The following is a 57,671-nucleotide window of genomic DNA, read 5'->3' as shown; positions in this document are numbered from 1 at the left end:
CCGACTAATAGTTCAGTCTTAGAGTCTAAGTACTCATTGTCATGAGTTGAACGATAAAATGCGCCATAGGCTTCTTGGTGCTTTCCTAGCATAAAAACCACTCCTTTGTTGTGGCTATATTCGATAAGTTAAACTAATGGTGAATCTATGGCAAGGTTAAAGGAAATGATCTTGAGCTAACTTGGTTTGGGGCAAATACGTGTTACACGTCCAGTCAGCACGGCTCTGGACAATTCCGAGTTAAGATCCATAAGCCACCTCAACTTCTTGCATTACTTCTAGTATCTCAACCATGCTGCCAACCTACATATGGTTGGCCAAAATCGCTTATCCACTACATAGCGAAATCCGCGGTTCTTATTAGAGGCTCTTCTACTTCCTCGAATCCCTTCACGAACATCACTACAGTGAGCATGATTGAGTCATATCGCTCTAGTAGCTTATGCAATGAGACTAAAAAAAACTCAATATGCACTTGACTAGTACATATTCATGATCGATTATATATGTACTAGTCAAGTACATATCAATCACAAGGCACTATGAATATGAACAATCCATTTGCAATAACATTGAGAAGTAAGACTGACCTTTCGCCAGTCACACTCGAGCAGTTACGGATCTCAACTTACTTTGTGAATGCAAACCTGAAAGAGCTGCATGAATCTAACTTAATATCGGGTAATGGCTTACCATTTATCGAAAGCATCGAGTCAAGGAATCTAACTCCGAAGCTGATCCAAGAGATTGAGAGTTCACATACTTGGGTATATGTGCAAGCCCTGTGGACTTATGCAGAAACGGGAGTAATTAGCGAGAACCTAACGAGCTTCCATATGGAAGATGTAATTTCGGCATTAACACAATGGATATGCGCAATTTTGCCAATGTGTGAGTACCAAGGTGAGTACGCTTTAGATCCGGTGCTGAAAGTAGTTATTAAAGCTTTGGCACGAATGAAACTTGAGTTTGGTGTCGATTTTGAGAGTGGTGGTGACGTTGAAGCAATCCCATCAATTCAAGGTGAACTCATAACCCTTTCTTCTGGTTGGTGGAGCCAAGTTGCTTTAAAGCACCTAACTGTGCTTGAACTCGCTCTATTAGCTGGCATCAAGAACATCAATACTGTGCGTAATGCGCAATATGTCAAAGAGAAGCCATTAGAAGTCATCAAAGAAGATGGTGGTGTTTTTATTAGTGTCGAAGTTGCCCGTGAGTGGCTCGCTGGTCGTCGAGGCTTTGTCGCTTTGAAGTCGTAACCTCAAATTTAATTTATCTACTCTATTGCTACTGTAAGGAGATAGGCATGGTGGAACATACGAAACATTCATTAGAGCGCTGTCATCAACGTGGTTTTGACCCACTGTTGGCTCACATTATTAACGCGATGGGAATCGTCACACGCTCAGATTCCGGAGGCGATACGATCGAATTGTCTAAACGGGAAAAGAAAGATTTAGTGAAGCGCTTAAAACGATTAGTTAGAGCTTGTGAGGGAAACCCTTACATCGTTTGTTCCAATGACGGCCATGTAATCACCGTGGCACACCATTACTAAAATAGGCTAGATATGAAAAAGACAACTTTACATAACCTAAGCAGTGAAGTAAGACACTGCAACCCAGAGTCACCATTCGAATCAGCACTTGAACTGTACCGAGATAGTAAGGTAAATGTGCACTATGCTCCATTCGAGCATATTAACCGTAAAGCCAAGATTGTACTTTGTGGTATTACCCCAGGTAAAACACAAGCTATCGAGGCTCTGAGCATCGCCAAAACGCACTTGATCAGTGGCAGCTCAATCGAGCTAGCACAGGAAAAAGCGAAAGCTGCAGCAAGCTTTAAAGGCTTAAGAGATCGGCTGGTAGAAATGCTTGATCTTGTTGGTCTAAATATGCGATTAGGTATTGATAGTAGCGCAGATTTGTTTGGTGCGAAATCTGACATCGTGCACTATACCAGTGCTCTGCGCTACCCAGTAACCCGAGATAATGGTGATAACTATAACGGGGCTCCTAAACTGGAGAGCATAGATTATCTAGTATCGATGTTAGACACTTACTTAGCCGAAGAAATCAGAGCTGTTGGTCCGGACTGTCTTTGGTTACCGCTTGGAAAGCAAGCTGATGAAGCACTGCGCTATATGGTCAAGACTGGGCATTTAAAGGACGCTCAACTTCTGTCAGGGTTGCCACACCCAAGCGGGAGTAATCAAGAACGAATTAAATACTTTCTTGGTAAAAAAGCGAAAGCAGAGCTAAGTAGAAAGGTAAACCCAGACAAAATGGATGCTAACAAGGCGGCATTAATTGCAAAAGTCCGGGCCGCATAGTCATCATTTGTGTGATTCATAGACATCCTTTCAACTATACTGGGTGTCTATGGACAGAGAAATCCAACAAAGACTACAGTGGGTAAAAATGTATGAGGAATGTGGTGACGCAGGTCTCGTATGTCGACGCTGTGGTATTTCCAGACCAACATTACGCAAGTGGGCTAAGCGATATAAGAAGTGTGGAATAGCTGGCCTGGAAAGTCAGAGCAGACGACCTCATTCATCTCCAGTTACTAAAGTCACTGATGAGCTAAGAGCATTGATCCTTACGATGCGTGAGAAACGCAATTTAGGGGCGCGGCGTTTACAAACGGAATTAATCCGACTTCACCAAATACACTTAAGCACCGCGACACTCCATAAAGTTTTATCTGAAGCGTCAGTCAAACCCATTGTAACTTACCGACGCAAAAAAGATTTCCAAAGATATGAGCGCCCAATTCCTGGTGATAGAGTCCAGATGGACACCTGTAAAATAGCACCTGGAATTTATCAGTACACAGCTATTGATGACTGCTCTCGCTATCGGGTTCTGAGGTGCTACTCACGGCGCACAGCAGCAAATACAGTCGATTTTATTGATTGTGTCGTGGAAGAGATGCCATTTCCTATCCAGCGTATTCAGACGGACAGAGGGCGTGAATTCTTTGCTGAGAAAGTCCAGAAAAAACTCATGATTTATGGAATCAAGTTTCGCCCAAATAAACCTGGCTCACCTCACTTGAATGGCAAAGTTGAACGCTCTCAGAAAACAGATAAAAGTGAGTTCTATCCGACCATAGATGTCTCCGTGGGGCTGGAAGAGCTGGATCTGTTACTAGCTGAATGGCAACACTACTACAACTGGGAACGCCCCCACAGCTCGTTAAATGGGCTAACCCCGATAGACAGGATTACTGAGATATCTGATCAAACTCCTTTGTCTGAAGAGGTATCTCAGCACTACCAGATCGAGAAAGAGCGGTTTCAAGAGCAGAATTACAAGCTTGATCTTCAGCTAAGAAAATTGAAACCATCTCTATGAATCACACACATCATTACTTCCCCCTTGACTTAAAAGGCCTCGCCATCTTTCGGACCAATGAACCGTATGAGTTTATTCCGGAAAGTAAATGATTTGATGTGCGGGGCTTAAGGCATATAGCATCACATAGGGGTTAGGTTTTGCTTTTGACAAGCATTACGTTTGGTAAGGTAAACGCTTGTTAATAGAGTGTGAGTGATTATTTAGTCTATATGATTTTGGGGCAAAAGTTGCTTAGACTTTTTACTTTAATCAGGAAAGCGTGGATAACTTTAGGAATGGGTAAGTCGCTTCGCGAAGTGTCCAGCTGTGGGCACAGGTCATCGTTTTTTATATCAACACAGCGGTCTTACTAAAACCAGGAGACGCGATAACCGTCGAGTTACCCGTATCTTTAACGGTTTGGTTTTGTTCTTGTGTGAGCTTAGTCATGATCGCCTCCAAGATATTTTTCGTTATCTTCGAGTAAGTTTTGCAACTCTAGAAAAGTATAGTAGTGACGCATAATTGTGTGGTTAATTTCATTAACCTGCTTAATGATCAAAGCTAGAAACTGAGATTGTTGCTCATTGAGGTGCATGCGACCTTTTTGAAATTCATTATCAAAATAGCTTCGACTTGTCTTATCCCAAATCACATCTTGGCGAATTGGAAATTTTTTTCCCGACACCTGTAGTACTGTTCGCGCTCTGACCAGCTTAATCGAAACGGGATCGTCCATCTTACGAACAGTTGCAGGGTTATGCAGATTACGATGCCCCAAAGTTAGCGGTGTAAAAGAATTCGAATATTCATTTCTAAAAGCTCGCGTCACACGAGGATGCTTCAAAAAATAATCGTATAACGCTTTCCTCTTAGTCTCGATAAACGCTAAACACATTGCGTTATTCATCTCTATGGAAGTGAAGGAATGAAACGAGAAAGTTCCTTTCACGATTTCTAAACTCGCAACCATTAGTAAGAAGTATCTTGATTTGAGGAACGCCATTTTCTGCTCAGTCATTGCCCTGACTAACAATGGGGCATTTGTGACTTAGAATAAAACACCAAAAAGTCCAGTTTCAGATTGCTTTCTATAAACCAAAGTGTCAAAGAACCACTTTTCGACTGACATAATTGGATTACTGTTCATGTGATTCGTTTGATGTTTGTGACCAAATAATCTATCAAAAGACGTACTCGATTCGGCAAGTATTTTTGGGATGAATAGTAGACCCAAATGGTGATCGGTTCCCCCCAATACCGCTCAAGAATAGGTTGAATCGTGCCATCTTGGCGTTCTTTTTTAAACATCCAACTGCCCAGCATGGCAATACCTGCACCGGCAACTGTGGCTTTTTGTGCCGCGGCGAAGTTATTCATAATCAGTCTACCTTGCGGTTCATACAGTTTGGCAACGTTACCTTCTTTGAGCCGCCAATGGTGCAAGCGCCCTGTTGTTAACGAACGAACAGGTAAACATCGGTGCTGAGCTAACGCCTCAATATTATTGGGAATGCCATAGGTGCCTAAATAAGATGACGCCGCATAAATACCAATATTCTGTGTAATAAGCGGGCGAGCAATCAAACGCGAATCTTGGTTAATCGCAGTGCCAATACCGAGATCAAACCCATGCTCAACTAAGTCGACATTGCGATCATCAAAATGGAGATCGCAAGTGATCTCTGGATATCGCTGCATAAACTCCAACACCAACGGCAAAATATGTTCTTGACCGATAGAACTGGCAGGTAGGTTGATTTTGATGGCTCCATTGGGATTTTTTGCTTTATCGGAAAGCTGTTCAATTGTGCTTTGGATCGAAGCCATTGAGGGCGTGAGTTCATCGGCGAGTTGCTGACCAATTTGGGTTAGGCTCAATGAGTGGGAAGAGCGGAAAAATAGTTTTACTTGCCATTCTTCTTCGAGCTTGGTGATCGCTTTGCTTACTGCGGGGGCGGAGACACCAATCGCTCTTGCTGCCTTGGCGAAACTGCCGTGCTTCGCGACTTGGATAAAGACCGGCAACTGAGATGGAAGTGATTTCATTAACTTTTACTCATCTTTAAAGTAACCTAAAGCAATCTACAGGTTTGTGAAAATTTGTTCAATACTGTGGTTATTACACAGTGATAGGACAGCAAGAGCGAGTTGCAAGGTTTCGATGGCAAAACGCCACGAGCACTTGCGCAAGAATATCACTATCCTGAGATCATCAAAGTATTGGAGAAAAATAATGAATGTCCTTGTTGTTTACTGGCATCCAGAGCCAAAAAGTTTTAACGGCGCAATGTTTCGCACTGCGGTAGAAACGCTAAAAGCAGCAGGACATAGCGTTAAAACCTCAGACCTACATACGATGAATTTTGACCCTGTATCTGGCCGCCATAACTTTACCACTACAAATGATTCTGAGTTTTTCAAACAGCAACTGGAGGAAATGTACGCCACTGATCATGATGGCTTTGCCCCCGAAATTGAAGCGGAAATCCAGAAATTGGAATGGTGTGATCTCCTCATCATCCAGTTCCCTCTTTGGTGGTTTGGCATGCCAGCTATGCTCAAAGGCTGGGTAGACCGTGTGCTAGCAATGGGGCGAACTTATGGAGGTGGTCGTTTCTATGAAAATGGTGTCTATAAAGGCAAAAAAGCCATGGTCAGTATCACCATGGGTGGACCGGAAGAAATGTACCTGAAAGGTGGATGGAATGGCGATTTGGATGCCATTTTACGTCCTATTCATCGCGGTATTTTCGAGTTCAACGGTTTTTCAGTATTAGCACCACAAAAAGTGTTTGGTCCGGCGAGAAAATCCGAAGAAGAGCGTGTGTCTGAACTAGAAAGTTACGCCCAACGTTTACAACATATTTTTGAAGAGTCTGCCATTGAGATTGGGCAGTATTGAGATAGTGATGAAGAAAGGTAAAGCGTGGCACCTCCTCGCAGCGTGGGGAGTAATGCCACATAACATTGATGCAATTTTGCCTGAGAATAATGAGGCGGAGTTGCAACAACGTAAACAGTATATTCTCGCGATTAATGAGTGCTTAAAGCTACTTTATCGTAATGGCAAAGAACAAAAAGCCTTTATGCATCACCCAAGCAAGGTCGTTCTTCTTGATGGCAGAAAACCGATTGAGACTATCACCTCGGGCAAAATTGATGATTTAGCGTTAGTACATCGAAGTATCCGGAGTATGGTGTGTATTTAACACAGAAATTTGGATTGTCGCTTAAACATCGACATCATGCCTGAGTTTTTACATTCATTCACAGCGGGATGAACGGAGGTGATAGCAGAGTTTTATCGCGGGGCGACTAGTTAGACGTCGTTAAGCCACGTATCGTTGACCCCATCTTTGTCATGCCCAAAAAACCAACTATTCGCATCGAGGAGCCGATGAGCTCAAATCAGCTTATCGATTTCTCAAACAGCATTGGCTGAAGTTATCTTGGAACAGCCACACGTCAACATCGAGATTGTTGCTCATTATGGCCTGATCCCAAAAGATCTGATTCGATTTGGTTTTAAACAACCTTTCGATGACCCAGCTCAAGCAGTTATCGCTAAGTTTGCCGCAGTGTTTGAGGCGTATTTCGCTAAAAGAAAGATGTCAAAAAGTAATCCGCTATTTAAAGTTATTTTAGGCACTGGATCTGACCAGCAAAAAGCCAAGGCTATAGTATGTGACAATAAAATCTAACCATTTGCCATTCTTAGCTTCACTTTGCTCGACTTTCACTTCACTATTCCGTTAACAGTTAAGAAACAATCATTAAATTGATAAACTCAGCCAAGCAAATAATGCCAATGATAAAGGATTCTAAGCATGTCATTATCTGACCAACAGAAACAAGATAAACACAAACAACGCCAACAGAAAGTGAAAGATAATGTTGACCAAAAGATCGCTCAAGCACAGATAGAAAAAGGCTTGCTGCTGGTTATCACTGGCAACGGAAAAGGCAAATCGACCTCTGGCTTTGGCACGGTCGCACGAGCGGTGGGGCATGGGAAAAAATGCGCGGTGGCTCAATTTATCAAAGGCACTTGGGACAATGGAGAACGCAACCTGCTAGAAAAGTTAGGCGTTGAATTTCATGTTATGGCGACGGGCTTTACTTGGGAAACTCAAGACAAATCAGCAGATACAGCGGCAGCACAACAAGTGTGGCAACAATGCCTAAAGCTGTTGCAAGACGAAACCTTGGACGTGATTCTCTTCGACGAGTTAACCTACATGGTCAGCTACGGCTATATTGAGTTAGAGGAAGTGATAGCGGCTTTAGAAGCAAGACCCGCTATGCAATCGGTGATAATCACAGGGCGCGGCGCACACCGTCGCCTAATCGAACTCGCAGATACGGTGTCAGAAGTCAAAAACATCAAACATGCTTTTGAATCCGGCGTTAAAGCACTTAAAGGCGTCGACTGGTAGAGACTCCTTCCTTATCATCCTAAAAAAGTCGGCCTAAAAAGGGTTGAGCCTATGGACTCAACCCTTTTGGTTTAATGACTAGTCATCGTTATTAGTAGCCTTAGTTATTAGTAGCCTTAGCTATTAATAACCATAATTATCATGCGTATTGGTTAACTCATAGAACGTTGCCTTGGCATAGTCGTCGTCATCACAAGTCGTGACGTTTCTAATCCGCTGCACTGACTCATTTGCATCTGCTGCACTAAGCACCTGTCTTCTCATTGTTCTCTGTACGATGACTTAGATAGGCTTGCCAACTCGATGCACCCATAAGCCCTGCAATAGCCACAAAAACAGGGAAAAAGCCGACTAATACTGTTAGGGCACCACAAGTTGTCGTCCCTAACATTCCGGAGAAATTTCCCGACATAAGGCGCAGCCCTGATGCCTCTCCGGCTCTCTCTGCTCCCACTTTTGTAAGGATAAGATTTTGAATATTGGGATGCCACAAACCAGCTAAAAGACCAAACGCAAGACTCAATGCACATAACATTATTATGTTTCCAGCAATGGGTAGTAGAAAAAACACTGCCGCGGCCAAACCATAAGAGATACTGAGTGTTTTTAATTCATTACATTTACGTGATAACCAAGGCATAAGCAATCGCACTACTAGTGTACCAGCGGAAAAAAAAGACAGCATCAACCCTATATTTGTCGCTGAATAACCTTGGTTAACACCTAACACTGGTATCATGAATGAAAAACAGTCCCACGCAAAATACGTTGCCATCGACAAGAAATATATCTTCATCAGCGATCTGTTTTTGACAACCTCTTGAATAATTCCCGTGCGCTTTACTTTGTCACTTGGTTGTTTTTTTTCGGGAATGTTCGCATAAAACGACCCCACAAGACCAAGGAAAACGATTCCAGCTAAACAGATATACACGGTTGTAAAGTTATTATTATCAATAATTAAACCGACTAATATTGGTCCTGTTACTGCTGAAACGGATGTCCCCATTTGCAACCACGCAAACATTCCTGTTCTATCAGATTCTTTTTCCACTTTCATCAATGAAACACTGGTTTGAGCAGATAAGATATAGCCTCCAAACCCTAGTCCGCTAAATGCTGCGCAGACCAAAACTGAACTAACAGACAAATAGAATGCAGGTATAAGCAACCCCATCACGATGACAAGTAGACTTATACGCATAACTAACTTAGGACCAACATGATCAACCCATCTGCCTATATGCAAAGACAAAAGCGCTGGCATAAGACCATATAGTCCATAAGTTAAACCTGCTATTACTTCTGAATTTCCTCCCTGAAGAACGAATAGAGAAGAAACGACGCGCCCACCAGACAAAGTCGCATGCGCAAGCAAAGATAGAATAACAATAGGGACAATTTGTGGATTTATTTGTGCTATAAAGCGTCTAAAACTAATCATATATTTACCAAGATAACATTACCAAATTAGAACAAGATAATAGATTATTCCATGGTCAACCAAAATCTGGCAATTTTTCTTGAACCTGTAAATCCTTCCCTTCCATGAACTAAGTGTCGATTATCAATAATAACTAAGTCACCAGATTTTAGCTTTATAGATTCTTTTATTTTACATAGCTCTAAGTTTAATTTATCTAAAGCACTCTCAAAAACTTTATCATTATCTAACCTCTTAACATAAGCATAACTGTAGCGCAATACATCATCTTTCATTATACTACTTTTAACTCCAAACCCTGGTGCATTATAGAATATCGCAGGATCAGTCTTAAAATATAAATCTTTATTAATAAGAGTTTCAATTTGACTCTCATCCAATATTGACAGTGCATCTACAAAGTTAGAATAAAACGTCTCACCGTCTTTATAGTTATCTTCTATACAATAGAGCGCAATATGTGTTGGTACTATATTATAGTCATAACCATCATTATGAAACCCTACTTTATTCGTAGTCTGAGAAGCAAAGTTTGCTTCGGTTTTCTCCCTTGACTCAATATAATGTACATCTTCACCTGTATACTGAGGAACGAAAGTAAAGCGTTCTTTTAAATATTGTATGCATTCATCTTCGGTAGTAAAATTACTTCTCATTATAAACATAAATTATTAACACCCATAGATATGATAATCATTACATTACTTTATAAATATAAAATTAACGCTTCACACATTAATATAAAGAATGTACAAGATATAATTCGACTCTCACTATAATGAAAATAACAATTGAGTGGAAATGATATTAACGTATAATAATTATACAAAACACTTATAACCAACTTTAAAAATAATCATTACACAACTAAAGCGACTTTCGTCCCATTATTGATGAATATTCTGTTGACTGGCAACATTTAGATCAATGAAAAAGTTATATTCAACATCAAGAGATTACACATTGCATGTAATAAACAATAAAATTTAACCTGATATAACCTCTTGCGTAAAATGTATATTATTCTCTAAGTTGCGTTACCATATTTAGAAGAATCAACTCTCATAATGCAGTGGAATGTCGGATACAGTAAGATATTGGATAACGTAGAGAAAATGGACAATAAAACGCTTAAAACCTTTGTTTCTGTCGCTAGGCATAAGAATTTTTCTGCGGCTGCTAATGAACTGCATTCCGTTCAACCGACTGTCTCACGGCATATTTCTGATTTAGAGCAGCAATTGGGAGTAAAGCTGTTTGTTAGAACGACCCATGTGGTCGAATTAACAAAGGCTGGAGAGTGGTTGCTACCAGAAGCAGTAAACATTCTAGCAAATGAAAAAAGAGTAAAAAAACAGATTACTCAGTTAGATAAAAACATTGAGCAGAAGATTAACATTGGTTATCTTGCGACAGCCTGTTCATTTTTTTTACCCTGTTTGCTTGACCAATACTCTGAACAGCACTCCAATGTTGTCGCTAATTTACATGAAATGGCAGGACAGCAACAAGAAGATGCACTCATTGAAGGAGAGATTGATGTTGCATTCTCTCGTCGACAACCTACCTTAGACGGAAATTTGTTTCATGTAGACAAGATTTATTCCGATCACCTCGTAGCAGTTTTACCATTCAGTCATCCCTTGTCTTGTAGGAGTAGTATTGATTTGATTGAATTGGCGAATGATAAATTTATTTTGTTTCAGCGTTCTCTATGGATTGAAATTTTCGATCATATTTTATCTCAATGTCAGGAGGTGGGCTTTGCTCCGAATATTATCCGTTATCCTGAAAACATGCATAATCTAGTGATGTCTGTTTCATCAGGTCAGGGTATTTCTATTGCACCAAGTTGCATCCGCTTTGTCGCCGAGAGTACTTGTGCGTGTATTCCAATACCTAAACTAGAACACGCTCTTCCTTTGTATCTATATTATCGCCGCGCTGAAGATAAAGAACATCTAAAAGAGTTTGCTAGTTTATGTATAAAACTGGCATCACATATACAAGAAAGGTTGAGCATTGAATAGACACTGACCTCAAAAATCAACTTTTCCCCCTTTTATCCGTTACCTTGCTTTATTCCAGACAAGAGTACCGTATTTAGCTTTATACCCAAGTTACCTCAAGATGCAGAGTTCAGAAGACCTAGATGACTTTATATCAAGGAAAGATGTGAAGGAATCGTGAATCCTTCATGAATTACCCACAGAAACCTAATCGAGACAGTTCTAAAAAGGGTTGAGCCTATGGACTCAACCCTTTTGGTTTAATGACTAGTCATCGTTATCAGTAACCTTAGCTATTAATGAACAGAGTTATGAGTAAACACCGCTATTAATAAACATAAGCTATTAGTAACCATAATTATCATGCGTATTGGTTAACTCATAGAACGTTACCTTGGCATAATCGTCGTCATCACCGGTCTTATCTTGCAAATATAGACCCGCTTTAAAGTACATATAGTTGTCGGCGTCATCATAACCACTGCCTGACATGTCGACGGTTTTCTTCGCCAACTGAGAACCATTTTGGCTGATGATAACCGTAAGGTCATCGCCCTCAACGGTGATCTGATAAGAGAAGTGCTCATCCAGCGCCATACCCGCAGATGGGTTAGAAGTGCTGCTGATCTCTCCGCTCGAATCTACCATTGAACCCAGTAGGTTGTACCAGGTTTCATTGCCACCGTCACTGCTTGAGGTTTCATGGGCGAAGTAAACTGCGCCATTGCTGTTACCCGGAAGCTTATGATAGTACAAGCGAATCGGCTCGTTATTCTCAGCGTGGATTTGACCGATCACGATACGACCATTTTGTTCGGTTGATGACGCTGTTGTGGTGACTTTATTCACGGCCAGTGTCGCTTTCATCTCACCATCAATGCCGCCAAAATCACTCTGGCTTGAGCTTGGAATACTTGAGAATGCCCAGTTGTTCTCTGCGGAACTGGTTCCGACACTGGTATCGCCACGTCGTAACATCTCGCGCAACTCTGTACGTGTATAGCTTGTATTAGATGAGGTCTTGTAACCGCCTACCGTACATTCGAACACCATGCCACCATCATCGGCAGTATAGAAGTACTGACTCTCATAACCATTATTTAGTGCATCTTCTTTAATCGAATCAGCCGTACCCGAACCATCGGTGTCGGTTGGTACACTGAGATACCAATCCCAAAGGTCAAAGTTGTATGACGGTGGTTGTGATGCATCTAGACCATAGTCATTGTCACCGTTACCTGGGTCCGTCGACTCACCGCCATAAATACGGACTTCTTTAATGTTGGTGTATTCATCACCATCACTGTTTTCAAATATTTTTATTCGCACCCAGCGAGCATCGATATCGGTCACATCGTAGTTTTCATAAGTTTCTGATAAGCCCGAACTGGTACCAGAATAAACCTTAGTCCAAGAGTTCGAACTTTCATCTGCAAGCGTACGGATCTCAAACCTATGGGTGCGATCATCACCCTTACCCCAAGCAACCGCTACATCAGTGATACTTTGTACTGACCCTAAATCTAACTCTAAATTTTCTGAGTCACCGTTAGATGCTTTCCAACGGCTTGCCCAAGCGGTGCTACCATCAATGGCATTTGACGCCGGATAGCCATCCACTGTTCCGCCCCAATCCGTGGCACTTTCTATGTTTAACTGAGCAGCATTCGCGACAGCACTCAAGCACATGATACTTGCAATACTCGCTGTGGTTTTTAACATCATGATCTTCCTCATCATAAAATATCCATTTGCCCTGCTTGTTAATGCTCCTATCCACCATGAAAGGGATGTCTTTTCCTAAGACAAATATGACGGAATAAATTGAGCGCATTGAGCAAAACCAGTTACAAAACCGTAACTAGTAGCAAGACTCTAGGATGAGTAGAGAAAAATAATAAAGTTTAATCTCACAGTTTTGTCGTATTGTTATACAAATGTATGTGGACTGTGACGCAACCACGCATTAATTTGAAACATTAAGCAACACTTTGTTTATTTTTTGGCTCAATATCTATAGCACCGAATGCGCTATATTTGTTTAATTTTCGCTCAAAACGGTCAATTTGATAATATAATCAATTACATTTACTGCTACTATTGACATATTACTCTTCCATTTTACATAGCCGAAAAAAAGCCAAGCTAACATTCAGCTTGGCTTACTCTATTTCTAAGATTTGGATTTCTAACGCATTTGGTTTCTAACGCATTTGGTTTCTAATAATTGGATTGCTAAAAATTGGTTTTCTGACGACCTAATTAATTAAACAAACCTTTTAATAGACCATCAACCGCTTCCTTGGTTTTTTCATCTTTAATGCCGAGGCGGTCGGTCACTCGCTCCACCTCTTTTTGTGCTTTCTGTTTAAGGACATCGTCAAACACCAACGCAAATTTAGGATCCGACCAAGTATGAGTGATCTTAATTGGGATAGTGACATCTTTAAGGTCATCAATCGTCTTGCCGCCCTGTCCCTCTAGACTTCCGACTACCGATGTGCGTACCAGAAAATCAACCGTCTCGTTAACATAGTCTGCCGAGCCTTCACCGTGGATACGTAACAATGGCGACTCTGCCGTCAGGTTAGTGGTCGAGACAACACCGTTCGCTAAGTTTAGCGTTGCCGTCATCGCACTAAAGTCGGTCTTCTGTGGTCCTGAAGTGCCTTCTAACGATTCGCCTTTAAACTTAGCGTAATTTTCACGGATGATCTGCGCAACATTGATACCGTTCACCGCACCATCGGCAAAATTAATCTTAACCGTACCGGTTAGATTTTTCTTCATGGTCGTGGGTGCTAGACCTTTACCTTTGACATTAACGTCAATATTACCGGTGCCTTCCAGCATGTCATTATCCGCCACATCTTTAAGCATCGGCTGTACTTTTACGCCTTTAATGGTTTTGACGGCTGAATACGTTGCAGGAGAGGTATTGGCATTAAGCTGCCCTTTCGCGGTGATCGTTCCATCATACAGTTGAGAACTGAACGCATTGAGAGACGCGACGCCTCTATTGATATGAAAATTGGTTTTCACATTCTGCATATGAGCGTTGCTCGCTTTGAATTTATCAATCACGATATCGCCCTGAACGTCGAGTTGCTTTAATGCGCTTAGGTCAGGTTCAACCTCTTGAGCGCTCGCGGTTGAAGCTGGCTTATTCGTTTCTGAATTGTCCGCAGATTGTTGTTGATCGAGTCCCAAAAATTCATCAAGGTCAATATTGGCACTGTGGAGAGAGAATCTGACTTTCGGAATGTCATCAAGCTGTACGGTTGCTTTACCATCTAACGTAATGTTATTGACCGATAAAGACTCAAGAACAAAATCTAGAAACCCTTTACTGATATCAAAGCTCAGATCCGAAGCCATGTTGATATCCATCGCAGACTTAGGTAACGCCTCACCCTCTAGTTTCGCATCCAGCGTCAACTGCTTGACATCAAGCTTGCTAATCGCCGAATCTAGCGTGAAATCGGTTCCCCCTTTGGCATCAAACTTCATATCTGCTGCCATACCCAGCGCACTGAAATCGAGACGGTTTGCTTGGTCAAAATTAAACGTGGCTAAAGTCAGTTGTGCACTTTCTACTTGGTTGACACCATCGTTGTAGGTTGCTGCAAAATCGATATTCTTAACTTGATACTGCTTAAAGTCTTGGCTCAATTTAAGTTCTAAACTGCCTTTCGCGGTGAATTTTTGCTGATTGTTTTCACCATCAAGGGAGAAGTCTGCTTTAGTCCACTGATCCGCCACAAACTCTGAGATATTCAAACCCACATTCGACAATTTAGTGAAGCTATCGGTCTGAAAGTTATTCACTTCCAGTTGTGCATTGGACACCGTCACACCATTGAGGGTGATTTGCCAATTGCTGGCTGAGGACTTGCTGTCTGATGACTGGTCGGTTGGCGCTGTTTCTTGTTCCGCAGCTGCGTTTTGATCTTGAGTTGTCTGTGCTGATTGATTAATTGAGTCGAGGTTTGAACGACCGTCCTTCAGCGTTTCCAGATACACTTGAGCTCCATCCAATGTCACTGAGCCAATGTCTAACTGCTGGCTGAGCAATGGAACAACGGACACGCTGACGCTGACTTGATCGACAGCAAACAAATTCGGCTTAGAAAAACCTTGTGGGTTTTTCAACTCCGTTCGCCCGAGTTCTAAACCAACCGATGGAAAGAACTGCCAACCAATATCCCCTTTCACTTCCAAATCAAGCCCAGTTTGATTCTTCACCTGTTCAATAATCATTGGTTTGAATTGATTTGGGTTAACCAAGGTCACCAAACCGACAATGCCCAATACAATCACAAGCACCGGGATGGCCACAATGAGCAGTAGTTTTTTCATGAATAACTTTCCTTGAATGCTATAAACAAAAAAAGTGGCTCATAAGAGCCACTAATTCATTAAATTTAAACGCTATTTAAAGCAGCTTATCTATCTAGACAGTATAGATCATCTAAGCGACAAATAGGCAGTTAATCATGATTATTCCTAGGTCGATTTTGCAACTAAATAACTCAAAATAGACAGAAAATCACCTTCTGATTACGCCTTGAGCAGTTTCGCAATATGCGCTTTAAGGACATCGATAGCGATACGGTTTTTACCGCCTCTCGGAACGATAATGTCGGCATACTGTTTCGACGGCTCAATAAACTGCATAAACATTGGACGAACGGTGTTTTGGTACTGAGTCAGAACAGACTCCATAGTACGACCACGCTCTTCAACGTCACGTTTAACACGACGCAGTAAACAGATGTCTAATGGCGTATCCATAAAGACCGTCGCGTGCATTAGGTCGCGCAGACGGGGATCGGTCAGTAGCAGAATCCCTTCCAGAATGATCACTTTTTTAGGTGTCATGGTTGCCGTATTTTCGGTACGCGTATGCTCTGAATAGCTGTACTCCGGCACTTCGACTGACTTTCCATCAATCAACGCTTGTAGATGCTCACGAAGAAGATCATGGTCCAAGGCATTGGGATGGTCATAGTTGGTCTTGACACGCTCTTCCATGCTCAAATCACTTTGGTCATTGTAATAACAGTCCTCTGTAATCACACCTATTTGATGGTCACCAACCTTTTCTCGCAATTCGTTATAGATGGTGCTCGCGATCAAGCTTTTACCTGACGCAGAAGCACCTGCGATACCGACAATGACACATTGATTATTTTCAGACATTCTTTATACCTAGTCTTAATTTGGAGCTGGAACAAAAACCGCGTAATTATAGGCAGTTCACCTGTTAGTTACTAGATGAAGTTACAATTAATTCCGTGCTTTCTTAGCCTCGATTCAATTCACCATCGTAAATTGAATCGATTCTGGTTTTGCCTTGCCAGTCCAATACATATCAGCGCATACTTTTTGTGCAAGATTGAGATAGATTTGACTATGTTCGCCAGCGGGATCGGCGACGACGGTAGGCACTCCGTTGTCGATAGACTCGCGAATATCAATATGCAGTGGAATTTGTGCCAGCAAATTTAAACCAAATTTCTCTGACATCCACTGCGCTCCGCCACTGCCGAATATCGCTTCTTTTGAGCCGCATTGACTGCAAATGTGGTAACTCATGTTCTCGACAATCCCGACAACCGGCACCGATACCTTTTCAAACATCGCCGCCCCTTTTACCGCGTCAGCTAACGCGAGGTCTTGAGGCGTGGTAACAATCAAAGCGCCCGTCACAGGAATTTGCTGCGACAGAGTTAATTGGATATCACCTGTACCCGGAGGCATGTCGATGATCAAATAATCCAGTTCGTGCCACTCGGTTTCATTGAGCAATTGCGCCAATGCTTTTGATGCCATGGGACCGCGCCAAATTGCTGCATCATCAGCGCTGATCAAGTATCCGATAGATTGAGTCGCAATATTATGGCTGACAATAGGCTGCATCCATTTCGCATCTCGAACCTCAGGTTGGGCATCCATCTTTCCCATCATCATGGGAATAGACGGACCATAAATATCCGCATCTAAAATCCCCACCTTTGCCCCAAGCTTGTCAATCGCCAATGCAAGATTGATCGCCGTGGTTGATTTACCTACGCCACCTTTCGCTGAAGTCACGGCAATAATATTTTTTACCCCAGCCACCGCTGAGGCAACAGTGGTTTCCAGTGAGGCTACTTGAGTTTCTATACGATAATCAAAGGCAGCAACCTGCTGTGTTTGTTGCTGTTGTTTAATCCATTGATTGAGCTCTGCCACGCTCGTCTGATTCGCAAAAGGGATGCGAATTAAAAACTCACCTGACGGCTGCACGATTACGACACCCGGAACCTCACTCCACCCCACAATAAAATAGTCACTCACAAACTGCCCTAACCACTGACAAAATGCTTGTTTGGATTCAAAAGAGTGCATTACTACTTCCTTATTATTATCTGTTTTTATTAACCATAGCAGCTTCCTTACTAACAAATAGCCGTTTCCTTGCTAATAATGAGCAAACATCCCGCCACCAAAGCGTCATTGCAAAAGACGATAAGCCTAAAAACAAAAGTCAGTAAGCCTAAAAATCTAACGGGATTATGGTCCCAAATCTTGGAGTCCTGCCGTCCATCATGTAGTATTAGCCAATATTTTATTCATAACAAACAAAGCGAAACTATAGTATGGCAACCGATCCAAGAAAACTATTGGTAACCTGCGCACTTCCGTACGCTAACGGGTCAATTCACCTCGGTCACATGCTTGAGCACATTCAAGCAGACATCTGGGTACGTTATCAACGTCTGCGCGGCAATGTCGTCAACTTCATTTGTGCTGATGATGCGCACGGCACACCAATCATGCTGAAAGCTCAGCAGATGGGGATCACGCCTGAAGAGATGATCGCAGCCGTTAGTGAAGAGCACCAGTCTGATTTCGCTGGCTTCAATATTAGTTTTGACAACTACCACAGCACGCACTCTGAAGAGAACCGCGAGCTAGCGTCTCACATCTATCTGCAGCTTAAGAAAAATGGTTTCATTTCGAGCCGCACCATCTCTCAGTTGTTTGACCCTGAAAAAGAGATGTTCTTGCCAGACCGCTTTGTAAAAGGTACTTGCCCTAAGTGTAAGTCGGAAGACCAATACGGTGACAACTGCGACAACTGTGGTGCGACATACAGTCCAACGGAATTGATCAACCCTAAATCGGCAGTCTCTGGTGCAACCCCAGAAATGAAAGATTCTGAGCATTTCTTCTTTGACCTACCTCAGTTTGAAAGCATGCTGCAAGCGTGGACACGTTCAGGTTCACTGCAAACTGAAACCGCCAACAAGATGCAAGAGTGGTTTGAATCAGGTCTTCAACAGTGGGATATTTCTCGTGACGCGCCTTATTTTGGTTTTGAAATCCCAGGCGAGAAGAACAAATTCTTCTACGTATGGCTAGACGCGCCTATCGGTTACATGGGTTCATTCAAAAACCTGTGTGACAAACGCGATGATCTCGACTTCGACGAGTACTGGAACAAAGACAGCAAAACTGAGCTGTATCACTTTATCGGTAAAGACATCGTTTACTTCCACAGCCTATTCTGGCCAGCCATGCTGGACGGTGCGGGCTACCGTATGCCAAATAACGTTTTCGTTCACGGCTATGTCACGGTAAACGGTGCCAAAATGTCTAAGTCAAAAGGGACGTTCGTTAAGGCGAGCACCTACCTTAAACATCTAGATCCTGAGTGCTTACGTTACTACTATGCGGCTAAGCTAAACAGCCGTATTGATGATTTGGACCTCAACTTAGAAGACTTCTCACAGCGTGTTAACGCCGATGTCGTGAATAAAATTGTTAACCTTGCTTCTCGTAATGCAGGCTTTATTAGCAAACGTTTTGAAGGCAAGTTGTCTGACACTATGGTTGAAGCGGAGCTATATCAAGAGTTTGTTGACGCAGCAGACCGCATTGCGGAGCTTTATGAAACTCGAGAGTTCAGTCGTGCTATTCGCGAAATTACCGCATTGGCTGACAAAGCGAACCAATACGTTGATGAAAAAGCACCGTGGGTTATTGCTAAGCAAGAAGGTAAAGACCAAGAGCTTCAAGACATCTGCTCTGTGGGTATCAACCTGTTCCGCGTGCTGATGACTTACCTAAAACCGGTGATGCCTGTGTTAGCACAACGCACCGAAGCTTTCTTAAATGATGAGCTGACTTGGGAAGGCATCGCGGCACCATTAACGGGTCACGAGCTCACTAAGTTTAAAGCGCTATTCAACCGAATCGATCCTAAGCACATCGAAGCGATGATCGAAACATCTAAAGAAGATGCTGCAGTTGAAGCAGCCGCTAAAGAAAAAGCGGAAGCGGCGCAACAAAGCGAACTGAGTAAAGATCCTATCGCTGACGAGATCGAATTTGACGATTTCGCCAAAGTCGATATGCGTATCGCTCGCATCATCTCTTGTGAGGAAGTGCCGAAAGCTAACAAGCTGCTTAAGTTCCAATTAGACATCGGTGGTGAAACTCGTCAGGTTTTCTCTGGTATTAAGTCAGCGTACAAACCGGAAGAACTTGAGGGTAAACTGACCGTTATGGTCGCGAACCTTAAGCCTCGTAAGATGAAGTTCGGTATGTCTGAAGGTATGATTCTCGCTGCCGGTCCTGGTGGTAGCGATCTATGGATCCTTGAACCCCATGAAGGCGCACAGCCGGGCATGCGTGTAATGTAACCATTTGGATACTTACGCAACGGATTGATCGAGCCGACCTTTTATAGGTCGGCTTTTTTTGTGATTTAACTCACAATAGCGGTGCACCTGCACCAACTTGTCTCACTTTTGCGACAGAATTTTTATTCAAACCATTGTATATCAAGGCTTTTTACGATTGGCACCGTCCTTGCAATTCCTCTTCTTGACATAGCTAATTAGTCAAACGTCAAGGAGCTAGATATGTTTGTATTTCTGTCGCTTGTATTATCCATCGCCATTTTGGCGGCTATTTACCGCTATTCCCAATACACCGATCTAAAAACAGAACGTAAATTCCAACTCATCTGTAAACTGAAGGCGTTAGTACCGCTTCTACGTCAGCACAGAGCCATCACTCATTACTCTCTTAGCTTTGGTCAAAACAAAAATGAACAGCTCAGTATGATCCATAGCAAAGTAGACCAACTGCTTAACGAGATCATCGCCACGGCTCACGTCGATAACAAACCTATGTACCGCGTATTACAAAATCAACTTAAACAGTTGAGCAAGACTTGGAAACGCAGCACAGTGAGCCGGAACCAACTCGTACACGGCAAACTAATGCGCCAAGTATTGATGTCGATTGACGATTTATTTAGGCTTTGGTTGATGGATAGAGATCAAGAGGCGGCGATTGAAGAGTATCGAGATTTTTGGCTCGGTATGATCGATGCTTTAGATTGCCTCACTCAGTTTAGAGTCAGTGTCAGCACCCTAGATTCGAACCTTGGGCAGCAGAGAAGTATTCATTACAGCGACATGATGTATCGAAAACTCAATAAACTCAGCTTGGTATGTCCTCAGGCCGTCGCTTCTCCGATGTACAGCACCGCAGTCCATAGACTTGAAGCGCTGATTGCCAATCCGGAACCGGATATGGATAGAGAATCTTTATATCAACTGACTTCAGAGATCTCTGAGGTTATCTTTAGTTGTTATGACAGCGTGCTACGAGAAATGTCGGTCGACAGCTATCTTCCCATTAATAATGCAGCAATGATTTAGTTGCTAATCACGGTTTAGAGACCAATCAGGTTTAGCCGCACATATTTATAGTTAACTTATTGATAGTTAAATTATTGATGGCTAATTCGTCTTGAGATACATAAAGGGATACGAATTCACTCCGTATCCCTTTCTATTTTAATCACTTAGCTAGCGAGACAACAAGATTAGCTGTCGTCTTCAGTGAAGTTCGTTGGCAGTGTCGTTTTCATCTCGTTCCAGAGATGACTACTCGCCAAACCATATTGACGAATTGCATTTGGCAACTGCTCTCTCTCACCAGTTTGGCAAATGTGTAGCAACTCTTTATAAAAGTTAAGCGCTAACGATCTTGCTTCTGGGTTAGAGAAATAATAACTCCCTACACGATCATACAACTTACGCAAACCGTTAAAGATCAGACCATAAATCTGGTTGCCAGAATGAAATGCTAGACGTTGAAACAACATGTAGTCGTAAAAGTTAAAGGTACGAGCGACTAAGATCGACTGTCTCAGTTCCTCGTTCTTTTCGCCGTCATCTTTGACATTTTGGCGAATTTTCTCAGCATAAGGTGAGGATTCGACAAAAACATCCCAAGAACTGGCTCGCAATAAGCTTTCGCAAGAATCGATGACATTCTCGATCGTGCGCTCCGAGTTCTCTTTATTTACTTTAAATGCATAACGCATAAAGATAGGGCTGATGTTGGTCCGTGCTGCAAGTAAGTCTTCAACAATAGACGTTGCATTGTCTGCATCGAGGGTCATCAAGGTATCAAGGATATGCAGACCGGAAGTCTCCATAAACTGATTCACTTTCGTTGGTTTACCATGTTGAATAGTGAGCCAACCGTCTCTGGCTAAGCGCTGCAATACTTCGCGTAAAGTGGTTCGTGTTACCCCTATTAACTCTGATAGCTCACGTTCGGCTGGGAGAATAGAGCCTGGAGCAAAACGTCCATTCCAGATGCTCTCTATAATATATTTTTCAGCAAAACCTGCTGGGCTTTTTGCCTTGATTACCATGTTGGGGTGTTTCCGATCACTGTGTTAAATCCTATTTGGCACTCATCATACCACTCCTTTAAGAATTTGGTACATCTGTAGGACTATTCAGCTGAATTAATGAGAGGTAACACTACAGCCAAAGCCAGCGCGGAATCATCAACATGGTGTGTAAGCATCACATCAACATAACGTATGGCACTCCATAAAATAGAGTATTCAGCGATGTTACCTTCGCACTATTTACTCAATGTAAGATTGCAAAAAACCATTTTAAAATAACTCACCACCAGGTTTGACCATTGAACAAATAACGGACTTATTTTATATAAGATGAGTTGATTATAATTAAACGACATAAACAATGTGGTTATTATTCTTAACTAAATGAAATTTATAAATTAACTTTAACTTTAAATAGCAAAAACTAGCCAAACGTAACAATAGTGAGACAAATCATATTAAAATAATACAAATAGGCTTTTTACTTCTGTCAAGAGAACATTCTATCGCCTAACTCAGCAAAGCGCTGATAAATCAACTTTCTTTTTGTTTTGATTTGTAACTTTTATTGACTAAAACTGTCGGAAAGGTCAGTATCGTTCTAACCGTTGACACTACTTGGCTTCCGATGGAGCCACCTACTTTTAGGCGTAACTCTTTGTTATTTTGGGAATACAGTTCGCTAAATTCTCAAGCCAGTATTAGTCAAAGTGAAGAGTTATGTCGTTAACCATTTCTGTGTCGCGTAACTTCTATTTATCGAATCTGTTTAAACACGCAAGAGTATATTATGCCAAAGACATTAGGACATGCGTTTCTCAAGAACTTTCTTGGTAAGGCACCCGATTGGTACAAAGTCGCCATTATTGCTTTCTTAATTATTAACCCTATCGTTTTCTTTTTAATTGACCCATTTGTTGCTGGTTGGTTACTTGTCATTGAATTTATTTTCACCCTTGCAATGGCATTAAAGTGTTACCCACTGCAACCGGGTGGTTTACTGGCCATCGAAGCCATTGCGATAGGCATGACCAGCCCTGCCATGGTCAAACATGAAATCGTCAACAACATCGAGGTACTGCTGCTATTGATTTTCATGGTAGCCGGTATCTACTTCATGAAACAGTTGTTGCTGTTTATCTTTACCAAGATATTACTTGGCATCCGTTCTAAGGTACTTTTGTCGGTCGCGTTCTGCTTTACCGCCGCGTTCCTTTCAGCCTTTCTTGATGCGCTAACGGTCATCGCCGTTGTCATCAGTGTTGCGGTTGGTTTCTATTCGATTTATCACAAAGTCGCCTCTGGCTCAAACATTGGTTCTTCTCATGACCATACTCAAGATGACTATATTCCAGAGCTAACTCGTGACGACCTTGAAGGCTATCGTGCATTTTTGCGTTCATTGTTAATGCATGCTGGTGTGGGTACCGCTCTGGGTGGCGTTACGACAATGGTGGGCGAACCACAAAACCTTATCATCGCAGACCAAGCTGGTTGGATGTTTATCGAATTTATTCTGCGTATGCTCCCTGTTACCGTTCCCGTGTTGATAATGGGTTTATTGACGTGCGCTTTAGTCGAAAAATTCAAAGTGTTTGGCTACGGAGCTAAATTACCTAGCAACGTGCGTCAAATCCTGATTGACTTCGACAGTGAAGAGACAAAAAACCGGACTAAACAAGATGTCGCTAAACTATGGGTTCAAGGCGCGATTGCCGTTTGGTTAATCGTTGGCTTGGCGATGCACTTGGCGGCTGTTGGTCTTATTGGTCTATCGGTCATAATTCTTGCCACCGCATTCACTGGCGTGATTGAAGAACACTCAATGGGTAAAGCGTTTGAAGAAGCGTTACCATTCACCGCCTTACTCGCGGTATTCTTCTCGGTCGTCGCGGTTATCATCGATCAAGAACTATTTAAGCCGATCATTGATTCTGTACTGCATATCGAAGACAAAGGGACTCAACTGGCTCTGTTCTACCTTGCAAACGGCTTACTGTCGATGGTGTCAGACAACGTATTCGTTGGTACTGTTTATATCCTTGAAGTCAAAGATGCGCTAATCAATGGCATCATTGACCGCAACCAGTTTGACTTACTCAGCGTCGCCATTAATACCGGTACTAACCTACCTTCAGTGGCAACGCCTAATGGTCAGGCAGCATTCCTGTTCCTATTGACCTCTGCATTGGCTCCCCTAATTCGCCTTTCTTATGGTCGCATGGTATGGATGGCACTGCCTTACACTGTTGTTTTATCGGTTGTCGGTCTTATGGGCATCGTTTTCTTCCTTGAGCCAATGACGGCATGGATGTACGACATGGGATGGATTTCTATGCATACAGGTATCACAGAATCGGCAGTTTCATCGGGGCACTAATTTTTTTTAGTTGAATGTGAAACTATTACACGTTAAAAAGCTCTGAGTTATCAGAGCTTTTTAACAAGGAATTGTCAGTGACTGTTTTGTACAACGTGAAAACTTTTTCTAAAACACGTTTAGCTTGGGGGCTATTGATAGCCTGTACGCTGTTTTTTGAACTCAGCGCCCTGTTTTTTCAGCACGTGATGCTGCTACCTCCGTGCGTCATGTGTATCTACGAGCGTGTCGCCATGTTTGGTATTCTTGCCGCCGCTGCCGTGGGTTTTATTAACCCAAGTAACGGCTTATTGCGTTGGATAGGTTTATTGGCTTGGGGCGCGTCAGCACTCAAAGGTCTATTGCTGTCACTGGAGCATGTGAGCTACCAATTTAATTCATCGCCATTCAATACCTGTGACATTTTTGTCACCTTCCCTGATTGGGCTCCGCTTAATCAATGGGCACCTTGGCTGTTTGAAGCCTATGGGGATTGTTCAGAAATTGTGTGGCAATTTGTTGGGCTTTCGATGCCGCAATGGTTGGTGATCATTTTTGCTGGTAATCTCGTCGCGCTGGCGATTATCATCTTGGCTCAATTTAGTAAGCCGTCTGGCGCACAACGCTACGGATTTAAGTAACACCCTAGCGAGACCGACATAATCAACAACGCCGCAATGATTGAATCAATCATTGCGGCGTTGTTTTAGTGAGCTAATGTTGTTGGTCTTAACGGTGATTGCTCTTAACGGTGATTGGTATTCACACCATGGTTTCGCAACTTCCTTAGCGATTCTGACCACAACATTTTTTAAACTTAACTCCACTGCCACACGGACAGGTATCGTTACGTCCAATCTGCTTATAGGGATTCACCGTTTGGCTCTGGTGACCCTGCATCATCTCATCCGCAGCCATGGCGATTTCATTAATCATCATATCGAGCTGAGGTAAAAAATCGTCCAATTGTGGTAACTGCTCAAAGCCAGCTTGTTTCATCTGCGCATGCGTTTGCTCAGTATCAATGATCAACATCAAGCTCGTTAGCCAAGCATGTAGCATTCTCATGGTGCCATCACTCGGCGACTGTTCTTGCCACTGCTGTTCAATCACCGGCCAAAGCGCCATAAAGCCCTCGGCAAATTCGGCAAGCTCAACGTCATTTTCAAGCAGCTCACTCACCGAATAATGGTTTGCTTTTAGCGCAGCATACTGAGTATGGATTTGCTCAACGATCTGAGTGTGCAGTTGGCTATCTGCGTCGGGTAACACCTCTGGCAACCATGACTCGGGTTGAGTCGGTTTGACTGCCATATTTGCCGCCAAAACCATACCTTCGTAAAAATAGCTCGACTCCAGTTTCGGGTCATCTGCCAATTCAATGAGTTTCATCGTTGCTCTCTATTGTCTGTTGTCGCTTTCATTGTCGCGCCGAATTATATACCCCACAGACAACAAAACAAGCGCTCAGAAATGAGTGATTGCCCAGTCTAAGGGTCGATTATTGTTGCCAATGAGTATAGAATCAGCGCCCCGATTGTTATTGAGTAAAATATTATGCGTGTTGTCTTAGGTCCAATGCAGGGCGTACTTGACCACCTGATGCGAGAGATCCTAACGGATATTAACGACTATGATCTCTGTGTCACTGAGTTCGTGCGCGTGGTCGATCAGCGTCTACCCGAACACGTATTCTATCGACTCTGCCCTGAGTTGGCTCAAGGCTCACAGACAAAAGCGGGAACGCCAGTACATATCCAACTGCTGGGGCAAGATCCTCATTGGATGGCAGAAAATGCCGTGATGGCGCAATCGTTAGGCGCTAAAGGGATTGACCTTAACTTTGGCTGTCCTGCGAAGATGGTAAATAAAAGCAAAGGTGGCGCTGCTCTATTGCAACACCCAGAGCTTATTCACTCAGTGGTGAAAGCGTGCCGCGATGCCGTTGATCCCGCCATTCCTGTAAGCGCAAAAATCCGTCTAGGTTGGGAGAATCCATCAGACTGCTTTGAGATTGTTGACGCTATCCAAAGTGCCGGAGCCAATGAGTTAACCGTTCACGCGAGAACAAAAATGGATGGTTACCGCGCCAGTGAAATTAAGTGGCAGTACATCAATCAAATTCGTGAAAAATTTGCTATTCCCATCATCGCCAATGGTGAAATTTGGAACTATGAAGATGGACAGCGCTGTATCGAAACCACGGGGATTGACTCGCTTATGATCTGTAGAGGTGCGTTTAACGTGCCGAACCTTGGCAACGTGGTCAAACACAATGCATCCGTCATGCCTTGGTCAGAGGTGGTTGATTTACTTGTTAAGTATTCCACTTATGAAATCGAGGGAGACAAAGGGCTATATTATCCGAACAGAGTCAAACAATGGTTCGCCTACTTGCGTCAACAATACCCCGAGGCTAACGCACTGTTCCGAGAGATCCGTACCTTTAATAAAGCGGCACCGATTGTGGAGCGCATCGAGCAATATCGCTCTGAATTGCTTGCATCGACCTGTTAATGAAACAAATCGCCCGTGATAAGGCAGACTTACCACGGGCGATATTTTTGTGACTCGTTGTCGTCACTCGTTTTTTCGTAACGGACTGTCGACACAACTTGCCGCAACCAAAAGCGAGGCTAGCCAAGAAGCAAACTGTCGTCCGCCAATTCTTCACCCCTAACCTTAGTAAACATCTCAAGCAAATCGGCCACTTGCATATTGGCACGCTGCTCACCAGCAACATCGAGAACAATCTCGCCTTGGTGCAACATCACCGTCCGATCACCGCATGCCAGCGCATCCTTCATCGAGTGCGTGACCATCATCACCGTCAAATTAAACTCTTTGACGATCTTCTTCGTGAGATCAATGATAAAAGCCGCCATTCGCGGATCGAGAGCGGCGGTATGCTCATCAAGTAGCAGCAACTTACTGTCGGAAAGGGTTGCCATCACCAAACTCACTGCTTGACGTTGACCACCAGACAATAAGCCGATGCTGTCACCCAGTCTGTCCTCAAGACCTAACCCCAAGATGCTAATGCGCTCTTGAAACAGCTTACGTCTCTTTGATGAAAGGGACAGGTTCCAACCCCGGGATTTGCCACGCATATAAGCCAAGGTCATATTCTCTTCAATGGTCAGATCGCCACAAGTTCCTGCTAATGGATCTTGAAACACCCTCGCGCACTGTGATGCTCGTTTATCGACACTCTGTTGGGTGACATCAAGCTCATCAATGATGACTCGACCACCAATCATTGGCGTCTCACCCGTCACCGCGCCCAGCAAGGTGGACTTACCGGCACCGTTTGAACCAATCACCGTGAGAAACTGATGTTCTGGTACTTCGAGGTTAATCCCTCTTAGTGCCTGATTTTCTAATATGGTGCCTGGATTAAAAGTCACTTGGATATCTTCGAGACGAATCATACTGCTTTCCCCGCCTTGTTGTTTTTATCGGCTGCCTTGGAGGCGACTCGCTGCTTTGATTTAAAGTTGCCTTTTATTTTGGGGGCGATAAGCGCCAATGCGACCAAAACGGCGGTGACTAAATTTAGATCCGAGGCTTGCAAGCCAAACATGCCCGAACTCAGCGCAAACGCCACAGCCAAGCGATAAAGTACAGAGCCTGCAATTACCGCAATCACCGCGACCCAGATTTTCTTACCGGGAATAATCGTCTGCCCCAGAATCACCGCGGCCAAACCAACTACGATCGTGCCCACACCAGAGGTGACATCGGCAAAGCTGTTTGTCTGGGCAAATAACGCGCCCGCAAAACCAACAAATCCGTTAGACAGAGCCAAACAAAAATAGGTATAAAATGCCGTACTTGCGCCTTGCGCAGCGACCATTCGTGCATTGACACCCGTCGCTCTTAAGCCTAAGCCAAAATCACTGTTTAACAGACGAACGACAAACCAGGCTGAGAACACGACCAACACACCCACAACAAGCGGACGTATATAAACAGCGTCACCCATCATCTCAAATGGGGTCAAAATCGTCTCTTCACCGAGCAATGCCATGTTTGGACGACCCATAATACGAATATTGATGGAGAACGCCGCAATCATGGTCAGAATCGAGGCCAACAGATGCAATATGCCGCAACGTACCGCAAGAAAAGCGGTCACCCAACCAGTGGCAGCCCCCGCCAAAATAGCCAATCCAGTGGCTACCCACGGATTGATCCCAGCAACGATTGCCGTCGCCGCCACGGCTGCTCCCATAGGGAAACTGCCATCAACACTCAGGTCTGGGAAATCTAACACTCGGAAAGTAAGATAAACACCAAGCGCAACCAAGCCATAGATTAGACCGATCTCTAACGCGCCAAAAAATGCAAAAGCAGACATAACTACTCCTTTACTGCTTACACAAAAAGCTGGACGTTAAACGTCCAGCTTATCTCATTCGGAACTTGTCTCATTACAAAACGAGTTACTTGACGCTTGTTGCACGATCAACAACGGTTTTTGGGATAGTTAGACCAAGCTTTTTAGCAGCCGTCGCGTTAATGACAAGGTCAGAGCCTTTAGCCACTTTGACATCGATATCACCCGGCGCTTTACCGTCAAGAATTTGTGCAACGTAATCCGCAGTTTGAACACCGATTTGGTAGTAGTCGAAGCCCAAGCTCGCGACAGCACCACGTTCAACATAAGAGGTGGCAGCACCAAAGACGGGGGTTTTCGCTTGGTTAGCGGAAACAATCATTCCTTCAATCGCACTTGCAACCGTGTTGTCGATCAGGGCATAAATAATGTCAGATTTAGCGGCAATCGCTTGAGTCGCTGTCTGTACATCAGCACTTTTCAGCGCCGTTGCTTCAACTAAAGTGATACCGTGTTTGTCGGTGCTTTGCTTCAGCAGTTTCATCAGGCTTACCGCATTCGCCTCACCAGGGTTATACACCACGCCGATACTTTTCACGTTTGGCATGATCTCTTTAATCAACTCAACATGTTGCTCAACTGGCGACAAATCAGAAAGACCCGTGACATTTTTACCCGGTTGCTCAAGTGTCTTAACCAACTTAGCACCAACCGGATCCGTCACGGCAGTAAAGACCACTGGAATATCACGAGTCGCAGACACCAATGCCTGCGCCGTTGGCGTTGCGATACCGACTAAGACATCAGGGCGCTCACCTACATATTGTCTTGCAATCTGTACCGCTATCGCTGGATTACCCTGCGCCGTTTTATAGTCAAACTCCAGGTTCTCTCCTTGCACATAACCTTTTGCTTTTAAACCATCGACTAGACCTTCGCGCGTGGCATCCAAAGCGGGATGTTCTACGATTTGCGATACCGCCACTTTCACTGTATCTGCCAGCGCTGTATGGGCTGACAGTAACGCCGCTCCGGCGAGGACGGTAGTGGCAAGAAATTTGTTTGCTTTCATCTCGACTCCTTGATTTAGCAATGTTTATTAATAAGTGTATTTATTATTTTACGCATCTGACACAAGAAAATGCTTCTCGTGCAATAGGCTTTATATTTACCAGAGACGCAACCAAATCGAAAGAATTTCTTAACAATACAAAACGAAAACGTGTCAACAGCTTGATTTCGCGATTTAGATCTCAAACAAGCTGTATATTTTTGTATACATCAAAGCATCACATTGGCTTAAGGAGTCTGTCACAAAGTAGAGGTAGGATTTGCTATAAAGATAAAAAAAACCAGAGTCGATATCGACTCTGGTTTAGAAATTGCGAGCCCCTGATGTGAGGGCGAATGTGAGTTAAGTTTTTTGTTGATTGAGTTCTTATTGAATAAGTTCTTGTTGAATGAGTTAGAACCAGCGCTCAAACGCACTCTTATCAAGCTGACGGAATGCACGATTTAACAACATGGCAAGCTCTTTGTAGCGGGGTTTGGATTTAGCAGGCTCTAAAGCATAACCTGTTTCCAATACTTTTTGATGCAGCTCTCGATACCAAGTAGCGAGTGCAGGCGGAAGCCGTGTATTGGAACGATTGCCGAGCCACCACATACCTTGAATCGGCAAGCTTATAGCAAATAGCGCGATGATAATCGCTTGCGGCATCGCCTGAGCATTACTGAATGCCATTTGAGTAAGAACACTGATCGCGGCAACCGCAGGCATCACTTTAACGCCAAACTTGGTGGCTTTGATGATACGCTGCTCGGGAAATAAGGGGGTGAGTTCCTTTCTCATCGGCCATAGTTCCATATACTTTTGACCGTTTTTTATACTCTGAGTCAGACTGATATGTTCACTCATTGGTCACCTCACTAAAAAAAAGTTGAACTATTCAACTAAATTCGCAAAATATTGACTGAAGTTAATGTTCTCTCAAATTTTTTTTGTTATCTTCTGCCATTATCGTTATTCTTTGCGAGCCCTCAATCCCATTGTTGACTTAATTTCGCATTAAGGCAACAAGATATGTGTCTCGCAAGGAAGCTAATATGATTTTATCGACAAAATCGCATATCATTATACGGCGATTGACGACTTTTTTATAAATACTGAATCGTAATCAATTATTACATCTCAGTGTTGAGATACGTTTATACCCTTGATCTCGGATCAAATTAATTACAGGTAACCTCGAATGTCTAAGCTGGTTTTAGTTTTAAACTGCGGTAGTTCTTCTCTAAAATTTGCCATCGTTGATGCAGAAAATGGTGATGAGCACCTAACTGGTCTTGCAGAATGTCTTAACCTTCCAGAAGCACGTATTAAGTGGAAATTGGATGGTAAGCATGAAGCACAACTTGGTGAAGGTGCAGCTCACGATGAAGCTCTATCTTTCATCGTTGAAACTATTCTTGCTTCTAAGCCAGAACTTTCTCAAGCACTTGCTGCTGTGGGTCACCGCGTTGTTCACGGTGGTGAGCAGTTCACGCAATCTGTACTGATTGATGACACTGTTGTTAAAGGCATCGAAGACTGTGCAGCACTTGCACCGCTTCACAACCCTGCGGCAATCATCGGTATTAAAGCGGCGCAAAAAGCTTTCCCAAGCCTGCCAATGTCTGCAGTATTTGACACTGCATTCCACCAAACAATGCCTAAAGAAGCTTACCTATACGCTCTACCATACAACCTATATGAAGAGCACGGCATCCGTCGTTACGGCATGCACGGTACTTCTCACCTATTTATCGCTCGCGAAGTTGCAGAGCAACTTGGCAAGCCAGCAAACGAAGTAAACATCATTAACTGCCACCTAGGCAACGGTGCTTCTGTTTGTGCAATCAAAAACGGTGAGTCTGTCGATACTTCAATGGGTCTAACACCACTTGAAGGTCTCGTTATGGGTACGCGTTGTGGCGATATCGATCCAGCGATCATCTTCCACCTACACGACACGCTTGGCTACTCTGTTGACCAAATCAACACTATGCTAACCAAAGAGTCTGGTCTACAAGGTCTAACTCAAGTGACTTCTGACTGCCGTTTTGTTGAAGAAAACTACGGTGAAAAAGAAGAAGCAACTCGTGCAATGGACGTGTTCTGTCACCGTCTAGCGAAATACGTTGCGGGTTATACTGCCACTCTTGACGGCCGCCTAGATGCGATCGTATTCACTGGTGGTATCGGTGAAAACTCTGCACCTATCCGTGAAATGGTTCTTAACCGTCTAGGTGTATTCGGTATCGAAGTTGATAGCGAAGCAAACCTAAAAGCACGTTTCGGTGGTGAAGGTACTATCACAGCTGAAGCAAGCCGCATCCCTGCAATGGTTATCTCTACTAACGAAGAGCTAGTCATTGCCGAAGACACTGCGCGCCTAGCAGGTCTTTAAAGATTTAACTGGCTAACTCATTTTATGGGTTAGCCAGTTTTCTTATTGGAGCCGATTAATAGCGTTACCCCAATCGCTATCTTGGTCTCTTTTCCCCAACATATAGTCTGAGGTACTTAGAGAATGTCCCGTACTATTATGCTTGTACCTACTAGCGCCGGTGTCGGTCTTACCAGTGTTAGTATGGGTGTATTGCGTGCAATGGAACGCAAAGGCGTGAATGTCTCATTCTACAAGCCAATCGCACAACCTCGCCATGGTGGCGACCAACCGGATCTGACTTCTACTATCGTTAGCGCAAGCAGCGATATGCAAGTTGGCAAACCAATGCCAATGTCAGAAGCAGAAACTCTTATCGGTAGCGAAAAAGTAGATGTTCTACTAGAAACTATCGTTGAGCGTTACAACCAAATCAATTCTGATGCGGACGTAACGCTGATCGAAGGTCTAGTTCCTACTCGTAAGCACCCGTTTGCAAACGCAATCAACGATGAAATCGCTAAAACACTTGGCGCTGAAATCGTATTCGTTGCAACGCCTGGTACAGACAACCCAACACAGCTTAAAGAGCGTATTGAGGTTGCAGTATCTAACTTCGGTGGTGCCAAGAACAAGAACATCTCTGGTGTTATCATCAACAAGCTAAACGCGCCAGTTGATGATGCGGGTCGTACTCGTCCAGATCTTTCTGAGATCTTCGACGATGCTGATTCAGCTCACCAAGCGAACCTTGAAGTGATGCAGATCTTCAACACGAGTCCAATTCGTGTTCTAGGTTGTGTGCCATGGAACATCGAGCTAATTGCTACTCGTGCCAATGACATGGCTCAGCACCTAAATGCTGCCGTCATTAACGAAGGTGACATCCTTAACCGTCGTATCAAGAGCATTACTTTCTGTGCACGTTCACTGCCAAACATGATCGAGCACTTCAAGCCAGGTTCACTGCTTGTGACTTCTGCTGACCGCCCAGACGTTATCGTTGCAGCGGCACTTGCAGCAATGAACGGCGTTGAAATCGGTGCAATGCTTCTAACCGGTGGCTACGATATCCCTGCTGAGATTCGTGATCTTATCAAGCCTGCGCTTGAGACGGGTCTACCGATCTTCAAAGCACAAGGTAACACTTGGCAGACTTCTCTAAACCTACAGAGCTTTAGCCTAGAAGTTCCAGCAGACGATAAAGAGCGTATCGAGTTCATCAATGAACACGTGGCAAGCCACATCGATGGTCCTTGGATCGACTCTCTAACTGAAGGTACAACTGGTTCTCGTAAGCTAAGCCCACCAGCATTCCGTTACCAGTTAACAGAACTTGCTCGTAAAGCTGGCAAGCGTATCGTTCTTCCTGAAGGTGATGAGCCACGTACTGTTAAAGCGGCGGCTATCTGTGCTGAGCGCGGTATCGCTGACTGTGTGCTTCTTGGTAACCCAGAAGAAATCCGTCGCGTTGCCGCTCAACAAGGTGTTGAGCTAGGTGCTGGTGTTCAGATTATCGACTCTGATGCTGTTCGTGAAAACTATGTTGCTCGCTTAGTTGAGCTACGTGGCGCGAAAGGCATGACTGAAGTTGTTGCTCGTGAGAAGCTACAAGATTCAGTATTCTTGGGTACGATGATGCTTGAGAACAACGAAGTTGACGGTCTAGTGTCTGGTGCGGTTCATACCACAGCAAACACTATCGTTCCTCCGTTCCAAATCATCAAGACGGCACCAGGTACTTCAATCGTATCTTCAATCTTCTTCATGCTTCTGCCTGATCAAGTATTGGTATACGGTGACTGTGCAATCAACCCAGATCCAACAGCAGAACAGTTGGCTGAGATTGCAATCCAGTCTGCTGACTCTGCAACTGCGTTTGGTATCGATCCACGTGTTGCGATGATCTCATACTCTACTGGTGAATCTGGTAAAGGTGCAGACGTAGACAAAGTACGTGAAGCAACCAAACTTGCTCAAGAGAAACGCCCTGACCTAATCATTGATGGTCCGCTACAGTACGATGCGGCTATCATGGAGAACGTAGCAGCTTCTAAAGCGCCTAACTCTCCAGTTGCGGGTAAAGCGACCGTATTTGTATTCCCTGACCTAAACACAGGTAACACAACATACAAAGCGGTACAGCGTTCAGCAGACCTAGTGTCTATCGGTCCTATGCTTCAAGGTATGCGTAAGCCGGTGAACGATCTGTCTCGTGGCGCACTTGTTGACGATATTGTTTACACTATCGCGCTAACGGCTATTCAATCTAGCCAAGAGCAACGATAAGTGTCACCGAACGCCTATTAAAAAAACCTCCTTCGGGAGGTTTTTTATTGGGTTAATTTTAATATTTACCATCATCGACTAGAATTTATCGTCTACTAAACATTGTCTACTAAACACTGCCTACTAAACACTGCCTACTAGAGCCCATCGCCGATAAAAAATAGTGCTTTGCTAAAAGCGCTGACAAATATCAATTCCCAAACGAAATGTAATCCTAACTAACATCATATTAAATATACAACGACAAATTAGTGCTGCGGATATTCCTTATGCTCGCTATATTCAATCCAAAACTTGTTCACATAAAATGCTTTGAAAAATAAGAATTAAGAAAATAACGACAATTAGTTAGGATTAATATTACAAAACTAAATTAACCTTTCATTAGCTTCATAACCGCTATCACCACTTAAACGACAAACTGGCGCCGCAGGGTTAAATAGGAAATAGCCTTTACCACGCAGACTCACAATGTCATACCCTTCAGGCAAAAACTTCCTTGTATGATGAACTAATTGAGGAACGCTGCCCTCACCGACTTGCTTGCCTACCCAGACAAAGTCGCGTATTTCCTGTGTTGAATAAACGGTTCCTGCTGCACCAGAGGTCAGTAGGCATATCAACCTTTGGTGAAAGTTCGAAGAACCATTTCGAGAAATGATACCCAAAGGTTTAGCTCCACGAATCTCAGTGTAGTAATCACCATTTAAGCAGCAGTTACAGCTCGCTATAAAACACTTTTCCATATCCATACGTCCTCTCATATTTATAGTCATGCATAATGTGTATCAGTTGAAATAAACCATTAAGCGGTATCAACCAACAGAATTTTCTAAGTGATGTTTGCATTCTACAACAAGAATTATTATTAACAATTATCATTAAAAAAGGTGTCCTTCCTGATAGTGTTAAATTCTAATCATAAACAGACCTATATTTTTGAGATTCACTCACAGACATAAACCGTTAATTCTATGTTTATAAAGGAATTTTAAATAATTAATATTTCCTCGCAATTATTAGCAATCGTATTCCGTGCGCAATATATATCTGGCGAGCTACTGAACTCCTACAACAAATTGCACTATAGCAATTTTAATTCAGGGAATATTCCTACAACTCAAAGGAATGGATGGAAATAATTAAACGTGATCCAAGCCCAGTTTGGATACTAAACCCAAGTTACCTCAAGATGCGAGGTTCAGCGAGATAACTTGGGTATAAAACACATTCTAATCAAACTTTGACATAGGCGTAAGCTTAGACTTACGAACCAAAAGATAGGAGCCAAGAGGTAAAAGCAAACTTCATGACCCATCGACAGTTGTCCCCAACCTATCTTGACCCGAACACTCTATTTATCGCTGAACTCCACGGCAATCTGTCTAAATTTCTCAGTAATGTTGACGAAGCTGTCGACCATCGTTGGATCAAAGTGACTGCCTTTGCCTTCAACAATAATATCCACCGCTTTTTCATGGGGAAAAGCTGGCTTGTAGACGCGTGCACTGATCAGGGCATCATAAACATCGGCGATCGCCATAATTCGCGCCGAGACTGGAATAGCTTCGCCCATCAAACCCTCCGGGTAGCCCGAGCCGTCCCACTTTTCTTGATGTGAATAGGCGATCTCTTTGGCAAACAATAAGAAATTGTCAGCGATCCCCAAGGAGCCTTCCGCCGCCTCAATCGCATCGCGCCCATAGTTAGTGTGCTTTTTCATCTCTGCAAATTCTTCATCCGTTAATCGACCGGGTTTGAGCAAAATACTATCCGGCACACCAACCTTGCCAATGTCATGCAAAGGTGCGGATTTATATAAAGCAGTAATCACATCGGGCTGCAAATAGTCGCGGTACTTTTCGGTTTTTGCCAGTTCGTCCGCTAATACTTTCACGTAGCGCTGTGTGCGTCGAATATGATTGCCAGTTTCTGGATCACGCGACTCCGCCAGCGCTCCCATTGCCACCATTGCGACGTCTTGCAAGTCGTTGAGTTGCTCGGTTCGCTGAACCACTTTATCTTCTAGGATCTCGTTTTGTCGTTGCAAAATCTCTCTCGACTGTTTTAACAGCAAGTGATTTTTGACTCGTTCTTTGAGGATAGGAGGACTGATTGGCTTGGTAATGTAGTCCACCGCACCTAACGATAACCCATAGGTTTCATCCTCTTCCTGCGACTTTGCAGTTAAAAAAATCACTGGAATATCTTTGGTCTCTGGTTGAGATTTCAGAATTTCGCATACCTGATACCCATCCATTTCCGGCATCATGACATCGAGTAAAATCAAATCTGGCTTGCGTTTCGCAATAATTTTAAGCGCCACCTCGCCACTTAATGCTGCTTGAACCATGTAGTCATCAGCCAATACCCCTTTGACTACTTCAATATTGGTGACGGTGTCATCCACCGTTAAAATGGTTGCTTTCGTCATCGACATTTCTACTTATCCTTTGTTGTCGTTACGGTCTAAAACAAGGCGGGTAATTTGCGGTAACAGCGCCTCTCCCTGGTCAAAATCATATTGGCTTAAAGCATCTCGTAATGGCTCCAGTAACGGCTTCACGGTTTCTGGAAGCGGATGTTCAAACAGTTCATCGAGTGTCTCTACCGCTGCGGAATCGAACTGTTCTATCTGTTGACTCAACCGGTTTAAATAGGGCTCTAAATCAGTCTCAACGAACTGAGCGTTTTCTGTTGACTTAGAGGCGTTCCCTACCTGTTCCAACATCTGTGTTATTAATGGCGGCACTGAGTCAAAGTCATAGTGACTCAGTGCCGTTGCGATGGAATTTTTTAAGGAAGGTTCAAGTCTTGAACCAATGGTTTCTAGGATGGTGTCAAATGTATCGACAGCAGAAGTGTCATAATCATCGACTTGTGCGAGCAACTGATGGGTCAATCGCTCAAACTCTACTCGGTTAAATTCCAGTCGGTTAAAGCCGGTGGGTTCTATTTCGCCAACGTTTTGCTGCGCATCTTGCTCAAGCGCCTCATTGATAGCTTCGATGACCTGAGCGGTTTCTTCCCCGACTTGCGCAATCAGGCTGTTCACTTCATCATCGGCTTCGCTTTGACCCTTGATTGTATTATTACGCACGCTCTTATTATCAAGCAGACGCAACTCCAACGCCTCGGCACTCGGTACTATACTCATGGCACCGATATTACCCGCTACACCTTTTAGTGAGTGAATCGCAATAATCGCGCTATCGAGATCACTGGCCGCTAATGCAGAATTCATCCGTTCAACAATGTCAGCTTCACTCTTGGCGACACGCATTAGTGTCTTTTTGTACGCTTTAACATTACCCGCCATCCGTGCAATCGCGGTTTTAGTATCGACACCTGCCACCACAAATTCTGGCTCAGCTTGGCTGACATTCGTTGGTAGCACTGTGCTCTCACCGCTGGATGTTATCCATTGGGCAAGGGTGCGATAAACCTGTTGTGGGTCGATAGGTTTAGGGAGGTGATCATTCATTCCCGCTTCTATACAGCGTTCCTTATCTCCCGCCATAGCATTCGCTGTCATCGCAATGATCGGCAAGTCATCAAATTTACCGCTGCCACGGATGGCTCTGGTTGCCTCATAACCGTCCATCACGGGCATTTGAATATCCATTAACACCGCATCAAACGTTTCGCTGGCCACTCTTTCGACTGCTTCTTGACCGTTCCATACCGACACCACCTCAAGTCCCGCCATGGTCAGCAACTCTGTCGCTATCTCTTGGTTGATCTCATTGTCTTCAACCAGCAACACTTTTGCTTCGGCGATAGATCGCGTCGCTGAGAAATCAAGCTTGCCCCCTTGTTCAACCTGAGTCGAGACCCTCTTGCCCATGACGCGCAAGACCGTATCTAATAAGGTAGAAGCGCTGACAGGCTTGGTCATCGAAGCCTCGATACGAATATCACCAGCACTTTTTAACATTTCATCGCGGTCATAGGCTGTGACCATGACCATATGCGGTGGCACTTGCAAGAAATCGGGTTCTCCAACACGGCGGGCGAGTTCCACGCCGTCCATGTGCGGCATCTTCCAATCCGCTAACACCAATGGTATTGGCATACCCCTTTGTTCAGCGCTAACCAGTTTTTCTAGTGCCTCGGCACCCGTCGAAGCAACGTCTGCGTCAAAGCCGAGACTGACACAGAGGTTGTGTAAAATTTCTCGCGCCGCCACACTATCATCGACAATCAACACGGGTAAGTCTTTAACATCGTGTGTTGCCGTGCGCTTTGACTGGGTTGGGTTTTTCGAGACACCAAAATGAGCAGTAAAGATGAACGTACTTCCCTTACCTTGTTCACTCTCGACCCAAATCTTTCCCTTCATTAGCTCGGTTAGCGTTTTGCTGATGGATAACCCTAAGCCCGTCCCACCATACTTACGAGTGGTTGAGGCATCGGCTTGGCTAAAGGACTGGAATAAGCGTGATACTTGTTCGGGACTCATACCAATCCCCGTATCCTTGACCGAGAATTGCACCACCGCGCTATCCTCGCTCAACTCAACTGGCTCTGCCTTAATAATGATTTCACCGTGATCGGTGAACTTGATGGCATTGTTAGCCAAGTTAAGCAAAATTTGCCCAAGGCGTAATGGGTCACCCACTAAATCTACTGGCAGATCTGGCGAAATATCGGTCAACAATTCGACGCCACTCTGCTGACTTTTTTGTGAAATAACCTGCACCAAATTGTCGATAGAATCATGCAGATTGAAATCAATCGCCTCCAAATCCAGTTTGCCAGCCTCAATTTTAGAAAAATCTAAAATGTCATTGATAATCCCAAGCAGCGACTCCGCCGAGATTTGAATCTTGTTAACGTACTCTGCTTGCTTGCGATTTAAATCCGTCTGCATCGCCAAGTAACTCATACCAATAATGGCGTTCATCGGTGTTCGGATTTCATGGCTCATATTGGCTAAGAAGTCACTTTTTGCTTGCGTCGCTTCTTCAGCTTTTTGCTTCGCCAACATCAATTCACGTTCGGACGCTTTACGCTTGGTCGCATCCCGGACGATGCCGGTGTAGAAATAGTCATCAGCAAACTCGGCCTGACCAATTGCCACCTCAATATCGATGGTTTCTCCTTGCTTGCAATAGCCCGTTAGCTCAACCACCACATTAATTTGCTCACCTTGTGTTTGAGCATCAAGATAAAGCTGATGGAAAGAGTCACTCATTAGATTGCTGACTGGAGACTGGATGACCTCTTCACGGGCGTAGCCAAAAATCGCCTCTGCTGCTGGGCTGAAAACAGCAATGTTGCCATTTACATCGACAACAATAATACCGTCTGAGGCATTGTCGATGATGGTTTGAGTACGCTTGGCATTTAAACGTAGCTCTGCGGTACGACTTGAAACCAATGATTCTAGCTCTGCCTGGTGGCGAGTTAACGCTCTGGTTGCTCTGCTACCCAACCTAAAGGTAAACATACTGGAACCCAGCATAAGGACGATGGCAAGTGCTAACATTGACCAAAGGATAAAATCAAAAATTCGCTGCACCGCAAACACATCACGTTGGTCAATTTCGGCAGCAATACCAATGCCCAGCCTTTCGTCCCAAACCCAAGTACCCACAACTTCAACGCCCCGGTAATCGCGATAACCTGCCAGATTATTACCTGAGTTTTTATTGGCAATTCCTCGTGCCATCAAAGTCAATGGCCAGTCAGGATTCGGCGACGTATCGGTTTGGGTTAAATCCACTCCAGGATCCGCAATACGCAAGTTTAATGACGAGCTTTGATCTGAGGGAATCAAACCAATATCATGCAATTGTTCCTCAAAGCGCACATTCGATAACAGCAAGCCAGAACGATCGATGGCATAGGTTTCCCCGCTACTACCAATAAAGCCTGCCGATAAAATACTGGAAAAGAACCCGTCGAAATTGACACGCTTGGTCAAGATCCCAATGATCTCGCCGCGTCGATTCTTTGCCGGTACGGCAAAGAACATGGTCGGTGGCATGGTATCCGAGCGACTGCCATCCAAAACGTTCTCCAACATAACATCAGAACGAATCGGCGGAATAAAGACACTATCTCCACTCAATACCGCCTCAAGTAAGTCCGGTCGCTGTTGTTGAATCAGGTTTATGGTGCCGACGTTTGAGTCGCGACTGGAAGCAAGACTGATCTTATCGGGAGAGATGACGAAGAAACCAAACTCATCTACGCTGCTTTGTCGCTCATCAAAGAACTGTCGAATTTGTGTTTGCAACGGTGACGCCAGCAGTGTCTGCTGATTGTTCGGCAAGGTCACCAGTTTCTCAATGATCCCAACCAGTTCCCTATTGTTTGCGAGACGTTCCAAGGTATTGATTTCTATATCAACCCACTCAGTCATACGGTCATGAGTTGAATCCAATAAGGAATCTAGACTGTTTTGAATCCATCCTTGATTTTTACGATGTGCATAGCCAGTCACGACCAATGTGATCAATATTAAGAAAATACATAGCACGACTTGAGCCAGCGTAAGACCATTTTTAAATTTCTTAGAGCCAAACTTATTAGCCAACTCTTGATCACTGACCTTAAGGGCTTTGGCTATCGCAATGAAAATCACCAGCAAAATGACAACCACGCCAAGTAGTAGGTAACCCAAATCAGCTACGCCGAGAGTTTCGTCTGTCGAAGACTGACTGACACTCGGCTTCAACCAATCATTCTGTGTAAGGATCAAGTCGCGTAACTTCAGCGAGTCCAGACCACGCTGTAAGATTGAGTGGAGTAGCGGCAATTGGTTACTTGAGAGTAAATGGAGAGTGGATGGAGAAACCACATCTTCATTGATAGAACGCAGGCTATTGACCTTGTTGCGAGCCAACCAATCCTTGATGACACTCTCCGCATCCAAAACCGCATCGGCTTTGCCATCAAGCACCAGTTGAATCGCTTGATCGATATTGCCCGCTTCAACCACTTGGATATTTGGCAACACCGTTTTGATTTTATCTATCGTGGTATAGCCTTGAGATATCGCCACCTTCGCATTAGCCAGATCGGCACTGGTTTTATATTGAGTCTCTTTCTTACGCACAAAAAACAGTTCACGAACTAAAAAGTATGGCGTGGTAAATTCACCATATTGCTCACGCTCAAGATTCTTATAACTGTGGGGCAAGACATCAATCTCTCCGGCATAAAACTGTTGTAACAGTTCACTCCATTCCCCTTCAACCAACTCAACTTGAAGCCCAGTTTTTTCGACGATTTGGTTGATAATCGCACCCGCTAAACCACCAATAGATCCATCATCAGTCTTAAAAAGCATCGGTGGCCAATGCTCTATACCGACTCGTACCTTATGGTTGGCAATCCACTGTTTTTCGTCAGCAGAAAGCAGCAACGCTTCTCCATTCTGTTGATCCAAAATGCGTCGCTCAATTTTGTTGGCTAGATTGAGCAGCAACCCCATATATTGGTTTTTACGCAATAAATAGTCTTCGCCATTGATCAACTCCATGGCCTCTTGACGTCTACCCGCTTGAACCAAGTCGATCGCTCGCATCTCAAAATCAACCAGATCTAAATTGACTTGTTCGAGATCGGCAACCACCTCAGCATCACCACTGGTTTTGTTGGCTAACAACGCGTTGATTAACTCGGTTAACTTTGGCTCATACTCATAATAGCGATCGAGCCATTTTTCATCGCTAGAAAAAGCATAGCTAAGTACCGATGATGTCATCACATCATCAAAGTACTTCAACTCAACGGCGATATTCTTGATTTGATTTGGAGTGAGGTCACCATATAAGGCGATATGGATATCATCGATCTGCTCTTCGCCTGCAACGGCGGGAAACATGACCAACATTGATAAGGATATCAACATCCATGCAGATAACGACTTAAAAAGCTTAAAGAATTTTTGCCAAACAAAACTGATCAACATTGCGTACACATCCTGTCTACAACCTAGCAATAATATACCGCGTGACAATCTGAACTAATCAACAAGTCTTAACGCTTGATTATTAGAGCAGCACAAAAGCGTGATATTTGCTCTGAGTAACGATCTGTTTCTGATACGGCATCACTTGCCGAACAGGCACAAACCCGCTCTTAATTAGCTTAGAACAAAATAGTGTGATTGGTACTAAAGCAACTGTTTTTTAAGTTAAAAGTTACAAGTTGAATGCTGTGAAGTCTGTGTTGATTTTGCCTACTTGCCAGTGGCAAAGGAGTATCGAGTTCCAAGTGACAATTTGCCGATACTAACTTTACCGATGATAGATTTGCCGGTGCTAGATTTGCCGATGCTAATAGGCAAATGACTAATAAGCGGCTGAGTCACCACCGTGGGAATAGATGAGTGAGTGATGTGCAATTGAACACCTAAGCCAAGCAGAAAAAGTCTGGTCAGGTTATGAAAAGGGATTTGTTTAAAATTTGTATGACACTATGAGGGTTACTTCGTTACCGTAATGCTGAAAGTTTAATCAATCTCCTTTCGGGCTTGAACTAGCATCACCTTCTTTAAGCCTAATTATGATTATTTCGATGCCAATTTATGATCTAGCTCTCACTATGCCTAGTGCTTTCAAAAAGAAAACAATGCTAACATCTGGTCATACAATATCATAAATATGAGACTATCATGTTACGCAAAACTTTTAACAAAAAAGGCGTTAAATTTGGCGCTATCGCAACACTGGCAAGCGCCCTAACTTTAACAGCCCCTGTTCAAGCTGCTGGTGTCCCTGCTGACAAATTCGATCTATTAGGTTGGACAATTAGTGTTCCTGTTGACTCTGATGGCAACGGTAAATCAGACCAAATTAAAGAAAAACAACTGGCGGGTGGTTACTCAGATGCTAACTTCTTCTACCTAGCAGAAGATGGCGGCATGGTGTTTAAATCTCCAGTTAAAGGGGCAAAAACATCGAAGAACACCACTTATACGCGCTCAGAGCTACGTGAAATGATGCGTCGTGGCGATACTTCTCACAAGACAAAAGGTGTGGGCGGTAACAACTGGGTATTCTCAACAGCGCCAGCTGAAGACCTAAAAAATGCAGGTGGTGTTGATGGCACGCTTGAAGCGACACTGGCAGTAAATCACGTAACAACAACGGGTAAAAACTGGCAACAAGGTCGTGTGATCATTGGTCAGATCCACGCTAACAAAGACGAGCCTATTCGCCTTTACTACCGCAAACTGCCTAATCACGAGAAAGGGTCAATCTACTTCGCTCACGAGCCAAGAAAAGACTTCGGCAAAGAACAATGGTACGACATGATTGGTAACTCACTACCAAACTACTGGAACCAAGATGCAACGCCAGCAGAACCAGAAGATGGTATTAAGCTTAACGAGAAGTTCAGCTACCGTATTGATGTAAAAGGTAACACTCTGACTGTGACAATTATGCGTCCAGGTAAGCGTGACCTTGTTCAAGCGGTTGATATGTCGGAAAGTGGTTACGACCAAGGTGGTCAATACATGTACTTCAAAGCGGGCGTTTACAACCAGAACAAAACTGGCGAGCCTAATGACTACGTACAAGCAACCTTCTACGATCTATCAGTGACTCACTAATAGTAATAGAACCGAAAATAGCCCTAAACAGGGCTATTTTTTTATCTTCAATTACCGATTAACGACCAATAACTCACCATTGACACCGAAACACTTACGGCTGCCAACTAGCGAAATTGATTATCGCCTTTCCACTGTTTTAACTGCTGCCAAATCCTGCCTTGCCTCTGTTCGGGTCGTGTAACCTGTTCAACGGCTTCAATACCCAAACGATCCTGTAACTGCTGAAGATACAAACTTCGTATTGGTGTCATCGGCTTATTGTCTTCGTGATGGTTTTCAATCATCCCGAGAGGTTCGTTCGGTGACCATTGTGGTCGCCCCCAATCACCTTGGTTGGCGACAGCCCAGTTCATGGCACCCGGTGGCGCTTGCAGCACATAGCTCTCATGTTCGGTGTGCCAATACATCTGTTGAGCCCCTGCCCAGCCATGCCCTGAGCCAGAATCCAAGCGATTTTGCGTCCTTAATTCGCCGCCGTAAGTGTTGTCGTAAAGGATCCCTGTCGACCATCGATGATGCGGTCCTGAGTCATTCTGGGTATTTTCTGCCACACAATCTAAAAATACATTGGGACCGGTAACTCGAGAGCCAACCACAAAGGTATGACGCCCTTCATCACCATAGCAGCGTTGGAATAGGTTTAAAGATCCGCCATCAAAGTTAAAGCTGTAATGCCTGCCTCCAACGACGGCAAAGTCTGGTTCCACGTAGGCCACATCTTGCGCAGTATTAAATCGCGACCCATCCCTAAAGTTAAAACCGTGAGAGAAAGCTTCGACCGTTACATCACGAATCCATGAATTCTCTACTTCTGCGAAATCGATGGCATAAAACGCGCGATCTTCATTACTCGCCATGACGTCAGTTCGCGTTGTCAACCGCAGATTCTCAATGCCGACTTGTTGTAAGCGACCGGAGAGATCAGTGCGGTAAACTTCTCCACCTCCAAGGGAAGCATCAATAGCATCAACGATGGGGATATCTAAAATCAAACGATTATCTTCAATCGCAATCACGGTTCGCTCATATTGAATGCGATAGCTTTTTGGTGTCCAGCCGTAATCCGACATTGCCAACACATCGATCCACTTTTGATTGGGTGTTCTTGCGACGGCAATCGTGTCACCAACCGAATAGCCCGCGACATTAGCGATCGCTATGCTATTACTTCCCACTGGCACATAATCTTGTTGAATTCGTTCATTGCGTGGCGCATCTGCGGGTTGGAATTTGTTTTTCTTACCCTTACCTTGAACACGAATAAACTTATCCCGATGAGCTTCGCTGGTGGCATGCAACGTCGTCCCATTCACGCCTTGTCCTTCGCCACGCAATATCACACCACTGGCACGGACAACAATCGGACGGTCAATATAGTAATCACCCGCTTTGAGCAAAACGACACCGCGTACCCCATTCTCGTCGGGCATCTGTTGGCTGACCTTATCAATCGCTTGTTGTAACTGTAGAGCGTCATTGTCACTCGGTGAGAGCTGTTTAATCACCGGCAATGCGTCATAGCTCGGTAAGGCAACACCGCCAGACCGATAACCCGCGTAAGAAAAATCCGGAACAATGTTGACCGCACCTTGCTGACCCTGATTGGCATAACGGCGATAGATCGCTTTTCCACTGCTCGGATCTAATGCCACTAAAGGGGCATCGTCGTTATCTGTCACTGGCACCGGATAGCTAAAGGGATAGACGGTGAGGGAATAATCTGGAGCAATAACAACGGGCGGTGTTGAACTGCAACCCACGACAAACAGTGTCCATGCGACTGGCGCTAACACGGTTGTCACTCGCTGAAATTTATGGAATTTCATAGTCATCTTCATTGCAAAATTGGAAGGTCGAGATTACCACTCAACGGAGAACAAAAAAGCGATCTATCCCTAGTCCCACTTAGCGCGATGATCTATTTTGCAACGATTCTCACATATCGTCGACCTGTGATTCATCGCTAAATAGTGCTTCCTTGACCCTATACGCAAACACCGCTTTTGCTGTTAAAACCGCATTTACACTCAGCAGCAGCGATTTAGCAACTATAGTTACCAAAGCCCGCCCACAATAATAGATATGACACTGTGACAAGGAGCATCCATGCTTTTCATTTTTGAATATTTAGCAAACAATTCTTTTGTCTTTTTATTTGTTTCATTAGCGATTGGTTACCCACTTGGTCAATTGACGATTAAGGGAGTCAGCCTCGGCACCACAGCAGGAACGCTTGTGGTTGGCGTTGCTTTGGCACTCACTGCTTTTTCCCTCTTCAATCTAAAAATCGAAGAGCCGGGATTGGTGTCGGACATTTTCTTAATGATGTTTATGTACGCCATCGGAATGAAAGTGGGTCCGCAGTTTTTCTCCGGCTTAGCCCGTGGCGGGATCGATTTCGTCGTTATTGGTCTGATTGTCGTTGTCAGTAACTTTATTATCGTCGTGGTCGGCGCTAAGTTGCTCGGACTCGCCCCCGGCTATGCTGCTGGCATTATATCAGGCAGTTACACCGTGACAGCAGTAATGGGCGTTGCCCAATCAGCGGTCAGCTCAGGGGCATTTGTACCTCCCGACGGCATGAGTATTGATACCGTCAGTGCCAACATTGCCGCCGGTTATGCCATCAGTTATGTGCTATCCACCGTGTTTATTATTCTGCTAATCAAATACCTGCCCGCTCTATTTGGTATTGATCCAGTCAAAGCGGGTCAAGAAGCCGAGGCGCAATTTTCAGATGGAGAGAATAATGAAAAACTGCCGAGTACCTTTGGCTTTTCCGATTTAGATCAACTGCCGATTGATATACGCGCGTATCAAGTGACGCACCAAGAACTGGTGGGTAAATCGGTTCAAGCACTATTTCATCAATGCCCACAAGCCGCCATCCTGCGCGTGGTTCGCGGTGAGCAAATCATTGATGCCTCGGACAATCCCAAATTACAGCTCAATGACATTGTCGGTATTCGGGGTGAATACCAAGTTCTGATTGAGAAAGGAACAAATGTGGTCGGCAACGAGGTTGATGAACCCAGAGCAAGAAACGTTGACCTTGAAGTCGCCGATATTCATGTCGGTAAATCCGATCATGCTGGTAAAACCGTCGCAGATCTGCACTCGGAGATCGGCTTTGGTGTTCATTTCAAAGCCTTGTTCCGTCAAGGGCATCAGCAACCCTTATTGCCACAAACCCAAATTGAAGTCGGCGATGTATTGCGCGTAGCAGGATCGGCATGGTGCGTTGAACAAGCGGCAAAACAGCTCAACAGTGCCCCAATTGTTGAAAGCACGGTCACCGAAACTTTCTACCTCGCCGTTGCCCTGCTTATTGGTTATGTCGTGGGTCACTTTAGCGTCTCGATTGCCGGCATCCCCTTTGCCCTTGGGACATCAGCGGGTTGCATGTTAACCGGTATTATTTTCTCATTCTTACGAACTCGAAATCCCGCTTTTGGTGGGCCGATGAGTGAAGGCGCGCGTAGTTTTTTACAAGATATCGGGCTGAATCTTTTCGTCGCTGTCCTTGCCGCTACGGTAGGACCGAAAATTCTCGCATCGTTTCAGGGTATTGTCGTGATTAAGATTGCTTTGCTGGGTTTGACCGCGGCTTTGGTTCCTCCACTCCTCGCTTGGCTCTACGGCTTATATATCAGGAAAATGAATCCCGCCATTCTTGCCGGAGCATGTGCAGGTGGTCGAAATAGCACCCCCGCTATGAAAGGCGCACAAGACACATGTCAAAGTGATATGCCCGCAATCGGTTATCCCGTCCCCTATGCGCTGACATCGGTGTTAGTTCTGATATTCGGCTATATTGCTATGGTGATAAGTTAGCCGTTATCAATGGTCAATTGCTGACATTGTATGGATTAAAATTGGCATAAAAAAACTCCATCCCGACTCGTCATAGTACAGAGGATGGAGTTTTTAACTTTGAATAGTATCAACCGCCGCTAAACAGCTTAGATACAATCCATATTAGTCATGAGATACCCAGAAATCGTAAACCACAACTTCACCGTAGTTATCAGGGTCATCGGTGTATGAACCTTCTTCTTCAGGGTTACTCTGAGTATAGTTACCAATCTTGAAGTAAGCTTCTCCGTAATCGAGATCCATCAATACCGTGTCACCATTGTCTTTCACCAGATATTGGTCAGCGTTACCCGAAGCATACGCGCTGCCTAGGTTGCCGTCTTCACTGTAGTAGACATAGTGCTTGCCATCGATAACTTCAAACATCACTTCATGAACCGTACCCAACGAGTAATTGGTCTTAATGGTTAGGTTGTCACGCAGTTTGCCGCCGTTGAACGATAGGAATAGGTGTGAACCTTCTAAACGAAGCACCAACGAATCATCAATGCCTTCTTCTTTGTTACCGTGAATCTGAGTCGCCACTAAGTGGTCTTTAACGATAGGCAGGTGAGTAATCGCCTGTTTCGCATACACAACATGCTTGCCAGATGTGGTCCAGTAGATATCTGAACTGCCGTCAGCTTCACGCTCACGAAGCTCAGAACGAATGTAGCTTGAATTCGGTGTCGTACCGTTATCAGAGCGAACTGGAGCAAAGAACACAATACCGTTGCGGTCATCATTCACATAGAAGAATTCGTTGCTTGCTTGGTATAACGTCTTATCTTCCGAGCCGTCAGGGTAAGTGATCTTCCACTGATTGTAGTTACTCATCAAATCAGAAGGATATTCTGCATCGCCGACAGGTGGATCAACCGGATCACCGCCGCCATCACTTGAACTACCGTAGATCTCAACTTCGTTGATGTTGGTCCATTCCGTCCCTGCGGTGTTTTCAAAGGTCTTAATACGGATCTGCTGAGCAGAAATATCCGTTACATCAAAGACTTCAAATCCATCCGTCGTGCCGCTGCTCACATCATCATAAACCTTAGTCCACGAGCCACTGGTACCTGGACGTGCATAAACTTCAAAGGTATAAGCGCGTGAATCACCTTGACCCCATGCAATCGCGACTTCACTCACATTGCTGGTTTCTTGTAGCTGAATCGTTAGGTTGACCGCCTCTGTTGATGAACCCGCCCAGCGAGTTGCCCAATCCGTGCTGCCATCAATCGCGTTGGTCGCCGGATAGTTACCATGACCGGAACCATCATCAAATGCCGTATCGATAGCCAGTGCGTTACCAGAAGTATCATCAATATTGGTTAGAACCCACTGCTGGTTGACGTTGCTGTCACTTGAATCCCACAAGTACAACGACTGTCTCTCCACAGCGCCGCCATTGCCATCGATGGAATAGCCCGTCGCATTACGCTTTTGGAAGCGATAGATTTCGCTACCACTCACCACTTTCACTTTTTGCCAATGTTGGTCGTAGTTGCTTGAATCACACACTTCAAGCGTCACCGCTTGACGTTGTGCACCGCCGCTACCACCGTCCCAGCATAAGTTGGTGCCGTTTTTCTTATATGAGTAATAACCATCACCATGATTAACCTGCACCCATTGCTGATTCACATTCGATTGGTTGGTACCCCATAGATAAAGTTGCTGCCCTTCTTGTGCACCACCATTACCATCAATAGAAAAGCTGGTCCCGTTTTTCTCCATCACAAAAGTTGCTGCGCTAGCGGATGTTGCAAGTGTACCGAACACTGCCATCATCGCGACCGTCAACGGACGCACCATTATCGGTTTCATGATATCTCCTGAATAAATATTCCATTAATTAATTAGTCATTAACCCAACATTTAATGCGTTCTATCATCAACCCTTGCCCAAGAGTGAAGTTAATTAAATGTTGTGAGCATTTGTTGCGAAAGTAACGGTAGCAGCGAAATATTAAAAAAAATAATCAAGATTTTCCCAAGTGTGAGCTAGGTTCTATTACCATATTTAGATAATACAAAAGATGTGAGTTGGCGCTTTATTTTGGTGCAAAAGTAACCACAACCAGAAACAACACATTAATGCTTTCCAGTGCATATAATTAGATAAAAAAACTAACCAAACTCCATAGATTAGTCAAAAACTAGAATCAAACCACCTATATGTTGGACAATATAGAGTTATTTGCCATAAAAAGCCTCCCCTTTATGTTGCACCAATTTCATCAATGACGATTCCACCGCTCAAGTTATCTGCATAACAGAACAGGTAAAAACCATTATTTTGTATGATGTAACTGATGAACTGAACGGCAATAGACGATGCGATCATCCGATATTAGTGTGAGTCAATTAGGCGAATAAGATACGTTAACAAGGTATAGGCTAACCATGTGATTTATAACCTAACTCCCTATTTAACTACGAAATAACTCATATAAAAAACCCCCATTAAATTGAATAATTATTCATTATTGCTGGCCTTTTCAGGTCGTCATATCGCCTATTTTCCGTTCTCTTATGCGGGTAAATCAAAAGCCGTTTTAAACGCCTTTTGCAGTAACGCTAACTTCCTTGTTTCTCTTGGGCGCTTTTTAGTGACTAAGGAGAGATCAAACTGGTAAGTGAGTATGCTCGGCTGGATAATTCTTAATATCCCTGCGTTAAGCTCCTGCTGAATATAACTTTGTGGCATATAGCCTAAGTATTGGCCGGATAGAATCATGGTTTTGCGCATATCAAATTGATAGGAACGTGCATTAAGGTTTAGCTTCCTTAATTGCTCTTTGCCGTCCTTGTGTATGTCAACACCGGGATGAATCGTCGACGCCTGTGCCAAATCTTGCTCTGAGATTTGATGGTCCACCTTGTGGAAAAAAGGATGACGATGGCTACAGCAGAGATAAATGGGCTCTGAGGACAAAGGCTGATAGTCAAGCCCCTCGATAGGCTGGTAATCTGGAAAAATACCGATATGTGCTTTGTCTTTGAGCAATAGCTTTTCAATATTTGAAATGGCATCCCCATCAAGCACAATATGTAAATTCGGCGCTGCCTGATGAACAATCTCTATCGTTTGTGCCAGTTTTAACTGCTTCTTCTCATCGAGCTGATCGGCGCAGAGAATGACTAACTCTCCACTCAACTCTTTCCCTAGCGTCCCTACCAATAGCGAAAAGTCATTCAGGGAGTCGAATAGTTGGATGACCGCCCGGTAAACCGCTTGTCCCTCTTCGGTTAATGAAAAGCCGGATCTTCCTCGAAGACACAGTTTAAGATTCATCCTTGTTTCAAGATTGGTCATATGCACACTGATCGTCGAACGGGTAATCCCCAATGCACCTTCAGCGGCGGCAAAACCGCCATGATCGACCACTGACACAAAAATCCTCAGTAAACGCAGATCATACTCTGTCACTGGGCGGGGAATGATTGAATGAGTTCGCATCTAAATCCTTTTAGTTTTAACTACTTCAAACTTAACGTTGATAGTTTGATATTTAACCTGATGTCTATTTTGTATTCAATAGCTTTGTATTCAATAGCTTTGTATTCAATAGAAGTTCTGCAAACAATGGAGGTGAGTCATGCAAAGTGAACAGGGTTTTGTTCTCAACGACGAGCAGTTGCTCAAGCGTTTTTCTTATATCAACGGCAGTTGGCACAGCAGCGAGTCCGATCTTGCCGTGACCAATCCCTCAAATGGCAAGGTCGTTGCCAAGGTCAGCAATGCCGGTATTGCCGAAACTGAACTGGCGATAAAATCGGCCAAACAAGCCTTACAACTGTGGTCTTCAAAAACCGCCAACGAACGCAGTACCTTGCTGAAAAACTGGTTTAGGTTACTTATCCAACATCAAGATGATCTGGGGCGTATTCTCACTCTGGAACAAGGTAAACCATTGAGCGAAGCGAAAGGCGAAATTGCTTATGGCGCCTCCTATATTGAATGGTTTGCCGAAGAAGCAAAGCGCGTCTATGGCGAGACAATCCCATCACCATCGGGTAATAAAAGGCTCCTCGTCATCAAACAACCGGTTGGTGTGGTCGCTGCGATTACGCCTTGGAATTTTCCCAACGCCATGATCGCGCGTAAAGCCGCGGCGGCGCTTGCAGCAGGTTGTACCTTTGTAGTCCGTCCTGCCACGCAAACCCCGCTCTCTGCGCTCGCTATGGCAGAACTCGCCGAACGTGCGGGCATCCCAGCAGGCGTGTTTAACGTTGTCGTGGGTAAAGATTCGCGCGGTATGGGCAAAGTCCTGACTCAGCACCCTGATGTCGCTAAGTTCACTTTTACTGGCTCAACCGCCGTCGGAAAATCCCTGATTAGCCAATGTGCAACCAGTGTAAAAAAAGTTTCAATGGAATTAGGCGGCAATGCGCCTTTTATCGTATTTGAGGATGCAGACTTAGACGCCGCCGTTGAAGGTGTTATCGCTTCAAAATATCGTAATGCTGGGCAAACCTGTATTTGTACTAATCGCATTTTTGTCCATCAAAGTGTGTTGCCCGCTTTCACCGAGAAATTGACTCAGGCAGTCAGTGAATTAAACGTAGGCGATGGTTTTGCTAAGCAGACTCAGGTCGGGCCGATGATCAACAGCGACGCCGTTAGCGAAGTTGATTCGCTGGTGAACGAATCGATTGCCGCTGGTGCAAAACTCGTCTTAGGCGGAAAACGCCACCCCGCTGGTGACGCCTTCTATTTGCCGACGATTTTAACCCAAGTCACCAATGATATGCCTATCGCCAAAAACGAGATTTTTGGTCCAGTTTCCCCCGTCATAGCCTTCACCAGCGAGGAACAAGTGTTATCGCTCGCCAATGACACAGAATATGGTTTAGCCGCCTATTTTTACACCCGAGATATCGGTCGTATCTGGCGTGTTGCCGAGGGCTTAGATTTTGGCATGGTCGGCATCAATGAAGGTATCATCTCCAACGCCGCTGCGCCCTTTGGTGGCGTTAAGCAATCAGGCAATGGACGTGAAGGTTCTCGACATGGTCTAGCGGACTATATGGAGATGAAGTATCTCTGTATGGGCGGGTTAGATCGCTGAGTTAGCCGCGAACACCAACACTCAAACATCAAGCGTTAGCCATCCGATTCGATGGCTAGTGTCTGAGATATACGCCCCGCTCGGTTATTCTGCCTCAATACAGGCGTGCAGCTGAGCGATTAGCCATTGAATACTATCTTGGCTATCGTACAACTGGTGGGTGAACATCGACAAAGAGAGTTCTGGGATCCCTTTAGGCAGTTGCACAATGCGTATCGGTAACATCTGTTGCAGCTCTTTGGCGATACGCAGCGGCACACACATGAGATTATTTGTTTGAGCGATAACCATGCCGCCCACCGCAAAACTCTGCACAATCATCGAGATATGCCGTGATTGATGCTGCTCGTGCAACCAGCGGTCAATCGGGTCAGCGCCTGAGTTGATTAAGGGCAAATGCACCTGAGGGACTTGGACAAACTCATTTAGCGTCAATCGATCCGCTATTGAGGTTTTTTCTGCCACAATCCCCACATAGTTGTCGGTCAGCCAATGGTAACGGTTGTAATACCGTGGCATCAGTTGCAGCTCATCCACGCCAAGAATAAGGTCAATATGCCCCTGCTCCACCCGCTCCATCTGCATATTTTCAGACAGAATATCGATAGCAATCCTGACGTTAGGCGCCGATTCCTCCAACCTTTTGCCAAGCTTAGGAAGCGCATAAAACTCAAAATAATCTATCGCACCCACATAGAAGGTTTTAGCATCTTGTGTTGGGTCAAAAGGCTTTACCTTCTCAAATGCCATATCTATCGCATTCAAACCCTTTTGAATATCTGGAAGTAACACTTGAACCAATGGCGTCGGCTCCATACCGGTTCTGGTTTTGATAAAAAGTGGGTTATCGAATCGATTACGAAGTTTTGACAGCACATGACTGGCTGCGGATTGACTCATAAACAGTTTTTGCGCAGCTTTGGAAAGGTTTCTTTCTCTTTCCAAGACCACCAAAAGTCTCAGTTGGTTAATGTCCATATCCATAGGTTATCGAAATCCTTCATATCAAAATAAAAAAAACACATTTCCATCATAACGTAACACCAATTAAAAATAGGGAAAAGAAAAACACAACTCATAGGGATTGAGATGAAAAAAGTCACCGTTGCAGCAACGCAAATGTCTTGCTCGTGGGATATCAACGACAATATCGAAAAAGCCGAGCGCCTTGTGCGCCAAGCCGCCGAAAAAGGCGCGCAAATTATTCTTCTTCAAGAACTTTTTGAAACCCCATACTTCTGTATCGAAATCGAAGAGTCTTACCACAAACTGGCCAGTGTGCTAGAGCAAAATGAAGCGTTCCAACGCCTGTCTGCCCTTGCCAAAGAGCTCGAAGTGGTACTGCCATTTAGCTGGTTTGAACAAGCGGGTAACGTTAAATTTAACTCGCTGGCTATGATCGATGCCGATGGCTCGATGTTGGGCGTGTACCGTAAAACACATATTCCTGATAGCGACGGTTACCTAGAGAAATACTATTTTAGTCCTGGCGATACTGGGTTTAAGGTATGGAACACTCGTTATGCTAAGGTGGGTGTTGGTATTTGCTGGGATCAATGGTTCCCTGAGACAGCACGCAGTCTGGCATTGCAAGGAGCGGAACTGTTATTCTTCCCAACGGCTATCGGTAGTGAGCCTAGCCAGCCTGAGATGGATTCACAGCCCCATTGGCAATGTGTGATGCAAGGTCATGCCGCCGCGAATCAAATTCCTGTGATTGCCTCTAACCGTATAGGAACGGAACAAGCGAAGTCTCGCGATCTTGAGATCACCTTCTTCGGCTCTTCCTTTATCGCCGACTATACCGGAGAAATCATCGCCAAAGCAGACCGCAGCACAGAAGGGATTTTAGTGCATGAGTTTGACCTTGATGAAATCGGCTTCCAGCGCAGCGCTTGGGGGTTATTCCGCGATAGAAGACCTGAACACTATTCACACCTAAAGACACTTGATGGGCAATTAAAGGATTAATGCTATGACAGATAAAAAGATGGGCATCACCCCATTGGCGCTTTTCAGCCTCTGCGCCGTACTTGTGGTCGACACCCTTACCGCTTCCGCCTCGATTGGCGTCAGCTCGCTAGGTTGGTGGGCACTGATTTTAGTTATCTTTGTGATCCCTTATGGACTGATTACTTCAGAACTAAGCGCCGCTTACCCCGGAGAAGGTGGCATATACGATTGGGTAAAACGGGCTTTTGGCTCTAGTTGGGCGATTCGCACCACTTGGTTCTACTGGATTAATGTCGGTCTCTGGATGCCCGCCGTTTACATCTTGTTTGCCGGCATGTTTGCGGAGCTGTTTTTTCCTGATCTCTCCCTAGCCGCACAAGTGGTGATCTGTGTTGCTTTAACGTGGGGCACCGTTTGGGTCTGTAATATCTCGACCGATATTGGTGTGATGATCACCAACTTCTGCGCCGTGCTCAAAGTTGTAGTCATTTCTGTATTGGGTGTGGGTGGATTTATCTATGCCGCACAAAACGGCGTAGCCAATGAGTTTTCACTGGCTAATATGGCGCCCTCTTTCGACTCTGGCGCTGCCTTTTTACCCGCATTAGTGTTCAATCTTATGGGATTTGAACTCGTCGCCACGATGACTCGCGATATGAAAGACGTCAAGCAGATGCCAAAAGTGGTCTTTCTTGCCATCGGCATCACTGCGCTGCTTTATATTGTCGGTACGCTGGGTATTCTTCTCGCCTTACCTGTGGAGCAAGTCGGTCTTGTTTCCGGCATCGTCGATACACTGAAAGTTTTATTTGGCGACGGTCCATTCGGTCAATTTATGATTTATGCCCTAGGTATCGTCACGCTGGTGACCTTCGTTGGCAATATGGTGAGTTGGACCATGGGTTCGAGCCGTGCCGCCGCACAATCCGCTAAAGAGGGAGAATTGCCGGCTATCGTCGCGAAAACGTCAAGCAAGCACGGTACACCAGTTGGAGCAAATATCATTACTGGATTGGTGTCTACGTCGGTGATCTTAACTTACGCTCTATTCGCCAGTAGTAATGACGAGCTGTTCTGGTCTATGTTTGCCTTTTCTAGCTGCGTGTTCTTAATGCCTTACCTATTTATGTTCCCAGCCTATCTGTCATTGAGAATCAAAGATAGTGCGACCGAACGTCCCTTTAAAGTGCCCGGTAGCCTTGCGGTACAAAAAGCCCTCACCGTACTTTGCTTCCTAGTTATTCTACAAGCGGTGGTGCTGTTTATTCTGCCAGACATTATTTTTGGGACTGTGGATTGGCAATATACGCTGCCCATCTTAATCGGTGTCTCTATCACTATTGCTATCGGTGAATTTCTGCTGCTTCGCGCTAAATTACAAACACTGCCAAGCGGTAAAACGGAGGTCGCATGAGTCAAACTCTCTCCTCTCACCCAAGAGCCGATCATTTTTACATGCCAGCTGAACATGCACCGCAAAGTGAAGTATGGATGGCTTGGCCGTCACGCGGCGACAACTGGCGTTACAGTGGAATGCCCGCTCAACAGGCGTTTATGGATGTGGCTATCGCCATTTCGTCACAGACTCAAGTAGTGATGTTGGTTGAGCATGCGCATTTCGAATATGCAAGAGCGCAGCTTCCGGCGAATATTCAAGTCATTGAAATGTCCTATAACGACTGCTGGATGCGCGACATCGGTGCTACTTATGTGATTGATGAACAAGGTGAGCGGCGCGGTATCAGTTGGCAATTTAATGCTTGGGGTGGACTGGTCGATGGTCTCTATTTCCCTTGGGACTTAGACAATGCCGTCGCCAATAAAATGCTCAACCTCACGCGAGATGATGTCTATCACGCGCCATTTGTGCTGGAAGGCGGAGCCATTCATACCGATGGCGACGGTACTCTTTACACCACCGAGGAATGTTTACTGCACCCAAGTCGCAACCCTGACTTGTCCAAAGCAGACATCGAGCAGCAACTAAAACAGTTTCTTGGCATTGATAAGGTTATCTGGCTGCCGCGCGGTTTATATAATGACGAAACCAACGGTCATGTTGACAATATCATGCACGTTGTTAAACCCGGCGAAGTCGCATTAACTTATTGTGACGACCCGAGCGACCCTCAATATGAGATTAGCCGTCAAGCGATGGATACATTAAGTACCCAGCGAGACGCCAAAGGACGATCCATCAAGGTTCACAAACTACCGATGCCCGGTCCTTTATATATGAATGAGGAAGAAGCCGCTGGAATCATCCAAAGCCAAGGAATGGAACGAGAAGCCGGCGAACGACTCGCCGCCTCTTACGCCAACTTCTTGATCAGCAATGGGCAAGTTATCTATCCCTTGTTAGATGAAAAATCAGACCAACAAGCCAAAGCCGTACTCGAAAAAGCCTTCCCCGATCATGTAGTCACCGGGGTTCAAGCAAGAGAGATTTTGTTGGGTGGTGGCAATATTCACTGCATTACCCAGCAAGTGCCTGCGGTTTAAGTAAGCTCGTCGATGATAGCGTGACGCTTAACCAGCCTTTCATCGACGAACGCGACCCGCTCACATTTGGTGTGGTCAACTAATATTGTTCTGATGACAAGAAGCCGCTAATTTAAGCGGCTTTTTTAATGGTGATGGTTGCAAGATAAGTCTGCATATTTCAATAGACCTTGAGATCTAGCATTGTAAAGTTACTACATCTTGCCCCATGCCCGTAGAAAGTCGTGTGCATTGAAAAAACCATGAGCATACTTGTAGCATGCTTTTGGACAAAGGCGTGTCAGGTGGTTCTTCTAATTTAGCTATCATCGAATAACTTTAGGTATCCAAAAAACGCAATCAGTCACCGC

General features: G+C 44.5%; 43 protein-coding genes and 1 pseudogene (1 of these 44 cut by a window edge). 22 read left to right on the top strand and 22 right to left on the bottom strand.

All coding sequences use genetic code 11. The annotated features are described in order from the left end of the window. On the bottom strand, positions 1-92 hold the 5' end (the start) of the coding sequence (locus L9Q39_RS04810) for a carboxymuconolactone decarboxylase family protein (RefSeq protein ID WP_237483982.1). The gene continues 196 nt to the left of window position 1, outside the view; 92 of the gene's 288 nt are visible here — the first part of the coding sequence; it begins with the start codon at positions 90-92; its stop codon lies off the left edge, out of view. 456 nt (positions 93-548) lie between these two features. On the opposite strand from L9Q39_RS04810, the gene L9Q39_RS04805 reads away from it, so the two are divergent. Genes L9Q39_RS04805 through L9Q39_RS04790 form a run of 4 tightly spaced genes read left to right on the top strand, consistent with a single transcriptional unit; the run spans position 549 to position 3,362 of the window. Further along, a complete protein-coding gene (locus L9Q39_RS04805) occupies positions 549-1,259 on the top strand; it encodes a hypothetical protein (protein ID WP_237483981.1) in 711 nt (236 codons plus the stop codon). 47 nt (positions 1,260-1,306) lie between these two features. Further along, positions 1,307-1,558 carry a hypothetical protein gene (locus L9Q39_RS04800; protein WP_237483980.1) on the top strand — a complete coding sequence of 84 codons (252 nt, stop codon included), beginning with the start codon at positions 1,307-1,309 and terminating at the stop codon, positions 1,556-1,558. A gap of 12 nt (positions 1,559-1,570) precedes the next feature. Further along, positions 1,571-2,335 (top strand): hypothetical protein, encoded by a 765-nt coding sequence (locus L9Q39_RS04795; protein WP_237483979.1) that lies wholly within the window; start codon positions 1,571-1,573, stop codon positions 2,333-2,335. A 49-nt stretch (positions 2,336-2,384) separates the two neighbouring features. Then, entirely contained in the window at positions 2,385-3,362 is a 978-nt protein-coding gene (locus tag L9Q39_RS04790; protein ID WP_237483978.1) for an IS481 family transposase, read from the top strand. Positions 3,363-3,786: 424 nt separating this feature from the next. Here the strand turns inward: L9Q39_RS04790 and L9Q39_RS04785 are convergent, their stop codons facing one another. Together L9Q39_RS04785 and L9Q39_RS04780 are read right to left on the bottom strand one after the other, a co-directional pair. Further along, positions 3,787-4,365 (bottom strand): hypothetical protein, encoded by a 579-nt coding sequence (locus L9Q39_RS04785; RefSeq protein WP_237483977.1) that lies wholly within the window; start codon positions 4,363-4,365, stop codon positions 3,787-3,789. Positions 4,366-4,490: 125 nt separating this feature from the next. Continuing rightward, entirely contained in the window at positions 4,491-5,393 is a 903-nt protein-coding gene (locus L9Q39_RS04780) for a LysR family transcriptional regulator (RefSeq protein ID WP_237483976.1), read from the bottom strand. Positions 5,394-5,580: 187 nt separating this feature from the next. Here L9Q39_RS04780 and L9Q39_RS04775 point away from each other — a divergent pair, with 187 nt between their 5' ends. The 4 genes from L9Q39_RS04775 (at position 5,581) to cobO (ending at position 7,783) form a co-directional block, all read left to right on the top strand. Then, positions 5,581-6,249 (top strand): NAD(P)H-dependent oxidoreductase, encoded by a 669-nt coding sequence (locus tag L9Q39_RS04775; RefSeq protein ID WP_237483975.1) that lies wholly within the window; start codon positions 5,581-5,583, stop codon positions 6,247-6,249. A gap of 7 nt (positions 6,250-6,256) precedes the next feature. Then, positions 6,257-6,556, top strand: coding sequence for a hypothetical protein (locus tag L9Q39_RS04770; RefSeq protein ID WP_237483974.1), 300 nt, complete (start codon positions 6,257-6,259; stop codon positions 6,554-6,556). Positions 6,557-6,796: 240 nt separating this feature from the next. Then, positions 6,797-7,048, top strand: a complete 252-nt coding sequence (locus L9Q39_RS04765) for a hypothetical protein (RefSeq protein ID WP_237483973.1) — start codon at positions 6,797-6,799, stop codon at positions 7,046-7,048. A gap of 126 nt (positions 7,049-7,174) precedes the next feature. Then, entirely contained in the window at positions 7,175-7,783 is a 609-nt protein-coding gene (cobO, locus tag L9Q39_RS04760; RefSeq protein WP_237483972.1) for a cob(I)yrinic acid a,c-diamide adenosyltransferase, read from the top strand. A 244-nt stretch (positions 7,784-8,027) separates the two neighbouring features. Here the strand turns inward: cobO and L9Q39_RS04755 are convergent, their stop codons facing one another. Both L9Q39_RS04755 and L9Q39_RS04750 read right to left on the bottom strand, forming a co-directional pair. Further along, on the bottom strand, positions 8,028-9,227 hold the full coding sequence (locus L9Q39_RS04755) for an MFS transporter (protein ID WP_237483971.1): 1,200 nt from the start codon (positions 9,225-9,227) through the stop codon (positions 8,028-8,030). Between the two features lie 44 nt (positions 9,228-9,271). Beyond that, entirely contained in the window at positions 9,272-9,892 is a 621-nt protein-coding gene (locus L9Q39_RS04750; protein WP_237483970.1) for a TauD/TfdA family dioxygenase, read from the bottom strand. A gap of 450 nt (positions 9,893-10,342) precedes the next feature. Between L9Q39_RS04750 and L9Q39_RS04745 the strand changes: the two genes are divergently transcribed. Then, positions 10,343-11,257: a LysR family transcriptional regulator gene (locus L9Q39_RS04745; RefSeq protein WP_237483969.1), complete on the top strand. Its 915-nt coding sequence runs from the start codon at positions 10,343-10,345 to the stop codon at positions 11,255-11,257. Between the two features lie 324 nt (positions 11,258-11,581). Here L9Q39_RS04745 and L9Q39_RS04740 read toward each other — a convergent pair whose 3' ends face one another. The 4 genes from L9Q39_RS04740 to apbC all read right to left on the bottom strand — a co-directional run bounded on the left by L9Q39_RS04740 (position 11,582) and on the right by apbC (position 17,629). Continuing rightward, positions 11,582-12,961 carry a polysaccharide lyase family 7 protein gene (locus L9Q39_RS04740; RefSeq protein ID WP_237483968.1) on the bottom strand — a complete coding sequence of 460 codons (1,380 nt, stop codon included), beginning with the start codon at positions 12,959-12,961 and terminating at the stop codon, positions 11,582-11,584. A 537-nt stretch (positions 12,962-13,498) separates the two neighbouring features. Beyond that, positions 13,499-15,595: an AsmA family protein gene (locus tag L9Q39_RS04735; protein ID WP_237483967.1), complete on the bottom strand. Its 2,097-nt coding sequence runs from the start codon at positions 15,593-15,595 to the stop codon at positions 13,499-13,501. A gap of 201 nt (positions 15,596-15,796) precedes the next feature. After that, positions 15,797-16,438: a uridine kinase gene (udk, locus tag L9Q39_RS04730; RefSeq protein WP_237483966.1), complete on the bottom strand. Its 642-nt coding sequence runs from the start codon at positions 16,436-16,438 to the stop codon at positions 15,797-15,799. 114 nt (positions 16,439-16,552) lie between these two features. Next, on the bottom strand, positions 16,553-17,629 hold the full coding sequence (gene apbC / locus L9Q39_RS04725; RefSeq protein WP_237483965.1) for an iron-sulfur cluster carrier protein ApbC: 1,077 nt from the start codon (positions 17,627-17,629) through the stop codon (positions 16,553-16,555). Positions 17,630-17,880: 251 nt separating this feature from the next. Here apbC and metG point away from each other — a divergent pair, with 251 nt between their 5' ends. Both metG and L9Q39_RS04715 read left to right on the top strand, forming a co-directional pair. Continuing rightward, positions 17,881-19,929 (top strand): methionine--tRNA ligase, encoded by a 2,049-nt coding sequence (metG, locus tag L9Q39_RS04720; RefSeq protein WP_237483964.1) that lies wholly within the window; start codon positions 17,881-17,883, stop codon positions 19,927-19,929. A gap of 222 nt (positions 19,930-20,151) precedes the next feature. Further along, positions 20,152-20,958 (top strand): hypothetical protein, encoded by an 807-nt coding sequence (locus L9Q39_RS04715; protein ID WP_237483963.1) that lies wholly within the window; start codon positions 20,152-20,154, stop codon positions 20,956-20,958. Positions 20,959-21,125: 167 nt separating this feature from the next. On the opposite strand, the gene fadR is transcribed toward L9Q39_RS04715, so the two are convergent. Next, on the bottom strand, positions 21,126-21,965 hold the full coding sequence (gene fadR / locus L9Q39_RS04710) for a fatty acid metabolism transcriptional regulator FadR (protein ID WP_237483962.1): 840 nt from the start codon (positions 21,963-21,965) through the stop codon (positions 21,126-21,128). 772 nt (positions 21,966-22,737) lie between these two features. Here fadR and nhaB point away from each other — a divergent pair. Then, positions 22,738-24,327: a Na(+)/H(+) antiporter NhaB gene (nhaB, locus tag L9Q39_RS04705; RefSeq protein WP_237483961.1), complete on the top strand. Its 1,590-nt coding sequence runs from the start codon at positions 22,738-22,740 to the stop codon at positions 24,325-24,327. 77 nt (positions 24,328-24,404) lie between these two features. Further along, complete coding sequence (gene dsbB, locus L9Q39_RS04700; protein WP_237483960.1) at positions 24,405-24,947, top strand: disulfide bond formation protein DsbB; 543 nt, start codon at positions 24,405-24,407, stop codon at positions 24,945-24,947. A gap of 145 nt (positions 24,948-25,092) precedes the next feature. Here the strand turns inward: dsbB and L9Q39_RS04695 are convergent, their stop codons facing one another. Next, the gene (locus L9Q39_RS04695) at positions 25,093-25,698 is read right to left on the bottom strand and encodes a YecA family protein (protein WP_237483959.1); all 606 of its coding nucleotides are present in this window, start codon (positions 25,696-25,698) and stop codon (positions 25,093-25,095) included. 165 nt (positions 25,699-25,863) lie between these two features. Here L9Q39_RS04695 and dusC point away from each other — a divergent pair, with 165 nt between their 5' ends. Continuing rightward, positions 25,864-26,823 carry a tRNA dihydrouridine(16) synthase DusC gene (dusC, locus tag L9Q39_RS04690; RefSeq protein ID WP_237483958.1) on the top strand — a complete coding sequence of 320 codons (960 nt, stop codon included), beginning with the start codon at positions 25,864-25,866 and terminating at the stop codon, positions 26,821-26,823. 119 nt (positions 26,824-26,942) lie between these two features. Here the strand turns inward: dusC and L9Q39_RS04685 are convergent, their stop codons facing one another. From L9Q39_RS04685 to yfbV, 4 genes are all read right to left on the bottom strand, one after another. Next, positions 26,943-27,737 (bottom strand): ABC transporter ATP-binding protein, encoded by a 795-nt coding sequence (locus tag L9Q39_RS04685; protein WP_237483957.1) that lies wholly within the window; start codon positions 27,735-27,737, stop codon positions 26,943-26,945. Next, complete coding sequence (locus tag L9Q39_RS04680; RefSeq protein WP_237483956.1) at positions 27,734-28,666, bottom strand: ABC transporter permease; 933 nt, start codon at positions 28,664-28,666, stop codon at positions 27,734-27,736. Before L9Q39_RS04680 ends, L9Q39_RS04685 begins: the two co-directional genes overlap by 4 nt. An 85-nt stretch (positions 28,667-28,751) precedes the next feature. After that, positions 28,752-29,717: an ABC transporter substrate-binding protein gene (locus L9Q39_RS04675; RefSeq protein ID WP_237483955.1), complete on the bottom strand. Its 966-nt coding sequence runs from the start codon at positions 29,715-29,717 to the stop codon at positions 28,752-28,754. Positions 29,718-30,110: 393 nt separating this feature from the next. Continuing rightward, positions 30,111-30,563, bottom strand: a complete 453-nt coding sequence (yfbV, locus tag L9Q39_RS04670; protein WP_237483954.1) for a terminus macrodomain insulation protein YfbV — start codon at positions 30,561-30,563, stop codon at positions 30,111-30,113. A gap of 334 nt (positions 30,564-30,897) precedes the next feature. On the opposite strand from yfbV, the gene L9Q39_RS04665 reads away from it, so the two are divergent. Further along, positions 30,898-32,094: an acetate kinase gene (locus tag L9Q39_RS04665; protein ID WP_237483953.1), complete on the top strand. Its 1,197-nt coding sequence runs from the start codon at positions 30,898-30,900 to the stop codon at positions 32,092-32,094. Between the two features lie 123 nt (positions 32,095-32,217). Further along, positions 32,218-34,362 (top strand): phosphate acetyltransferase, encoded by a 2,145-nt coding sequence (gene pta / locus L9Q39_RS04660; RefSeq protein WP_237483952.1) that lies wholly within the window; start codon positions 32,218-32,220, stop codon positions 34,360-34,362. 368 nt (positions 34,363-34,730) lie between these two features. Here the strand turns inward: pta and L9Q39_RS04655 are convergent, their stop codons facing one another. From L9Q39_RS04655 to L9Q39_RS04645, 3 genes are all read right to left on the bottom strand, one after another. Next, entirely contained in the window at positions 34,731-35,108 is a 378-nt protein-coding gene (locus tag L9Q39_RS04655) for a winged helix-turn-helix domain-containing protein (protein WP_237483951.1), read from the bottom strand. Positions 35,109-35,716: 608 nt separating this feature from the next. After that, entirely contained in the window at positions 35,717-36,802 is a 1,086-nt protein-coding gene (locus tag L9Q39_RS04650; protein WP_237483950.1) for a response regulator, read from the bottom strand. Positions 36,803-36,808: 6 nt separating this feature from the next. Beyond that, entirely contained in the window at positions 36,809-42,286 is a 5,478-nt protein-coding gene (locus L9Q39_RS04645; RefSeq protein ID WP_237483949.1) for a response regulator, read from the bottom strand. A gap of 795 nt (positions 42,287-43,081) precedes the next feature. On the opposite strand from L9Q39_RS04645, the pseudogene L9Q39_RS04640 reads away from it, so the two are divergent. Further along, positions 43,082-43,933: pseudogene (locus L9Q39_RS04640) on the top strand (polysaccharide lyase family 7 protein); the annotation flags it as partial. A 107-nt stretch (positions 43,934-44,040) separates the two neighbouring features. Here L9Q39_RS04640 and L9Q39_RS04635 read toward each other — a convergent pair. Next, positions 44,041-45,762: a hypothetical protein gene (locus L9Q39_RS04635; RefSeq protein WP_237483948.1), complete on the bottom strand. Its 1,722-nt coding sequence runs from the start codon at positions 45,760-45,762 to the stop codon at positions 44,041-44,043. A gap of 280 nt (positions 45,763-46,042) precedes the next feature. On the opposite strand from L9Q39_RS04635, the gene L9Q39_RS04630 reads away from it, so the two are divergent. After that, positions 46,043-47,770 (top strand): aspartate:alanine exchanger family transporter, encoded by a 1,728-nt coding sequence (locus L9Q39_RS04630; protein WP_237483947.1) that lies wholly within the window; start codon positions 46,043-46,045, stop codon positions 47,768-47,770. Between the two features lie 144 nt (positions 47,771-47,914). Here the strand turns inward: L9Q39_RS04630 and L9Q39_RS04625 are convergent, their stop codons facing one another. Next, positions 47,915-49,618, bottom strand: coding sequence for a polysaccharide lyase family 7 protein (locus tag L9Q39_RS04625; RefSeq protein ID WP_290369120.1), 1,704 nt, complete (start codon positions 49,616-49,618; stop codon positions 47,915-47,917). 706 nt (positions 49,619-50,324) lie between these two features. Further along, positions 50,325-51,254, bottom strand: coding sequence for a LysR family transcriptional regulator (locus tag L9Q39_RS04615; RefSeq protein WP_237483946.1), 930 nt, complete (start codon positions 51,252-51,254; stop codon positions 50,325-50,327). A gap of 139 nt (positions 51,255-51,393) precedes the next feature. On the opposite strand from L9Q39_RS04615, the gene L9Q39_RS04610 reads away from it, so the two are divergent. Further along, positions 51,394-52,866 (top strand): NAD-dependent succinate-semialdehyde dehydrogenase, encoded by a 1,473-nt coding sequence (locus L9Q39_RS04610; protein WP_237483945.1) that lies wholly within the window; start codon positions 51,394-51,396, stop codon positions 52,864-52,866. 84 nt (positions 52,867-52,950) lie between these two features. On the opposite strand, the gene L9Q39_RS04605 is transcribed toward L9Q39_RS04610, so the two are convergent. Beyond that, entirely contained in the window at positions 52,951-53,850 is a 900-nt protein-coding gene (locus L9Q39_RS04605) for a LysR family transcriptional regulator (RefSeq protein WP_237483944.1), read from the bottom strand. A 105-nt stretch (positions 53,851-53,955) separates the two neighbouring features. Between L9Q39_RS04605 and aguB the strand changes: the two genes are divergently transcribed. Genes aguB through aguA form a run of 3 tightly spaced genes read left to right on the top strand, consistent with a single transcriptional unit; the run spans position 53,956 to position 57,321 of the window. Then, on the top strand, positions 53,956-54,837 hold the full coding sequence (gene aguB, locus L9Q39_RS04600; RefSeq protein WP_237483943.1) for an N-carbamoylputrescine amidase: 882 nt from the start codon (positions 53,956-53,958) through the stop codon (positions 54,835-54,837). Positions 54,838-54,841: 4 nt separating this feature from the next. Next, positions 54,842-56,233 carry an APC family permease gene (locus tag L9Q39_RS04595; protein WP_237483942.1) on the top strand — a complete coding sequence of 464 codons (1,392 nt, stop codon included), beginning with the start codon at positions 54,842-54,844 and terminating at the stop codon, positions 56,231-56,233. Then, on the top strand, positions 56,230-57,321 hold the full coding sequence (gene aguA / locus L9Q39_RS04590; RefSeq protein ID WP_237483941.1) for an agmatine deiminase: 1,092 nt from the start codon (positions 56,230-56,232) through the stop codon (positions 57,319-57,321). The genes L9Q39_RS04595 and aguA overlap by 4 nt, the downstream gene beginning before the upstream one ends. Positions 57,322-57,671 lie beyond the last annotated feature (350 nt).

It is taken from the genome of Vibrio hippocampi (genome assembly GCF_921292975.1).
GTDB lineage: Bacteria > Pseudomonadota > Gammaproteobacteria > Enterobacterales > Vibrionaceae > Vibrio > Vibrio hippocampi.
Note: the sequence above shows the minus strand (reverse complement) of the source record. Positions and strands in the feature narration are given on the sequence as shown.

Excerpts from the sequence above, each read along its gene's own strand:
- L9Q39_RS04805 (WP_237483981.1), top strand. The coding sequence starts at position 549 with ATGAACAATCCATTTGCAATAACATTGAGAAGTAAGACTGACCTTTCG.
- L9Q39_RS04800 (WP_237483980.1), top strand. The coding sequence starts at position 1,307 with ATGGTGGAACATACGAAACATTCATTAGAGCGCTGTCATCAACGTGGT.
- L9Q39_RS04795 (WP_237483979.1), top strand. The coding sequence starts at position 1,571 with ATGAAAAAGACAACTTTACATAACCTAAGCAGTGAAGTAAGACACTGC.
- L9Q39_RS04790 (WP_237483978.1), top strand. The coding sequence starts at position 2,385 with ATGGACAGAGAAATCCAACAAAGACTACAGTGGGTAAAAATGTATGAG.
- L9Q39_RS04785 (WP_237483977.1), bottom strand. The coding sequence starts at position 4,365 with ATGACTGAGCAGAAAATGGCGTTCCTCAAATCAAGATACTTCTTACTA.
- L9Q39_RS04780 (WP_237483976.1), bottom strand. The coding sequence starts at position 5,393 with ATGAAATCACTTCCATCTCAGTTGCCGGTCTTTATCCAAGTCGCGAAG.
- L9Q39_RS04775 (WP_237483975.1), top strand. The coding sequence starts at position 5,581 with ATGAATGTCCTTGTTGTTTACTGGCATCCAGAGCCAAAAAGTTTTAAC.
- L9Q39_RS04770 (WP_237483974.1), top strand. The coding sequence starts at position 6,257 with ATGAAGAAAGGTAAAGCGTGGCACCTCCTCGCAGCGTGGGGAGTAATG.
- cobO (WP_237483972.1), top strand. The coding sequence starts at position 7,175 with ATGTCATTATCTGACCAACAGAAACAAGATAAACACAAACAACGCCAA.
- L9Q39_RS04755 (WP_237483971.1), bottom strand. The coding sequence starts at position 9,227 with ATGATTAGTTTTAGACGCTTTATAGCACAAATAAATCCACAAATTGTC.
- L9Q39_RS04750 (WP_237483970.1), bottom strand. The coding sequence starts at position 9,892 with ATGTTTATAATGAGAAGTAATTTTACTACCGAAGATGAATGCATACAA.
- L9Q39_RS04745 (WP_237483969.1), top strand. The coding sequence starts at position 10,343 with ATGGACAATAAAACGCTTAAAACCTTTGTTTCTGTCGCTAGGCATAAG.
- L9Q39_RS04740 (WP_237483968.1), bottom strand. The coding sequence starts at position 12,961 with ATGATGTTAAAAACCACAGCGAGTATTGCAAGTATCATGTGCTTGAGT.
- L9Q39_RS04735 (WP_237483967.1), bottom strand. The coding sequence starts at position 15,595 with ATGAAAAAACTACTGCTCATTGTGGCCATCCCGGTGCTTGTGATTGTA.
- udk (WP_237483966.1), bottom strand. The coding sequence starts at position 16,438 with ATGTCTGAAAATAATCAATGTGTCATTGTCGGTATCGCAGGTGCTTCT.
- apbC (WP_237483965.1), bottom strand. The coding sequence starts at position 17,629 with ATGCACTCTTTTGAATCCAAACAAGCATTTTGTCAGTGGTTAGGGCAG.
- metG (WP_237483964.1), top strand. The coding sequence starts at position 17,881 with ATGGCAACCGATCCAAGAAAACTATTGGTAACCTGCGCACTTCCGTAC.
- L9Q39_RS04715 (WP_237483963.1), top strand. The coding sequence starts at position 20,152 with ATGTTTGTATTTCTGTCGCTTGTATTATCCATCGCCATTTTGGCGGCT.
- fadR (WP_237483962.1), bottom strand. The coding sequence starts at position 21,965 with ATGGTAATCAAGGCAAAAAGCCCAGCAGGTTTTGCTGAAAAATATATT.
- nhaB (WP_237483961.1), top strand. The coding sequence starts at position 22,738 with ATGCCAAAGACATTAGGACATGCGTTTCTCAAGAACTTTCTTGGTAAG.
- L9Q39_RS04695 (WP_237483959.1), bottom strand. The coding sequence starts at position 25,698 with ATGAAACTCATTGAATTGGCAGATGACCCGAAACTGGAGTCGAGCTAT.
- dusC (WP_237483958.1), top strand. The coding sequence starts at position 25,864 with ATGCGTGTTGTCTTAGGTCCAATGCAGGGCGTACTTGACCACCTGATG.
- L9Q39_RS04685 (WP_237483957.1), bottom strand. The coding sequence starts at position 27,737 with ATGATTCGTCTCGAAGATATCCAAGTGACTTTTAATCCAGGCACCATA.
- L9Q39_RS04680 (WP_237483956.1), bottom strand. The coding sequence starts at position 28,666 with ATGTCTGCTTTTGCATTTTTTGGCGCGTTAGAGATCGGTCTAATCTAT.
- L9Q39_RS04675 (WP_237483955.1), bottom strand. The coding sequence starts at position 29,717 with ATGAAAGCAAACAAATTTCTTGCCACTACCGTCCTCGCCGGAGCGGCG.
- yfbV (WP_237483954.1), bottom strand. The coding sequence starts at position 30,563 with ATGAGTGAACATATCAGTCTGACTCAGAGTATAAAAAACGGTCAAAAG.
- L9Q39_RS04665 (WP_237483953.1), top strand. The coding sequence starts at position 30,898 with ATGTCTAAGCTGGTTTTAGTTTTAAACTGCGGTAGTTCTTCTCTAAAA.
- pta (WP_237483952.1), top strand. The coding sequence starts at position 32,218 with ATGTCCCGTACTATTATGCTTGTACCTACTAGCGCCGGTGTCGGTCTT.
- L9Q39_RS04655 (WP_237483951.1), bottom strand. The coding sequence starts at position 35,108 with ATGGAAAAGTGTTTTATAGCGAGCTGTAACTGCTGCTTAAATGGTGAT.
- L9Q39_RS04650 (WP_237483950.1), bottom strand. The coding sequence starts at position 36,802 with ATGTCGATGACGAAAGCAACCATTTTAACGGTGGATGACACCGTCACC.
- L9Q39_RS04645 (WP_237483949.1), bottom strand. The coding sequence starts at position 42,286 with ATGTTGATCAGTTTTGTTTGGCAAAAATTCTTTAAGCTTTTTAAGTCG.
- L9Q39_RS04635 (WP_237483948.1), bottom strand. The coding sequence starts at position 45,762 with ATGAAATTCCATAAATTTCAGCGAGTGACAACCGTGTTAGCGCCAGTC.
- L9Q39_RS04630 (WP_237483947.1), top strand. The coding sequence starts at position 46,043 with ATGCTTTTCATTTTTGAATATTTAGCAAACAATTCTTTTGTCTTTTTA.
- L9Q39_RS04625 (WP_290369120.1), bottom strand. The coding sequence starts at position 49,618 with ATGAAACCGATAATGGTGCGTCCGTTGACGGTCGCGATGATGGCAGTG.
- L9Q39_RS04615 (WP_237483946.1), bottom strand. The coding sequence starts at position 51,254 with ATGCGAACTCATTCAATCATTCCCCGCCCAGTGACAGAGTATGATCTG.
- L9Q39_RS04610 (WP_237483945.1), top strand. The coding sequence starts at position 51,394 with ATGCAAAGTGAACAGGGTTTTGTTCTCAACGACGAGCAGTTGCTCAAG.
- L9Q39_RS04605 (WP_237483944.1), bottom strand. The coding sequence starts at position 53,850 with ATGGATATGGACATTAACCAACTGAGACTTTTGGTGGTCTTGGAAAGA.
- aguB (WP_237483943.1), top strand. The coding sequence starts at position 53,956 with ATGAAAAAAGTCACCGTTGCAGCAACGCAAATGTCTTGCTCGTGGGAT.
- L9Q39_RS04595 (WP_237483942.1), top strand. The coding sequence starts at position 54,842 with ATGACAGATAAAAAGATGGGCATCACCCCATTGGCGCTTTTCAGCCTC.
- aguA (WP_237483941.1), top strand. The coding sequence starts at position 56,230 with ATGAGTCAAACTCTCTCCTCTCACCCAAGAGCCGATCATTTTTACATG.